Source organism: Stutzerimonas stutzeri, assembly GCF_024448985.1.
Taxonomy (GTDB): Bacteria; Pseudomonadota; Gammaproteobacteria; order Pseudomonadales; family Pseudomonadaceae; genus Stutzerimonas; species Stutzerimonas stutzeri_AP.
Window position 1 is genome coordinate 57425 of record NZ_JAMOII010000013.1, and the last position, 41408, is coordinate 98832.

36 protein-coding genes (1 of these 36 cut by a window edge) are annotated in these 41408 nt (G+C 60.2%); 18 read left to right on the plus strand and 18 right to left on the minus strand.

Features of this window, described 5'->3' with window-relative positions; all coding sequences use genetic code 11:
- The 6 genes from NA647_RS14320 to NA647_RS14345 form a co-directional block, all read left to right on the plus strand.
- Positions 1-9, plus strand: the 3' end of a protein-coding gene (locus NA647_RS14320) for a di-heme oxidoredictase family protein (protein ID WP_256058296.1). It extends 1407 nt beyond the left edge of the window; 9 of the gene's 1416 nt are visible here — the last part of the coding sequence; the start codon falls outside the window, past its left edge; the stop codon is at positions 7-9.
- 39 nt (positions 10-48) lie between these two features.
- A complete protein-coding gene (locus tag NA647_RS14325; RefSeq protein WP_256058297.1) occupies positions 49-1122 on the plus strand; it encodes an imelysin family protein in 1074 nt (357 codons plus the stop codon).
- A 1-nt stretch (position 1123) separates the two neighbouring features.
- Positions 1124-2218 (plus strand): DUF1513 domain-containing protein, encoded by a 1095-nt coding sequence (locus tag NA647_RS14330; protein WP_256058298.1) that lies wholly within the window; start codon positions 1124-1126, stop codon positions 2216-2218.
- A gap of 105 nt (positions 2219-2323) precedes the next feature.
- Positions 2324-3949 (plus strand): methyl-accepting chemotaxis protein, encoded by a 1626-nt coding sequence (locus tag NA647_RS14335; RefSeq protein ID WP_256058299.1) that lies wholly within the window; start codon positions 2324-2326, stop codon positions 3947-3949.
- A gap of 279 nt (positions 3950-4228) precedes the next feature.
- On the plus strand, positions 4229-5377 hold the full coding sequence (locus NA647_RS14340) for an efflux RND transporter periplasmic adaptor subunit (protein ID WP_256058300.1): 1149 nt from the start codon (positions 4229-4231) through the stop codon (positions 5375-5377).
- 27 nt (positions 5378-5404) lie between these two features.
- Entirely contained in the window at positions 5405-8434 is a 3030-nt protein-coding gene (locus tag NA647_RS14345; protein WP_256058301.1) for a multidrug efflux RND transporter permease subunit, read from the plus strand.
- A gap of 94 nt (positions 8435-8528) precedes the next feature.
- Here NA647_RS14345 and NA647_RS14350 read toward each other — a convergent pair whose 3' ends face one another.
- From NA647_RS14350 to NA647_RS14370, 5 genes are all read right to left on the minus strand, one after another.
- Entirely contained in the window at positions 8529-8759 is a 231-nt protein-coding gene (locus NA647_RS14350) for a hypothetical protein (protein WP_256058302.1), read from the minus strand.
- A 231-nt stretch (positions 8760-8990) separates the two neighbouring features.
- On the minus strand, positions 8991-10631 hold the full coding sequence (groL, locus tag NA647_RS14355) for a chaperonin GroEL (RefSeq protein ID WP_256058303.1): 1641 nt from the start codon (positions 10629-10631) through the stop codon (positions 8991-8993).
- Between the two features lie 57 nt (positions 10632-10688).
- Positions 10689-10982: a co-chaperone GroES gene (locus NA647_RS14360; protein ID WP_181101990.1), complete on the minus strand. Its 294-nt coding sequence runs from the start codon at positions 10980-10982 to the stop codon at positions 10689-10691.
- 247 nt (positions 10983-11229) lie between these two features.
- The gene (locus NA647_RS14365; RefSeq protein WP_256058304.1) at positions 11230-11694 is read right to left on the minus strand and encodes an FxsA family protein; all 465 of its coding nucleotides are present in this window, start codon (positions 11692-11694) and stop codon (positions 11230-11232) included.
- Positions 11695-11821: 127 nt separating this feature from the next.
- Positions 11822-12526 carry a HugZ family protein gene (locus NA647_RS14370; RefSeq protein ID WP_256058305.1) on the minus strand — a complete coding sequence of 235 codons (705 nt, stop codon included), beginning with the start codon at positions 12524-12526 and terminating at the stop codon, positions 11822-11824.
- A gap of 101 nt (positions 12527-12627) precedes the next feature.
- Here NA647_RS14370 and NA647_RS14375 point away from each other — a divergent pair, with 101 nt between their 5' ends.
- Positions 12628-13386 carry an SDR family oxidoreductase gene (locus NA647_RS14375; RefSeq protein ID WP_256058306.1) on the plus strand — a complete coding sequence of 253 codons (759 nt, stop codon included), beginning with the start codon at positions 12628-12630 and terminating at the stop codon, positions 13384-13386.
- Positions 13387-13497: 111 nt separating this feature from the next.
- On the opposite strand, the gene NA647_RS14380 is transcribed toward NA647_RS14375, so the two are convergent.
- Positions 13498-14502, minus strand: a complete 1005-nt coding sequence (locus NA647_RS14380; RefSeq protein ID WP_256058307.1) for a DUF481 domain-containing protein — start codon at positions 14500-14502, stop codon at positions 13498-13500.
- A gap of 142 nt (positions 14503-14644) precedes the next feature.
- Between NA647_RS14380 and NA647_RS14385 the strand changes: the two genes are divergently transcribed.
- Positions 14645-15004 carry an MGMT family protein gene (locus tag NA647_RS14385; RefSeq protein WP_256058308.1) on the plus strand — a complete coding sequence of 120 codons (360 nt, stop codon included), beginning with the start codon at positions 14645-14647 and terminating at the stop codon, positions 15002-15004.
- Between the two features lie 34 nt (positions 15005-15038).
- The gene (locus tag NA647_RS14390) at positions 15039-16739 is read left to right on the plus strand and encodes an AmpG family muropeptide MFS transporter (protein WP_256058309.1); all 1701 of its coding nucleotides are present in this window, start codon (positions 15039-15041) and stop codon (positions 16737-16739) included.
- A gap of 44 nt (positions 16740-16783) precedes the next feature.
- On the opposite strand, the gene NA647_RS14395 is transcribed toward NA647_RS14390, so the two are convergent.
- Both NA647_RS14395 and NA647_RS14400 read right to left on the minus strand, forming a co-directional pair.
- On the minus strand, positions 16784-17608 hold the full coding sequence (locus tag NA647_RS14395; RefSeq protein ID WP_256058310.1) for a mechanosensitive ion channel family protein: 825 nt from the start codon (positions 17606-17608) through the stop codon (positions 16784-16786).
- Between the two features lie 84 nt (positions 17609-17692).
- Positions 17693-18172, minus strand: coding sequence for a YajQ family cyclic di-GMP-binding protein (locus NA647_RS14400; RefSeq protein WP_131651017.1), 480 nt, complete (start codon positions 18170-18172; stop codon positions 17693-17695).
- Positions 18173-18317: 145 nt separating this feature from the next.
- On the opposite strand from NA647_RS14400, the gene NA647_RS14405 reads away from it, so the two are divergent.
- From NA647_RS14405 to NA647_RS14425, 5 genes are read left to right on the plus strand one after another with little or no spacing between them, the layout of a single operon-like run.
- Positions 18318-19283 carry a GGDEF domain-containing response regulator gene (locus NA647_RS14405; RefSeq protein ID WP_256058311.1) on the plus strand — a complete coding sequence of 322 codons (966 nt, stop codon included), beginning with the start codon at positions 18318-18320 and terminating at the stop codon, positions 19281-19283.
- On the plus strand, positions 19283-20200 hold the full coding sequence (locus NA647_RS14410) for a putative 2-dehydropantoate 2-reductase (RefSeq protein ID WP_256058312.1): 918 nt from the start codon (positions 19283-19285) through the stop codon (positions 20198-20200). The genes NA647_RS14405 and NA647_RS14410 overlap by 1 nt, the downstream gene beginning before the upstream one ends.
- Before the next feature lie 42 nt (positions 20201-20242).
- Positions 20243-22246 (plus strand): HAMP domain-containing sensor histidine kinase, encoded by a 2004-nt coding sequence (locus tag NA647_RS14415; protein WP_256058313.1) that lies wholly within the window; start codon positions 20243-20245, stop codon positions 22244-22246.
- A gap of 21 nt (positions 22247-22267) precedes the next feature.
- Positions 22268-22858, plus strand: coding sequence for a cob(I)yrinic acid a,c-diamide adenosyltransferase (locus NA647_RS14420; protein ID WP_256058314.1), 591 nt, complete (start codon positions 22268-22270; stop codon positions 22856-22858).
- The gene (locus tag NA647_RS14425) at positions 22846-23874 is read left to right on the plus strand and encodes an ion transporter (protein ID WP_256058315.1); all 1029 of its coding nucleotides are present in this window, start codon (positions 22846-22848) and stop codon (positions 23872-23874) included. The genes NA647_RS14420 and NA647_RS14425 overlap by 13 nt, the downstream gene beginning before the upstream one ends.
- Here the strand turns inward: NA647_RS14425 and NA647_RS14430 are convergent.
- The 7 genes from NA647_RS14430 to secA all read right to left on the minus strand — a co-directional run bounded on the left by NA647_RS14430 (position 23871) and on the right by secA (position 33574).
- Complete coding sequence (locus NA647_RS14430) at positions 23871-24644, minus strand: alpha/beta hydrolase family protein (RefSeq protein WP_256049012.1); 774 nt, start codon at positions 24642-24644, stop codon at positions 23871-23873. The two genes, NA647_RS14425 and NA647_RS14430, sit on opposite strands and share 4 nt — an antisense overlap.
- Entirely contained in the window at positions 24631-25755 is a 1125-nt protein-coding gene (locus NA647_RS14435) for a DUF3182 family protein (RefSeq protein WP_256058316.1), read from the minus strand. The genes NA647_RS14430 and NA647_RS14435 overlap by 14 nt, the downstream gene beginning before the upstream one ends.
- Positions 25756-25973: 218 nt before the next feature.
- The gene (gene ahpF / locus NA647_RS14440) at positions 25974-27539 is read right to left on the minus strand and encodes an alkyl hydroperoxide reductase subunit F (RefSeq protein WP_256058317.1); all 1566 of its coding nucleotides are present in this window, start codon (positions 27537-27539) and stop codon (positions 25974-25976) included.
- A 131-nt stretch (positions 27540-27670) separates the two neighbouring features.
- Complete coding sequence (ahpC, locus tag NA647_RS14445; RefSeq protein ID WP_131651008.1) at positions 27671-28234, minus strand: alkyl hydroperoxide reductase subunit C; 564 nt, start codon at positions 28232-28234, stop codon at positions 27671-27673.
- Positions 28235-28438: 204 nt separating this feature from the next.
- Positions 28439-29380 (minus strand): Nudix family hydrolase, encoded by a 942-nt coding sequence (locus tag NA647_RS14450; protein ID WP_256058318.1) that lies wholly within the window; start codon positions 29378-29380, stop codon positions 28439-28441.
- Positions 29381-29507: 127 nt separating this feature from the next.
- The gene (argJ, locus tag NA647_RS14455) at positions 29508-30725 is read right to left on the minus strand and encodes a bifunctional glutamate N-acetyltransferase/amino-acid acetyltransferase ArgJ (RefSeq protein ID WP_256058319.1); all 1218 of its coding nucleotides are present in this window, start codon (positions 30723-30725) and stop codon (positions 29508-29510) included.
- A 110-nt stretch (positions 30726-30835) separates the two neighbouring features.
- Positions 30836-33574 (minus strand): preprotein translocase subunit SecA, encoded by a 2739-nt coding sequence (gene secA, locus NA647_RS14460; protein WP_256058320.1) that lies wholly within the window; start codon positions 33572-33574, stop codon positions 30836-30838.
- Between the two features lie 315 nt (positions 33575-33889).
- On the opposite strand from secA, the gene NA647_RS14465 reads away from it, so the two are divergent.
- The 4 genes from NA647_RS14465 to NA647_RS14480 all read left to right on the plus strand — a co-directional run bounded on the left by NA647_RS14465 (position 33890) and on the right by NA647_RS14480 (position 35679).
- A complete protein-coding gene (locus NA647_RS14465; protein WP_256058321.1) occupies positions 33890-34351 on the plus strand; it encodes a DUF721 domain-containing protein in 462 nt (153 codons plus the stop codon).
- 115 nt (positions 34352-34466) lie between these two features.
- On the plus strand, positions 34467-34931 hold the full coding sequence (locus tag NA647_RS14470) for a multidrug transporter (protein WP_256058322.1): 465 nt from the start codon (positions 34467-34469) through the stop codon (positions 34929-34931).
- 92 nt (positions 34932-35023) lie between these two features.
- Positions 35024-35284 (plus strand): YebG family protein, encoded by a 261-nt coding sequence (locus NA647_RS14475; RefSeq protein WP_256058323.1) that lies wholly within the window; start codon positions 35024-35026, stop codon positions 35282-35284.
- 125 nt (positions 35285-35409) lie between these two features.
- On the plus strand, positions 35410-35679 hold the full coding sequence (locus NA647_RS14480; RefSeq protein ID WP_256050255.1) for a DUF3509 domain-containing protein: 270 nt from the start codon (positions 35410-35412) through the stop codon (positions 35677-35679).
- 148 nt (positions 35680-35827) lie between these two features.
- Here NA647_RS14480 and NA647_RS14485 read toward each other — a convergent pair whose 3' ends face one another.
- The 3 genes from NA647_RS14485 to NA647_RS14495 all read right to left on the minus strand — a co-directional run.
- The gene (locus NA647_RS14485) at positions 35828-38449 is read right to left on the minus strand and encodes a LuxR C-terminal-related transcriptional regulator (protein ID WP_256058325.1); all 2622 of its coding nucleotides are present in this window, start codon (positions 38447-38449) and stop codon (positions 35828-35830) included.
- A 273-nt stretch (positions 38450-38722) separates the two neighbouring features.
- Positions 38723-40084, minus strand: coding sequence for a DUF1329 domain-containing protein (locus NA647_RS14490; RefSeq protein WP_256058326.1), 1362 nt, complete (start codon positions 40082-40084; stop codon positions 38723-38725).
- Between the two features lie 107 nt (positions 40085-40191).
- The coding region (locus tag NA647_RS14495; RefSeq protein WP_256058327.1) for a DUF1302 family protein at positions 40192-41408 on the minus strand (1217 nt) is incomplete at its 5' end.

The following is a 41408-nucleotide window of genomic DNA, read 5'->3' on the forward strand; positions in this document are numbered from 1 at the left end:
TCACTTTAACGCCGGACCAACCGGTGTCCCGCCTTGCCGAGGAGCAACATGCATCCAAACCGTTACCTTTCAATCCTTTCCGCCACAGCGCTGGGTCTGATGTTGAGCGCCTGCGCGCCGTCCGACCCCTTTACCGAAACGAGCAAGAGTCTGGCTGATGAGGTCTTGCTGCCCTCCTATACCCAGTGGGCCGAAACCAACCGGCGCATGGCCGCGAGCGGTATCGCTTTTTGCGCGGGCAACGAAGAGTTGGACGACGCGCGCAAGGCGTTCGTGCACGCGCAATTTGCCTGGGCGGGCCTGCAGCCGCTGCTGATCGGACCGATGGGCGAAGGCAACCGGGCCTGGCAAGTGCAGTTCTGGCCCGACAAGAAAAACCTCGTGGGCCGGCAGATCGCCGCCCTGCTGAAGAAGAATCCTCAGCTGACCCAGGCCGATCTGGAAAATGCCAGCGTCGTACTGCAGGGCCTTTCGGCGTACGAATACGTGCTGTTCGACAAGGCCGTCGACCTGCAGGACGCCGAGGTCAAGGCGCGCCACTGCTCGTTGCTCGTCGCTATCGGCGAACACCAGCAAAAGCTCGCCGCGAACATACTCGAGCAGTGGCAGGCCGAAGGCGGCATGGTCGCGCAACTCAGCGAGTTTCCCAACGAGCGCTACGCCGAAGCGCAGGAGGCCATCGCCGATCTGTTGCGCGTACAGGTCACCGCGCTGGACGGTCTGAAGAAAAAGCTCGGCGCCCCGCTGGGCCGTCAGACGAAAGGCTTTCCGCAGCCTTTCCAGGCCGAAGCCTGGCGCAGCGATGCGACGCTCGGCAGCATCGACGCTGCCCTCGCCGGCGCACAGCGGTTGTGGCAAGGCGCCGATGACAGTGGCCTTAAACGTCTGGTCCCTGCCGATCAGGCCGACCTGGTCAAACGCATCGATGTCGCCTACGCGGCGACCCGCCAACATCTGGCGGATATTAGGCTGCCGTTCAGCGAGCTGATCGCCGACGAGGCCGGTCGCGAACGGTTGAGCGCGCTGTACCAGGACATCGACGCACTGCACCGCTTGCATCAGAACGAACTGGCCCGCGCGCTGGGTGTGCAGATCGGCTTCAACGCGCACGACGGAGACTGATATGAAACGTAGAGCCTTTCTCGGACTGGGCGGCGCCGTGGTCGCAGCCTCTGCTGTCGGCGGCTGGACACTGACCCGTCACAGCGAGCAACCGCTGCTGCTCTCCGCGCGCGACGATGCCGATGGCCGTCATTACGCAGTCGGCTATCGGCTCGATGGCAGCCGCGTGTTCGCCACGCCAGCCAACGAGCGTTGCCATGACGTGTACGTCCATCCGCATTTGCCGCTGGCGGTGTTCGTCGGGCGCCGGCCGAGCCGCGAGAGCTATCTGATCGACAGCCGGGACGGCACCTTGCTGCAGGTCATCGCCTCGCCATCTGACCGTCACTTCTATGGCCACGGCGTGTTCCACGCCAGCGGCGATCTGTTCTACGCCACCGAAAACGACACCACCGATGCCGGCCGTGGCGTGCTGGGCATCTACCGCGTCGAGGAGCGCCGGCTGGTTCGCGAAGGCGAACATTCGTCCCACGGCATCGGCCCGCATCAGCTGCTCTGGATGCCGGACGGCGAAACCCTGGTGATCGCCAACGGCGGCATCCGCACCGAGGCCGACAGCCGCGAAATGATGAACCTCGACGCCATGGAGCCGAGCCTGGTGCTGCTCCATCGCGACGGCACGCTGATCAGCAAGGAGCAACTGCCCGAGCAGATGAACAGCGTGCGTCACCTGGCAGTTGCCGCAGACGGCACCGTGGTGTCCGGCCAGCAGTACGAAGGCGACCCCATGGACGCGGTCCCGCTGCTGGCGATCAAGCGTCCCGGTCAGGCGTTCCAGGCGTTCCCGCTGGGTGAGGCGCAGCGCCAGACGATGAACCAGTACACTGCCAGCCTGGCGATCAACGACTCATTGCGCCTGCTGGCCGTGACGGCGCCGCGCGGTAACAAGGTGTTCATCTGGGATCTGGACAGCGCTGCGTTGCGCGAAGAAATTCACCTGCCTGACTGCGCCGGCGTCGCAGCGGTCGAACAAGGCTTCGTGGTGAGTTCGGGGCAGGGTCGTTGCCGACTGGTCGACTGCGGCGGCGAGCGCTTCGTCAGTACCCCGCTGCAGCTTCCCGCAGGGCTCTGGGACAACCATTTGCGCCTGGCCTGACCCTCAACATTCCGGCCTAGCCGCCGAAAAAACAGAGCGAGTGATCGTGCCTATGATCACTCGACGCCTGTCTGCGCCTGACTCCAACACTACGAGAGCGCTCCGATGTTTCTGAACAAATCCCTCCGGGCCCTGCTGCTGACGCTCATTGGCGCCGGCTCACTGATGATGCTGTTGATCGCATTCGCCAGCTTTGCCTTCTTGTCCAAGGATATTTCCGCCTACCAGACGCTGCTCAGAGGTCCGCTCGAGGCATCGCGGCTGATCGACGAAGCCAATCTGGAATTCAAGATACAGGTGCAGGAATGGAAGAACGTGCTGCTGCGCGGCAAATCGCCTGATGCCATGAACAAGTACTGGCAGAGCTTTGAAAAGCAGGAGCGCAAGGTCCAAGAATTACTGTCCACGCTGGTGCAACTGAGCAGCCACAAGCCGGACTTGTCGAGCAAGATCGAAAGCCTGCGTGCGGAGCACCGCAGCCTGGGCGTCGCTTATCGAGCCGGTCGTGATGCCTATATCGCTGCCGGTCACGACCCGCTGGCAGGCGACAAGGCCGTTCAGGGGATCGACCGTGCCACCAGCGAGCAACTCAGCGCACTGGTCGAACAGCTACGCGAATCCGCGCTGCGCAGCGCCGGTGAAATCAGTCAGGCCGCCGACCAGACCATCCTCGCCGGATCGCTGATCATGCTGATCGCTGGCGCATTGATTGCCGTGCTTAGCCTGTGGCTGGTCAATCGCAACCTGATCGCGCCCATCGGTCAGCTGGTCGATCAGATCGCCAAGCTCAGCCAGGGCGATTTCAGCGAGCGGATCGACACCAGGCGTGCCGACGAGCTTGGACGTCTGGCAGTGGCCGCTAACATCCTGCGCGACTTTCTCGCCGATACCTTTGCCCGCCTGCAGCGCAGCACCACGGATCTGGACAGCGCCAGCGGCGAGCTCCACGCCATCGCCACGCTGATGGGCCAAGGAACCCGTGAACAGTTCTCGCGCACCGATCAGGTCGCAACCGCCATGCACGAAATGTCCGCCACGGCACAGGAAGTCGCCCGCCATGCGGCCGAGGCCGCGCGTGCCGCGGATGCTGCCGACCACTCGGCTCAGCAGGGCGAGTGCATCATGCATTCGACCATCCAGACCATTACTGACATGCGTGGAGAGATCAGCAATACGGCCGAGGTCATTCGTCGCCTGGAAGCAGACAGCGGTCGAATCGGCAAGGTGCTGGAGGTCATTCGCAGCATCGCCGATCAAACCAACCTGCTGGCCCTGAACGCCGCCATCGAAGCGGCACGGGCAGGCGATGCGGGCCGTGGATTTGCCGTCGTGGCCGACGAAGTGCGCACACTGGCCCGGCGTACGGCGGACTCCACCACCGAGATTCATCAGATCATCGATACGGTGCAGACCGGCGCAGTGCAGGCGGTGCGTGCAATCGAAAACGGCCAGAGCCGCAGTGACGAAGGGGTCGAGCGGGTCACGGAAGCGGGCAGCATGCTTCAGCGCATCACGCAGGAAGTCGAGGCGATTCGCGACATGAATCGTCAGATCGCCACCGCAGCCGAAGAGCAGACATCCGTGGCCGAAGAGATCTCACGCAATCTCATCGAGATCACCGCAATCGCCACCACCAACCAGAACAACGTCGAACGCACCGAAAAAGCCAGCCAGAACCTGCACGGCCTGTCGGCACAGCTCTCTGACGTGACTCACCGTCTCGCCGGCTGACGCAACCTCATCTTGAGAAGCCGGCCTGCCGCGAGGCAGGCCGGACGCGCCGCTCTATCCCTTCCGGTTGCGCGCCCTGCCACGGCACGTCGAATCCAGCAGCGACTGCTTTACATACACTCGATTCAAGACTAATTTCGCTATTTCCGACCCCACCGGTCGGACCAATAAAAGGCCGAGCAACCCATCAGGGCGGCATTCGGTCATCGCTGTCTACCCGCACGGCTGCGTCATTCATGGCAGTAGTCAGCCGGCCCACCTCTCCAGGGAAAACGGAAAATGTTGCGCCGCATGCTGCTCATGCTGGGCGCGGTGATCGTCGTGGTATTGATTCTCGCCGCCATCAAGTTCAATTCCATCTATACGCAGATCCAACAGTTCAAGGCCCCGAAGCCGGCCGTCAACGTCGAGGTCGTGGAGTCGCGCCGACAGCCGTGGCAACGCCAACTGCCGGCGATCGGCACACTCACGGCGTCCCAGGGCATCGATCTGTCCGTGGAACTCGCCGGCACGGTCAGCGACGTGCAGTTCCGTTCGGGCGAGAAGGTCAGCAAGGGCCAGCCGATCGTTCTGCTCGACAGCGAGATCGAGCAGGCAAGCCTGGCGGCCGCCGAAGCCGATCTGCATCTGGCAAACGTGGAGTTCAAGCGGGCCCGCAGCCTGATCGACACTCAGGCCATCTCGCGCAGCGAGTTCGACCGGCTCAACGCCGAGTCACAGAAAGCGGCGGCCACCGTCGAACAGCTGAAGGCCAGCCTGGCGAAGAAACGCATTCTTGCGCCCTTTTCGGGGACCATCGGCATTCGCCAGGTGGATGTCGGTGACTTCGTCGCCGCCGGCACGCCGATCGCGACGCTACAGGATCTGTCGACCCTGTTCGTCGACTTCTATCTGGCCGAACAGCAGGTTCCCCTGCTCGCTATCGGACAATCCGTACGGGTCCAGGTAGCGGCTTTTCCCGATGAGCATTTCGAGGGCCGGATCGTGGCCGTGAACCCCAAGGTGGAAGCCACGACCCGCAACGTGCAAGTCCGCGCGGAACTGGCCAATCCCGGCGAGCGCCTGTTGCCTGGCATGTTCGCCGACCTGCAGGTATTGCTGCCGGACGAAGCGCCTCAGGTGGTCGTGCCGGAGACGGCCATCACCTACACGCTGTACGGTGATTCGGTGCTGCTGGTAAAGGAAAGTCAAGCGCCCGAGCCCGAGGAAGGCGGCGAAGCGCCCGAGCGCAACGAGCCGTATCTGGTGGTGGAACGTCGCTTCGTCGAAACCGGCGAAAGGCGCAACGGACAGGTCGTGATCCTCGACGGGCTCGATGCCGGCGAACAGGTGGTGATTGCCGGTCAGCTCAAGCTGGACACCGGCACGCACGTGGCCATCGACGACAAGCGCACGCTCGAACCGAACAACGGGGCCGACGCCCGTTGAGGCGTCGACCACAGGACAGACATCCTCATGGCTTTTACCGATCCCTTCATACGCCGCCCCGTGTTGGCCAGCGTGATCAGCCTGCTGATCGTGTTGCTCGGTTTTCAGGCATTCAACAGCCTGGTGATCCGCCAGTATCCGCAGATGGAAAGCGCGCTGATCACGGTGACCACCGCCTATCCCGGCGCCAACGCCGAGACGATCCAGGGCTATATCACCCAACCGCTGCAACAGAGTCTGGCCAGCGCCGAAGGCGTGGACTACATGACTTCGGTGAGCCAGCAGAACCTCTCGGTCATCTCGGTTTACGCGCGTATCGGTGCCGACACCGACCGGCTTTACACCGAGCTGTTGAGCCAGGCCAACTCGGTGAAGAACCAGCTGCCGCAGAACGCCGAAGACCCGGTGCTGAACAAACAGGCCGCCGATTCGACCGCACTTATGTACATCAGCTTCTACAGCGAGCAGTTGAGCAATCCGCAGATCACCGATTACCTGTCGCGGGTCATCCAGCCGAAGCTGGCCACCCTGCCCGGCATGGCCGAGGCGGAGATTCTCGGTAATCAGGTCTTCGCCATGCGGCTATGGCTGGACCCGGTGAAGCTCGCCGCCCATGGCCTTTCCGCAAGCGATGTGAACGAGGCGGTGCGCCGGTACAACTTCCTTTCCGCTGCGGGTGAAGTGAAGGGCCAATATGTGGTCACCAGCATTAACGCCGACACCGACCTGAAGACGCCGGAAGCCTTCGCTGCGATCCCGCTGAAAACCCAGGGCGACAGCCGCGTACTGCTCAGCGATGTCGCACGGGTCGAAATGGGCGCCGAAAGCTATAACGCCATCAGCTCGTTCGATGGCACGCCCTCGGTCTATATCGGCGTCAAGGGCACACCGAGCGCCAACCCGCTGGATGTGATCAGCGAAGTGCGTGCGGTAATGCCGGAAATCGAGTCGCAATTGCCACCGAATCTGAAGGTGACCATCGCCTATGACGCGACGCGCTTCATCCAGGCGTCGATCGACGAAGTGGTGAAAACGCTCGCCGAGGCGGTGGTCATCGTCATCGTCGTGGTCTTCCTGTTCCTCGGCTCGCTACGCTCGGTGCTGATTCCGGTGGTGACCATTCCGCTGTCGATGATCGGCGTGATGTTCTTTATGCAGACCATGGGGTATTCGATCAACCTGCTGACGCTGCTGGCCATGGTGCTGGCGATCGGCCTGGTGGTGGACGACGCCATCGTCGTGGTCGAAAACATCCACCGGCACATCGAGCAAGGCAAGACACCCTTCCAGGCGGCTATCGACGGGGCGCGCGAGATCGCCATGCCGGTGGTCAGCATGACCATTACCCTGGCGGCGGTGTACGCGCCCATCGGCTTTTTGCAGGGGCTGACCGGTGCGCTGTTCCAGGAGTTCGCGCTGACGCTGGCCGGCGCGGTGCTGATCTCCGGCGTGGTGGCGCTGACCTTGTCGCCCATGATGTGCTCGCGTCTGCTGCGTCACGAAGAGAACCCAACAGGCCTGGCGCACAGGCTGGATAGGCTGTTCGACCGCCTGAAACTGCGTTACCAGCGCGCCCTGCATGGCACGCTGAATACTCGTCCGGTGGTGCTGGTGTTCGCGGTGATCGTGCTCGGGCTGATTCCAGTGCTGCTCAAGTTCACCGAAAGCGAACTGGCGCCGGAAGAGGACCAGGGCATCATTTTCATGATGGCCAGCGCACCACAAACGGCCAACCTCGATTACCTGAACGCGTACACCGACCAGTTCCTGGAAATCTTCAAATCCTTTCCCGAGTACTACTCCTGGTTCCAGATCAACGGGTTCGACGGCGTACAGAGCGGTATTGGCGGTTTCCTGATGAAACCCTGGGATGAACGCGAGCGTACCCAGATGGAGGTATTGCCGGAGGTACAGGCCAAGCTCGACAGAATTCCAGGCCTGCAGATCTTCGGCTTCAACCTGCCGTCGCTGCCCGGCACTGGCGAGGGCCTTCCCTTCCAGTTCGTGATCAACACCGCGAGCGACTACGAGTCGCTGCTACAGGTCACCGAACGCATCAAGAAAAGAGCCGAGGAGTCCGGCAAGTTCGCCTTCCTCGATGTGGATCTGGCCTTCGACAAACCGGAAATCGTCGTCGACATCGACCGCGAAAAGGCCGCGCAAATGGGCGTGACGATGGAAGACCTCGGCGTGACGCTGGCCACCCTGCTCGGCGAAAGCGAGATCAATCGCTTCACCATCGAAGGACGCAGCTACAAGGTGATCGCCCAGGTGGAGCAGGCCTACCGGGACAATCCAGGCTGGCTGCACAACTACTACGTGAAGAACGACCAGGGCGAGATGGTGCCGCTGTCGACGCTGATCAAGATCCATGACCGCGCCCGGCCGACACAGTTGAAGCAGTTCCAGCAGCTCAACGCGGCGACGATCCAGGGCTTTCCCATCGTTAGCATGGGCGAGGCCATCGACACGCTGCTCAGCATCGCCCAGGAAGAAGCGCCGCAGGGGTTCGCCTTCGACTATGCCGGCGCGTCGCGCCAGTACATACAGGAAGGGAGCGCCCTGTACACGACCTTCGCGCTCGCGCTGGCCGTTATCTTTCTGGTGCTGGCGGCGCAGTTCGAGAGCTTCCGCGATCCGTTGGTGATTCTGGTCACGGTACCGCTGTCGATCTGCGGCGCGCTGGTGCCGCTCTTCCTCGGCCTGTCGAGCATGAACATCTATACCCAGGTCGGACTGGTGACGCTGATCGGGCTGATCAGCAAACACGGCATCATGATCGTCGAGTTCGCCAATCAGCTTCGCCGCGAGCAAGGTATGAGCCGCCGCGAAGCGGTGGAAGAAGCCGCGGCGATTCGCCTGAGACCGGTCCTGATGACGACGGCGGCAACCGTGTTCGGCATGGTTCCGCTGATCCTGGCCAGCGGTGCCGGCGCGGTCAGCCGCTTCGACATCGGAACGGTGATCGCCATGGGCATGACGGTCGGCACCCTTTTCACGCTGTTCGTTCTGCCTGCCGTCTATACGGTATTGGCCAGTCCCGACAGGAAGGCTTGATTGGAAGATGCGGGGCAGGAATTGCGCTGCCACACAGAGTGATAGGTTTTTCAGAGCCAGCTATCGTCAGCGATGACTGCGAAAGGATGTCCGATCAGCCTCGCCCGACCAGACTCTGGGATAGACCGTACATGAGCAACAACAGGTCATGATCCGGCCTCACGTCGATCGAGGAGACTCGAGCGACTCGAGGTACCGGGCAATGATCACTGACATCGTTGCGCGACACGACGCGGGCGTCGGGCTCGCTCCAGGCAGCGGCGCAGAGAGAAGCAACGCTGAGTGCGCCAACCAAAAACAGTCCTCGAGCAATTTCAAGCTTCATCGCGCAAGCCCTTGTTATTAGGTGAATCGAGAAACTCACCATAGATCACAAATTAGCCTGCCGCCCGGCGAATTCGACCAATGGTCGCCGCCGTCCAAAAACAGCATGTGCGGCAAGGCGGCTCACGCTGCCGCAAATACATGACAGCCTCATGACTGCGGGTTGTAGTAACGAAAAAAGCCCCGCATTAAGCGGGGCCTTTTCATACAGCTACAGCGGGAGCCGGTCGGCTTACATCATGCCGCCCATGCCACCCATACCGCCCATATCCGGCATTGCCGGGGCCGGCTTGTCTTCGACGATTTCGGCAATCATCGCTTCGGTGGTGATCATCAGACCGCCGATGGAGGCCGCAGCCTGCAGCGCGGAACGGGTCACCTTGGCCGGATCGAGAATACCCATCTCGATCATGTCGCCGTACTCGTCGGTAGACGCGTTGAAGCCATAGTTGCCCGAACCTTGCTTGACCTTGTCGACCACGACGCTCGGCTCGCCACCGGCGTTGGCGACGATCTGACGCAGCGGTGCTTCAACCGCGCGACGCAGCAGGGTGATGCCGACGTTCTGGTCTTCGTTCTCGCCCTTCAGTTCGGAGATGGCCTGCAGCGCGCGCACCAGGGCAACACCGCCGCCAGGTACCACGCCTTCTTCAACGGCTGCACGAGTGGCGTGCAGGGCGTCTTCGACGCGGGCCTTCTTCTCTTTCATCTCGACTTCGGTACCGGCACCGACCTTGATCACGGCAACACCGCCAGCCAGCTTGGCCAGACGCTCTTGCAGCTTCTCTTTGTCGTAGTCGGAGGTGGTGTCTTCGACCTGCTTGCGGATCTGCGCAACGCGGGCTTCGATGTCGACCTGCTGGCCGGCGCCGTCGATGATGGTGGTGTTTTCCTTGTTCAGCACGACGCGCTTGGCGTTACCCAGGTGCTCCAGGGTAGCGGTTTCCAGGCTCAGGCCGACTTCTTCGGAAATCACGGTACCGCCAGTCAGAATGGCGATGTCCTGCAGCATGGCCTTGCGGCGATCGCCGAAGCCAGGCGCCTTGACCGCAGCGACCTTGACGATGCCACGCATGTTGTTGACGACCAGCGTAGCGAGGGCTTCGCCTTCGACGTCTTCAGCGACGATCAGCAGCGGACGACCGGCCTTGGCCACGCCTTCCAGCACCGGCAGCAGTTCGCGGATGTTAGAGATCTTCTTGTCGACCAGCAGCAGCAGCGGGCTGTCGAGTTCGGCAACCATGGTGTCCGGCTTGTTGATGAAGTAGGGAGACAGGTAGCCGCGGTCGAACTGCATGCCTTCTACGACGGACAACTCGTTTTCCAGGCCCGAGCCTTCTTCAACGGTGATGACGCCTTCTTTGCCCACGCGCTCCATGGCCTCGGCGATGATGTCGCCGATGGAGGAATCGGAGTTGGCGGAAATGGTGCCGACCTGGGCGATGGCCTTGGAATCAGTGCAAGGCTTGGCCAGGCTCTTCAGCTCGTTGACGACAGCGATGGTCGCCTTGTCGATGCCGCGCTTGAGGTCCATCGGGTTCATGCCGGCAGCGACGGCTTTCAGGCCTTCGTTGACGATGGCCTGGGCCAGAACGGTAGCGGTGGTGGTGCCGTCACCGGCTTCGTCGTTGGCCTTGGACGCAACGTCCTTGACCAGCTGCGCGCCCATGTTTTCGAAGCGGCACTTGAGTTCGATTTCCTTGGCGACGGAAACGCCGTCCTTGGTGATGGTCGGAGCGCCGAAGCTCTTTTCCAGCACCACGTTACGGCCTTTCGGGCCGAGAGTCGCTTTTACCGCGTCAGCCAAGACGTTGACGCCAGTGAGCATCTTCTTGCGAGCGGAGTCGCCAAACTTAACTTCTTTAGCAGCCATGTTGATTCTTCCTCAAATTCTGTTGATGGAGTGCAGTTCGCTAGGCGCGAGCGCTGATCAGGCTTCGACGACGGCGAGGATTTCGTTCTCGCTCATTACCAGCAGGTCTTCACCGTCGACCTTGACGGTGTTGCTGCCGGAGTAAGGGCCGAATACGACCTGATCGCCAACCTTGACGGCCAGCGCACGTACTTCGCCGTTATCCAGAACGCGACCAGTACCAACTGCAACGATTTCGCCACGGTTCGGCTTTTCGGCAGCGGAGCCCGGCAGCACGATGCCGCCTGCGGTCTTGGTTTCTTCTTCGCTGCGGCGAATCACGACGCGGTCATGCAGAGGACGAAGCTTCATTGTCGATCTCTCCTAATACAGTGGTTTCCATGCCGATGCATGCTCATCGGCGGGTTGGGCAAATCCGGCGACGCCGGTTGCGGCCCGCAATGCGAGCCGCAGAAGACGGACTGTCGAACACGACAGCGACCTTGCGGTGACCGCTACATGCGGGCGGCAAAAATGATTTCAAGGGCAATGCGCTGATTTTTTGCATTGATAAAAGGAAAGGCATGCTTGCGCATGCCTTTCGCTCGAACTGCATGCATCACTTGTCGCGACGCTCCCATTCGCCCTCGATCACATTCGGGCGCTGTGGCCCAGCGGGCCGCTCCTGCTGCTGGCGCAGGTCATCGGCAAAGGCGCGACGACGCTGGGCCTGAGCCTCGACACGGCGACCGACAAAACCGAGAAACAGCTTGCGCGACGGCGGAAACAGCACCAGCAACGCGACGATGTCACTGAGAAAGCCGGGCAGGAACAGCAAGCCCCCCGCGACGGCCATCATCAGCCCCTGAAGCATTTCGCGCTCCGGCAGCTCGCCACGGGCCAGCCGCTCGCGTGCACGCCAAGCGGTGGCGAAACCAGCCAGACGCATCAACAGAATGCCGGCCATGCCAGTGATGACCAGCAGCAGGATGGTCGGCAGCACACCGATCGAGCTGCCGACCTGAATCAGCAATGCCAGCTCGGCCAGCGGGAATAGAAGAAACAGCAGAAAGAAAATACGCATCGATAGTCCTTGGCGGAAGAACGGCTTCCGATCTGGTGTAGATGACGGCAGCTTGTACCGAATTCAACCCGCCCCGATAACAGGCTGTAACCGGATTATTCACCCCCTGCGCTTACATCAGGCTGAATCAGCGGCGCGCCATGGCGACCAGGGCCTGGCGCACCGCACCCGGGGTGTCGCAGGTGTCTGGAAACGCCAGCCAGTGAATGGCCTGACCGATACGCAGGTGAAAGCCTTCGCTGTCGATTCCCACCATCTGCGCAGCAGGTGCGGACGGCAACCCGGCCCGCTCGACGTAATGGGCGATGGCCGCGGCATGGTCTCCATTCATATGTTCGAGCATTCCGCTCTCGGCGCCATCGGCACGAGCGAACGGATTGCTCAGCGCCACCTCGTTCAGCCAGTGAATCGCACCAAAGCCACCGATGTAGCGCCAGCGCACCGGTCGCAGCACCCAGAAATCGAAGTCGTGCGCCCTGTGATAGTCGCGCGATTCGGGAAAGTAACGGTAATAGCGCGCTGCAGCTGCGTCGACGGCTGAGGCATCGTCGAGCTGACGCGCCTCGGCCAGCACGGTCAGGCGCCCGTTGGCTTGTACATCTTCGGCGCCGCGCTCGGCCACCAGCAACGAGCAACGCGGCTCGGCCTTGAGGTTCTTCGTGTGCTGGGCAATCCGGCTGATCAGGATCAGCGGCCAGCCCTCCTCGCTCAAGCAGTAGGGCACCGACGAACCGAACGGAAATCCGGGCATCGCTGTGGAGTGTGTCGAGAGCACGCCACGGTATTCCGCGAGCAGGAGTTGTCGGGCATGCTTGACGGCTTCAGCACTCACAGGGGCTCCTCGATGGCTTTGTTCGATTCGACGGGGCGCTCAGCATAACGGTTTCACTGGCGGACGTCGTTTCGCGGCAAGTGTCATAAGAGGAGATTCGCATGCAACTCAAAGACAAAGTCATCATCATTACCGGCGGTGGCCAGGGCCTGGGACGCGCAATGGGCGAATACCTAGCCGGCAAGGGCGCGCGACTGGCGCTGGTCGACCTCAATCAGGATCGGCTGGACGAAGCGGTAGCGGCCTGCAAGAGCGCTGGCGGCGATGCGCGCGCCTACGTCTGCAACGTGGCCAATGAAGAGCAGGTCAGCCATATGGTGAGCCAAGTCAGCGATGACTTCGGCGGTCTCGACGGCTTGGTCAACAACGCCGGCATCCTCCGCGATGGCCTAACCATCAAGGTCAAGGATGGTGAACTGTCGAAAATGAGTCTGGCGCAATGGCAGGCAGTGATCGATGTAAACCTGACCGGCGTGTTTCTCTGCACCCGTGAAGTAGCCGCGAAGATGATCGAGCTGAAATGTCAGGGCGCGATCGTCAACATTTCTTCCATTTCCCGAGCCGGCAATATGGGACAGGCGAACTACTCGGCCGCCAAGGCGGGTGTGGCAGCGGATACGGTGGTCTGGGCCAAGGAATTGGCTCGTTACGGCATCCGCGTCGCGGGCGTTGCGCCCGGATTCATCGAGACCGAGATGGTCGCCAGCATGAAACCCGAAGCCCTGGAAAAGATGGCCGCCGGCATCCCGCTCAAGCGGCTCGGCAAACCGATGGAAATCGCCCATTCGGTGGCCTACATCTTCGAGAACGATTACTACACCGGACGCATTCTGGAGCTGGATGGCGGGCTGAGGCTGTAAGTACAGCTGGAAGCTGGAAGCTGGAAGCTGGAAGCTGGAAGCTGGAAGCAACCATGCTCCCGAGACCGAGCTCTGCTTCAAGCTTAAGGCTTTAAGCTTCCAGCTTTCTTTTTACCAACCCACCCCGAAGCCGATGCTGTAGCGCGTTTCATCCATTTCGCTTTCTGCGCCGCTGACGATGTCCTTTTCAGCCTTCATGTTCAGCGATGCCCAGTCGGTGACCTTGTAGCGCAGACCTACCTCGGCATCGAGTTCGTAATCGGCGACATTTTCCAGCGGCTTGCCGATTTCGCCATTGCTGAACAGTTCGAATGTCTTGCCGATCAGATAACGATTGTACTTCCACTTCATTGCCAGCGAATAGAAGTCCTCTTTCTCCCCATCGGCAAATTCGTAGTCACTGCGGTTGACCAGCGAAGCCAGGGAGAAAGCGCCCAGCTCGTTGTCCCAGAACTGGTAACCCGGACCGGTACCCAGCGTGCGCTGACGGCGGACGTCTTCAACCTTGTCGCGCTTGTATTCGAAGCGTCCTTGCCAGAACCAATGCTCGTCGATGAATCGATCCAGCGCGTATTCGGCATCCCAGTTATCTGTCGCGGTAACGCCGTCGCGGTATTCGCGGTTGTAATTGGCCGTTCCGTTATGCCGCCAGAGACCGTGACGTGCCGATGTATCGAAGGAAACGTCGTAGTCGTCCGTATCGGTTTCCGCGCGTTTGTAGTCCAGCGCCACGTCAATATTGCCTTTCCAGGTCAGGTCATGGATCAGCGGTTTCGGATGGATGATCTGGGTGATATTGGCCAGCGGAACCGTACGCGGCACACCACCGTTGCTCAAGGTGACTTTGCCGTCGTCTGCAGCCTGGAGCGACTTGGCCACTTCGCCAGTCACATCGTCCTGCTTGATCAGCAACTGCTGATTGCTTTCCAGCGTTGCGACCTGACTCCACTGCACTGGAATCGAGCCGCCGTAGTCGGTCTCGATCAGCAACTTACCGCCATCCATCACACTGATCTTGCCGGTCAGACGATCACCGTTCTTCAACCATACGGTATCGGCGAACAAAGGCAGGGAAAGTACGGAAAGCGACACGCAAAGCAGGGTTCTAGAGAGCATAGATGACTGAAATTCTGGACAGATGCGGTTAAAAGGCAGGCATTATCCCTATGCTTTTGGTCACAGCAAGCACTGACCGCTGAACGGGAAACGAGTTCAGCGCCGCCCAACCCGGTCACGGCTCACGAAGGAAGCATTCCGCATGATTGACCAGCCGCCTTTATTACCTCCCGGTGCGGACGCCGAAGCGCGCCGCGCCGCCGTTTACCTCGTCATGGCCCAGATCCCGTCGGGCAAGGTGGTGAGCTATGGCGAGGTGGCCGCCATGGCCGGACTCGGTCGTGCAGCGCGCTGGGTTGGCCGGCTAATGTCGCAACTACCGGATGGCACAAGCCTGCCCTGGCACAGAGTGATCGGCGCCGGCGGTCGGCTCAGCCTGCCAGCAGGCAGCGCCGCGGGGCATGAACAACGCATGCGGTTACGCGCCGAGGGCGTGACTATCATCAATGACCGGATCGACATACGTCGGCACGGCTGGCATTCGTCTGAGCACAGCGGGTAGAGTGCGCGCTTCATGATTTGTGTCCGTCCCGTCTATGTCCCGTGAAACATGGCGCGCCGCGCTCGCCGCCTATGCCAGCCCCGCTTCGCTGACCCTACTGGTGCTCGGCTTTGCCGCAGGCCTGCCTGCGATACTGGTGTTTTCCACGCTTTCGGTATGGCTGCGGGAAGCAGGCGTATCGCGCGAAACCATTGGCTTTGCCAGCTGGATCAGCCTGGCGTACGCATTCAAATGGGTCTGGTCGCCGATGCTCGACCAGTGGCGTCTGCCCTGGATCGGCGCGCTGGGACGCCGCCGCTCCTGGCTGGTTCTGTCACAGGCAGTAATCGCCATTGGGCTAATCGGCATGGCCCTGTGCAATCCCCAGTACAACCTGACCATGTTGATCGCCCTGGCTGTCGCTGTGGCGTTCGCCTCGGCCACCCAGGACATCGCCATCGACGCCTACCGCTTGGAGATCGCCGAAGACAAGCTGCAGGCGACGCTGGCGGCGAGCTATATGACCGGTTACCGCATCGCCATGCTACTGGCCAGCGCCGGCGCGCTATTTCTCGCCGAATGGCTCGGCTCGACCAATCTGGAGTACAGCCAGAGCGCCTGGGCCACGACTTATATCGCCTTCGCTCTGCTAATCATTCCGGGGCTGATCACCAGCCTGCTAATTCCAGAGCCGGAGGGCGCCGCGCCGCTGCCCAACGAGCCTTCGAAGTACAGTTTCAACCATCAGCTGGCGGGCGTCGGCCTGCTATTGGTACTGCTGATATCCGTACCGGCGATGATAAATGCACTGATCGCACAGGCCTGGCCGCGCGCGACCCTGTATCTGCTGTTCATTATCGGCTCAATGTCTCCATGGGGGCGCACGCTGCTTGTACCGGTGCGACAGATGCTGCAACAGGCCGGTCAGCGCCAGCGCCCTGCGCGGTTCGACTTTGTACATCAGGCGGTATCGGTGATCGTGCTGATCATCCTGATGGTTTCGACCACCGGCATGTTCCAGTCCTACTGGGGTGGCTACTGGCCACGCGGCACCATGTATCTACTGATCTGCTGGGGCTGCCTGTCCGGTCCCGGCCGCATCCTGATGGGACCGGTGCTGACGCCAATCACCGATTTCATCCTGCGCTATCGCTGGCAGGCATTGCTGCTGTTGGGGCTGATCGCTACATACCGGATGTCCGACACTGTCATGGGCGTCATGGCCAACGTGTTTTATATCGACCAAGGCTTCAGCAAGGATGAAATCGCCAGCGTCAGCAAGCTTTTCGGACTGATTATGACGCTGCTCGGAGCGGCTTTCGGCGGGCTGCTGATCGTGCGTTTCAGCATCCTGCCGATCCTGTTCATTGGCGGTGTCGCATCAGCGGCCACCAACCTCATGTTCATGCTGTTGGTGGAGATGGGCGCCAACCTGAACATGCTGATCGTCACCATCTCTTGCGACAACTTCAGTGGCGGCCTGGCCTCCACGGCGTTCGTCGCTTATCTGTCGAGCCTCACCAATCTGAAGTTTTCGGCGACGCAGTATGCGCTGCTGAGCTCGTTGATGCTGTTGTTGCCCCGCCTATTGGGCGGCTATTCAGGGGTCATGGTGGAGCATCTTGGCTACAGCGACTTCTTTCTTGTCACGGCACTGCTCGGCGTACCTACCCTAGTGCTGATTGCCTGGCAGTGGTTACGAACCCGTCGGCCACCGGAAGCTGCCGAACCCGTCCCGTCTACAGAGCGAAGCTGAAAAAAGCGAAGCCGGCAATCACCGGCTTCGCTTTTGCCCGAACCTTAGCTCTGGACCAGATGCATCACGCGCTGTGGGTACGGGATACCGATGCCCGCCTCGTCGAAGCGCTCTTTCAGCAGCTCAGTGAAACCGAAAGTCACCGGCCAGAAGTCGCCGGTCGCTACCCAAACCCGCAGCGACAGATTGACGGAGCTATCGCCCAGCCCTGTCACGAAGACCGCTGGCGCTGGATCGCGCAGTACGCGCTCGTCCTCTGCAATCTCCAACAGGATCTTGCGCGCCAGCTTGATGTCCGCGCTGTAGTCGATGCCAACGTTGATATCGGCACGACGCCGCGGCTCGCGAGAATAATTGGTGATGTGACCGTTGGAAAGGCTGCCGTTGGGCACCACGATGGTCTTGTTGTCGCCCGATTTAAGAATCGTGTGGAAGATCTGGATCGAATGCACGGTGCCAGCCACACCCTGAGCCTCGATCCACTCGCTGACTCGAAACGGACGGAACAGCAGGATCAATACCCCACCTGCAAAGTTCGCGAGACTGCCCTGCAGTGCCAGACCGATGGCCAAACCAGCCGCGCCGATCATGGCAATGAAGGAGGTGGTTTCCACCCCGATCATCGACGCCACGCTGACCAATAGCAGCACCTTCAGCACGATGCCCAACAGGCTCTCGATAAAGCCGTGCAGTGAAAGGTCTACCTGGCGTCGCTGTAGCAGGCCGCCAAGATTGCTGACGAGTTTGTTGATCAGCCACCAGCCAATCAGGAAAGTTGCCAGCGCCAGCAATAGCTGAGCACCGTATTGCAGGACGATCGGCAGCCAAGCCTCGGATAGATCGACCAGATAATCGACACTGAAATCCATCAGTGGAAAACTCCTCAGGGAAACCGAGCGTGCCGTCAGACGGCCGCTCGGCTAAAGCGGAAGGCATCAACGATGCCCGGGGCATCAGTCGCGGAAGTTGTTGAACTGCAATGGCATGCCAAAATCCTTGGCCCGCAGCAGGGCGATGGCCTCCTGCAGATCATCGCGTTTCTTGCCGGTCACCCGAACCTGCTCGCCCTGAATGGCCGCCTGCACCTTGAGCTTGGCATCTTTGATATGGGCGACGATTTTCTTCGCCAGCTCCTTGTCGATGCCTTCGCGCAGCACCACGTCCTGCTTGACCGACTTGCCGGATGGGTACGGATCCTTGAACTCCAGGCACTGAATATCGATCTTGCGCTTGACCAGGCTCAGCTTGAGGATCTCCAGCATCTGCTCCAATTGGAAGTCAGCATCGGCGGTCAGATGGACCGTCAGCTCCTTGAACTCGAAGGTACCTTTACCGCGCAGATCGTAACGCCGGTCCAGTTCCTTGAGCGCATTGTCGACGGCGTTAGTAACTTCGTGTTTGTCCAGTTCGGACACCACGTCGAACGAAGGCATGGCCTTTCCTCCTATAAAAAGGGCGCTGCGGTGTGACCCAGCGCGCTTAGCTTGACGATTCAAATGCGCGATCATTATAACGGTTCAGGCCAATAACGCCCGGCCACCGGCCTGTTACGGCAACCCTTCTTAACCGAGCGCATGAATGCCCAACCCCCAACTCAGCATCCTGGTGGTCGACGACGCCAAGTTTTCAAGCGTGATGATCGGCCGCGCCCTGTCCAAGGCCGGGTACGAGGACATTCGCTTCGCCAATAGCGCCAGTGCTGCACTGGAACTCATTGAGCAACGCCCGGCGAATGTTCTGCTCGCCGATTGGCTGATGCCCGAAATGGACGGGTTGGAACTGACCACCCAGGTGCGTCAGCAGGACGAAATGTCCCATCACTACACCTATATCATTCTACTGACCGGGCGGGACGGCCAGGACGTGCTGAGCAAGGCATTCGATCATGGCGTGGATGATTTCATCGGCAAGTCGGTGATGAACGAGCAGTTGGTACCTCGGGTATATGCCGCCGACCGGCTTTGTGGCTCGCTGCAACGGCTGATGCGGGAAAACCGTCTACTGACCGAGAACATCGCCAGCCTGGAAAATCGCAACTTGATCGACCCGATTACCGGGCTGGGCAACATGCGCCATCTTCGTCAGCGGCTCGGCGACAGCCTGAGCCATATCGAGAGCCGTGGCGGCGCGTTGTGCTACCTGGTGATCGGTCTGCCGGAACTCCTCGGTCAGCGAGAGCGCTACGGCGAGCTTCTTCATCACGAGCTGCTCAGAGGTGTGGCACGGCGACTGGGGCAACTTGTACGGCCGCTGGACACGCTGACCCGCCTGGATGATCACCACTTCGGCCTGCTCGCCCTGGTCGACGACTTACGCGGCTGCTCGCCGAGCAGCTTCAAACGTTTGCACGAAGGGCTCAACCTCAAAGCGTTCAAGACCAGCGAAGGGTTCATTTCGATCAAGGCCGGCATCGGTCTGGTCAGCCTCGATGCGAGTGCCCTGCCGGTCGAGCCCCAGACGCTGATCGAAAGCGCCGCCGCTCTGCTGCCCGACGCGTACACCACAGGACGTATCGTGCCCCTGCGTTACCGGCAGCCAGCCTGATGAACGACACCTGGCATGTTCTGGGCGCTGGTAGCCTCGGCGGGCTCTGGGCGACGCGCCTTTTCCGTGCCGGCGTACCGGTGCAAATCATCCTGCGCAACCCGCAACGCCTCGCTGATTACCGAGCCGCGGGTGGCCTGAGCCTGACCGAGGCCGGCGTCACCGCTGTCTATCCGGTACCCGTAGAGTTACCCGATGCAGCTACACCGATAAACCGGCTACTGGTTGCCTGCAAGGCATACGATGCGCAAGACGCAATCGCCGAGGTGGCACCGCGTCTGGTCAAGGGATCGCACATTCTTCTGTTGCAGAACGGCCTGGGCAGTCAGCAGGCCATTGCGGCACGTTGGCCCGGCAGCCGCTGCATATTCGTTTCAAGTACCGAGGGCGCCTATCGTCAGGCTGACTTCCGAATCGTCCATGCCGGTCAGGGGCAGAACTGGCTGGGCGAACCCGGCCATCGCAACCAGCCATCCTGGCTCGCCGATCTGGTCACCGCCGGCATTCCGCACGGCTGGACGGAAGACATCATGGGCAAACTCTGGCGCAAGTTGGCGATCAACTGCGCCATCAATCCCCTGACCGTCCTGAATGATTGCCGCAACGGCGAGTTGCGCGCGTTCCCCGAGCAGCTCCACCGACTCTGCAACGAACTTGCGGAAGTGCTCAAGGCCACCAATCAGCGTGATGCGGCTCGTGGACTGGAAGACGAAGTGCTCTCGATCATCGAGGCAACGGCCAACAACTATTCGTCGATGCACCAAGATGTACGAAACGGACGCCGGACCGAAGTCAGCTTCCTGCTCGGTCAGGCGTGCCGGACCGCCGAGCAGCACGATCTGCACGTGCCGGCGCTGTTCAGCCTGCAGCAACAGCTCCAGGCATTCCTGCACGCTCGCAGATTGCCCGCGGACTGAGGCACCGCTACCCTGCTGAAACACCCTTAGCCAGTGCCTGCCATGACCCTGCGCCAGCGCCTTGAAAATCTCCCGGTCGGCCGCAAGCTGCTGATCGCCCTGCTCGTACTGCTTGCCGCAGTGCTGCTGGTATCGAATCTCGTCTTCATCAGCGCGGCCTACTGGATCTCCCGCCAGAGCGTCGCGCCGCAGGCCATGCATACCCTTGGGGCGCTGTTCGCTACGCCCGAGTTGAGTAACCGCGCCCTGGCATCCGAAGCGGCAGCCGACGGGCTCCTGCAGAAGCTGAACGATTATGCCCCGCTGCGCGCAGCGGCGATCTACGACAGCGAAGGCCAGAGCCTGGCACAGCTGTATCACGGCGATTCGCTGGGCCTGCCGCAGCAGGTAAGCGAGCTACCCGCATGGCAAAAGACTGAGATGCGCGCCAATTTACTGGTGGAACTACCGCAAGCCGAAGGGCCTCCGGGCCACCTGCTGATCGTGGCCAGTAGCGAATTGCCCGGGGCCTTCTACACCGGAACCCTGACCGCCAGCGTCGCCATTCTTCTGACCAGCCTGCTGCTTTGGATACTGGTCGCCCGGCAGATCCGGCAGATGATCACCCGCCCGATCCATGACCTCGAGGCCCTGTCCCGCCAGGTCACGCGCGAAGAAAACTATTCGCTTCGCGCAACACCGAGGAACCGCGACGAAATCGGACATCTGGCCGATGCCTTCAACACCATGCTGTCGCGCATGGAGGCACGCGAACAACAGCTCAAGCGCGCCCGCGACGATGCCCAGGACGCCTTCGACCATGCCCAGGGGCTGGCAGAGGAAACCCGGCACACCAACCGCAAGCTGGAACTGGAGGTACAGGTTCGCAGCAAGATCGAGAAGAAGCTCACCGGATTCCAGAGCTACCTGAACAGCATCATCGACTCGATGCCATCGGTGCTCATCGCCCTGGACGAGCAGCTCTACGTGACCCAATGGAACCAGCAGGCCAGCGAGCTCTCGGGTACCTCAATCGACGATGCGCTGAACCAGCCCGTGTTCATCGCCTTCGAACCGCTAAGGCCCTTCCTGACCGAGATTCGCCGAGCATCCGAACGGCATCAGGTGGAAAAGATCGAGCGCGTCACCTGGGCCTTCGACGACGAGCCCCGACATTACGCGCTGACGCTCTACCCCTTGATGGGCGGCGGTGGCGTAGTCATTCGCATCGACGACATCACCGAACGCATCAACATGGAAGAGATCATGGTGCAATCGGAAAAGATGCTTTCGGTGGGCGGTCTCGCCGCAGGCATGGCACATGAGATCAACAACCCCCTCGGGGCGATCCTGCATAACGCACAGAACATCCGTCGACGTCTGTCACCGGACCTGGAGCGAAACCGCGAAGCGGCCGACGACACCGGCGTTCGACTGGAAGCGGTGAATCAATACCTGCAACGGCGAGAAATCCCGCAGCTGCTCGACGGCATCCAGCAGGCCGGCTCGCGCGCGGCCAAGATCGTCAGCCACATGCTGAGCTTCAGCCGCATGAGCAACCGGCAACTGGCCGAATGCCAACTGCCCACACTGATCGATCAGGCGCTGGAGATCGCCGGTAACGACTTCGCGCTGATGGAGGGCTTCGACTTTCGCTCGCTGGAAATTATCCGCGACTTCGATCCACAAGTGGACCGAGTCCCCTGCATCGGCAACGAGCTGGAACAGGTGCTGCTGAATCTTCTGAAAAACGCGGCCCAGGCCATCCACCAGAAACCGGAGCGAGGCCGTGGGCAGATCACGTTGCGGACGCGCCTGAACCCGCCATGGGCTGAAATTCATGTGGAAGACAACGGCGGTGGCATCCCCGAACACATCCGCAAGCGAATCTTCGAACCCTTTTTCACCACCAAAGAGGTGGGCCAGGGAACCGGGTTGGGTCTTTCCGTTTCGTATTTCATCATCACCAACAATCACAAGGGCCAGATGGAAGTGCAAAGCAAGCCGGACCAGGGAACGACCTTCACCCTGCGCCTGCCGCTACCATCCGCGTCCGACGCCAACTGAAGCACCACCAGGAACCTACAGATGGGCAATCGACTGTCAAAGATCTATACCCGCACCGGCGATGCCGGAGAAACCGGCCTGGCCGATGGCCGCCGCGTCCCCAAGGATCACCCACGGGTCGAAGCCATGGGCGAAATCGATACGCTCAACAGTCAACTGGGCCTGTTGCTTGCCGAACTGGCCGAAGCACAGGCGCGCTGGCCGGATCTGGCTGAACTTATCGAGGTGCTGAGCCCTTGCCAGCACCGCCTGTTCGATCTGGGCGGCGAACTGGCGATGCCGGACTATCAAGCGCTGACCCCTACCGAGGTAGCGCGCCTGGAGGCGGCGATCGACCGCTGGAATGCGGAGCTCGGACCGCTGGAAGATTTCATCATGCCTGGCGGCACCCGGCTGATCGCGCTCGCGCATCTATGCCGCAGCATGGCTCGCACCAGCGAAAGGCGCTGCCAACAGCTCAATGCCATCGAACCGCTACGTCCAGTCGGGCTGGCTTACCTCAATCGCCTGTCGGATCTGTTCTTCGTCGTGGCGCGCCTGATCGCACGTCGCCAGGGCTGTGCCGAAATCCTCTGGCAACCCGCCACCTGTCAGCGCCGATGCCTGAGTTAGCCGCAGGCCAGCACGAACGCATGCACGACGGGCTGCACGCAGCCTGGGAAGCGTTCATCGTCCTGCTGGTGTGCATCAATCTTGGGCTGATCCTGTTCGACAGCCTGTTCATCGTGCAGCCAATCAATCAGGCCCTCGCTGGATGGCTGCCCGAGCTGCATCAGCGCTACGACACGCTGATCCACCGCAATTTCCAGCTGATCGATCTCGGCTTCGTCGCGGTATTCATTCTCGACGTGCTGCTTGGCTGGACCGTTGCGTTGTTCGAGCGACGCTACGCACGCTGGTATTACTACCCTTTCGCTCACTGGTACGACGTACTCGGCTGCATTCCCCTGAGCGGTTTCCGCTGGCTTCGCGTATTGAGGGTCGGCAGTCTGCTGATCCGACTGCAACGGCTGGGCCTTATCGACATGCGCCGGTGGCCGGTCTATGGGCTGGTTCACCGCTACTACTCGCTGCTGCTGGAAGAGCTGTCCGATCGCGTCATGGTTCGACTGTTCAGCCGCCTGCAGCAAGAGATCGGTGCCAGCGACGACCTTTCCCGTCGGCTGCTGCAGGAGGTGGTAAGACCGCGCAAAGAGCGACTGCTCGACGATCTATCGCGACGCCTGAACGCCATGCTGGAGAACGGCTATCGGGACAACCGCGGCGCCATCGAAGGCTATGTCGACGGGTTGATTCACCAGGCGCTGGCGAATAATCCGGAGGTCACCCGCCTGCGTCGCCTGCCGCTTGGCGACCGGGTCGTCGATACCCTGGACGATGCACTCACCGATATCGCGGCTCGGCTTCTCCAAGGGGCGGTGGACGGGCTGCAGGGCCCGCAATTCCAGCGTTTGGCTCGGAGCCTGGCTGACGAGTGCTTCGAGGCCTGGGTGTATCAGGACGAAAACACCGACCTCGCGCTGGAAGAATTGCTGGTCGATGTCATCGAAGTGCTCAAGCAGCAGGTGCTCGACCGGCGCTGGAGCCGCTTCGTCGGCCCCATCGAGCCGCCGACGCCGCCGGGTTAGCCCAACCGCGCGGCAGCTGCGCCGTGCTGCTGGCCGACACGTCCACCGACCACCATCTCGGTTGCCCATTTGACGAGAATATCGGTGTAGGCCTGCTGGCAATTCTCATGGGTCAGACCATGATCGGCGCCAAGGATGATGCGGTGAGTCAGCGAATGGGTCTGATGGAATGCCGCCCGGTAACTCATGATCGTGCTGTGCGGGACCAGATGATCGTGCTCGGACTCGACGATCAATACATCGCCACGAAACTCGGCACAGGCCGCTAACGCCCGATTCTCCTCTGGAACGACCCGCCGACCACGCAGCTCATTGAGCAGATCGCGACTCAACTGGCGCTTGGGTATCGCCCAGTCATCATCCCTGTACAACGCCGGCACGCGCATCGCCAGCCATTTGACCGGACGCAAGGAAGTAAGCAGCGCAGCCAGATAACCGCCGTAACTGGTGCCGACCACGGCGATTGCGGAAGGATCAATGTTCGGATGCTGTACCAGGAGATCGTAGGCCGCCAGCAGGTCACGCAGGTTCTGCTCGCGCGTGACGGTCTGCTGTTGCGCCAGCGTCTGGGCATGGCCCCGCAGGTCGAACGACAGACAGATGCAGCCTAAACCAGCAATACCGCGAGCGCGGGTCAGGTCGCGCTCTTGGCTACCGCCCCAACCATGCACGAAGAGCACACCCGGCAATTTCGTCGGGGGCGACAGAAAGGTGCCGGCAATGTGCTCGTCATCTACGAGGATATCCACGCTTTCACTATGGGTTGCCATGAGCCTCCACCACTGCGTATTTGGTTATGAAGCCGACCTCGGCGTCCTCGCCGCGAAACAGCACCGTTGCGCCTTCGGGCACGGTTGATTCCCCGTAGACTTCAACCGATGACGCGCGCACCACCGGACCGCCCTCGCCCCGGATAAACGCCTCCAGTGCCGCAACCTCGGCACTGCTCGCGCCGCCAATGCGCCAGGATTGCTCCAGCACGCCGGAACAGGCGCGCCCTCGGCCATCGATGCCTTGAGCGATATCGTAGTTGCGTCGAGAGGCGTAGAAATTGCGAAAGCAGGCCGAGGCGGCAGCGTCGTAGATTTGAGCCTGGGAGATGGCCAGACGGGTCTTTTCGGGCAGATTCAGGTTTAGCAGGGCATCGAAATCGCCTTCGACGACCAACAGATCCGAGCCGCCATAGACCGTTTCGCCCCCGTTGTCCTGGGTCAGCCGCTGGGTGCCATAGTAACTCAGCACCCTGCCCGCGGCACGGGTTTGGCCGACGCTGAACGTCGTCACGTCATCCAGGTGCGTTTCGAGCACCAGCCCGTATTGGGTGAGTTCGGTTGCGTCCATGTTTTCCAAAGCATGATCGAGCTCCTGTTCGGTCGTCACCCGCTCCTGCCCTCGCCCACCCGTGGCACGCACCGGTTTGATGCGCAGCGCGCCTTCGTGAAGCAATCGCCGTCCGGCCTCTCGCGCATCGTGCAGGGAAAAAACGCTGTAGCCGGGCAGAACGCCGCCCGTGACGCGCCGGGTGAAACTTCGCGACCAGCCCAACGGCGAATCGGCATCCGGTCTCACCAGCGGATGGGTGATGGCCTTGGTTTCGATGAAGGCATGCGGTACGACACCGCCAAACAGATCCTGCTCGCTCTCGAGCCCCAGCTCACGCGCCTGCTCGGTGCCGATCACGGTGCCGGAGGGAACGAAATAAAGCTGGTGTGGATAGCTGACGCTGCGGTCGTAGTCGCCGAGAAAGACGAAGCCTTGCAACTCGGCCAGGCGTTTGGCGAGCTGCTCGTGCACGACCCGTTCGTGTTGGGGTTCGTTGGAGCGGTTGGCAAAGGTTACGACAGCGCCTCGGACGTCTTGCGGCGTATCCGCTTTTTTCATAGGTGGATTCGCTCCATGGACGATTGGTACATGTGCGACGAAGCGGCCGCTCAGACAGCCGCAACTTCGCTCGTTTCCACCCGACCGACGCGATCCGGTGTAATGAAATAGACCCCTTAACGCCGCTATCTATCCTCGTGCAGGCCTGCGTTGCGGTCCGCAGAAACGAAAAGGGGGAGCAGACCTGGATCTGCTCCCCCTTTTTCGTGCCCTCAGGCTCAGTCTTCGACGGAGCTGCGGATCAGGTGGTCGAACGCACTCAACGAGGCCTTGGCACCTTCGCCGACCGCGATGACGATCTGCTTGTACGGCACCGTGGTGACGTCGCCCGCGGCAAAGATGCCCGGCAGCGAGGTCTCGCCGCGCGCATCGACGATGATCTCGCCGCGCGAGGTCAGTTCGACGGTGCCCTTCAGCCAGTCGGAGTTGGGCAGCAGGCCGATCTGCACGAAGATGCCTTCCAGCTCCAAGTTGTGGAACTCGCTGGAGTTGCGGTCCTTGTAGGTCAGGCCAGTGACTTTCTGGCCGTCGCCGATGACTTCGCTGGTCAGCGCGCTGGTGATCACGGTGACGTTGGCCAGGCTGTGCAGCTTTTTCTGCAGCACGGCATCGGCACGCAGCTGACTGTCGAACTCGAGCAGCGTGACGTGAGCAACGATGCCGGCCAGGTCGATGGCCGCTTCCACGCCGGAGTTGCCGCCACCGATCACCGCCACCCGCTTGCCCTTGAACAGCGGGCCGTCGCAGTGCGGGCAGTAGGCGACGCCACGGCCGCGGTATTGCTGCTCGCCCGGCACGTTCATTTCACGCCAGCGAGCACCGGTGGCGAGGATCAGTGTCTTTGCTTTGAGCGAGCCGCCGTTCTCCAGCTTGATTTCATGCAGACCGCCTTCGGTCGAGGCCGGAATCAGTGCCGCGGCACGCTGCAGGTTCATGATGTCGACGTCGTATTCACGCACGTGGTTTTCCAGCGCGCGGGCCAGTTTCGGGCCTTCGGTCTCGGTGACCGAGATAAAGTTTTCGATGGCCATGGTGTCCAGCACCTGACCGCCGAAACGTTCGGCCGCCACACCGGTGCGGATGCCCTTGCGTGCGGCGTAGATGGCCGCTGCGGCACCGGCCGGGCCACCGCCGACGACGAGTACGTCGAAAGCGTCCTTGGCGCTGAGCTTTTCGGCATCACGCGCCGAGGCACCGGTGTCGAGTTTGGCGAGAATTTCCTCTTCGCCCATGCGGCCTTGGCCGAACAGCTCACCGTTGAGGTAGATGCTCGGTACCGACATGATCTGCCGGGCTTCGACTTCGTCCTGGAACAGCGCGCCGTCGATGGCGACATGGCGGATGTTCGGGTTGAGCACGGCCATCAGGTTCAACGCCTGGACCACGTCCGGGCAGTTCTGGCAGGACAGCGAGAAGTAGGTTTCGAAGCTGTAGTCGCCTTCGATGTTCTTGATCTGCTCGATGACTTCCGGTGCGGTCTTCGACGGATGGCCGCCGACCTGCAACAGGGCAAGCACCAGCGAGGTGAACTCATGGCCCATCGGGATGCCGGCGAAACGCAGGCTGATGTTTCCACCGATGCGGTTGAGTGCGAACGACGGGCCACGGGCATCATCACCATCGGTGCGCAGGGTGATCTGGTCGCTCAGGCTGGCAATGTCTTCCAGCAGGGCGAGCATTTCCTGGGATTTCTCGCCGTCACCGAGGGACGCGACGATCTCGAACGGCTGAGTGACCTTTTCCAGATAGGTTTTCAACTGGGTCTTGAGATTGGTGTCCAGCATGAGCGGCGGTACCCCGTAGTCCGTATTTGAAATGCAGAAAATAAAACGCCTGGATAAACCGCATCCAGGCGTTGGGCTAGAGAGGCTGGGTTACAGCCCTATAGCATGCAAGGCAATCGAGCGAATGAACCTTAGATCTTGCCGACCAGGTCCAGCGACGGAGCCAGGGTCTTCTCGCCTTCTTTCCACTTGGCCGGGCAGACTTCGCCCGGATGCGCGGCGGTGTACTGAGCAGCTTTCAGCTTGCGCAGGGTTTCGGATACGTCGCGAGCGATTTCGTTGGAGTGGATTTCCACGGTCTTGATCACGCCTTCCGGGTTGATCAGGAAAGTGCCACGCAGAGCCAGACCTTCTTCAGCGATATGTACGCCAAAAGCGTTGGTCAGCTGATGCGTCGGGTCACCGATCAGCGGGAACTGAGCCTTGCCTACTGCCGGGGAAGTCTCGTGCCAGACTTTGTGCGAGAAGTGGGTATCGGTGGTGACGATGTACACCTCGGTACCAGCCTTCTGGAATTCAGCGTAGCTGTTGGCAGCGTCTTCGATCTCAGTCGGGCAGTTGAAGGTGAAAGCTGCCGGCATGAAGATCAGCACCGACCACTTGCCCTTCAGGGACTCTTCGGTGACTTCGATGAACTTGCCATTGTGGAAAGCGTTGACTTTGAACGGCTGAACTTGGGTGTTGATCAGAGACATCTGCTAACTCCTTTTGGGATTCAGAAATTTAACGGGGCCTACGATAACGCAGCTGGCCGCATACGGTTAATTGATTGAGAAAATAGCAGCGATAGGTTTTACCTATCACAGCCGTCTCTCGTGCTGCTACGGCATCGGATACGACCACGGTATCGACCCGCAATTCGGACTAGGCCTGTCGAGGCGGCGTGATCGCACCAATCTTCAAATCGGCCAGAATGCTCGGATCGCTGCGACGCCTTGGGCGCCCGTTCGCAGGGCCTGCGCCAGATCGGCGGGACCGAGCCCGCCCAATAGGTAAGCGGGCTGGCTGAAGCCTACCAGCAATTCAGCGGCGCGTGACCATCCCAAAGGCTGTACCTCCGGATGAGTGGCGGTAGGTAGTACCGGTGAGAGCGTGACGAAGTCGACTCCCATCGCCATGGCCAATTCCAGTTCAGCGGCATCATGACACGAGGCCGCAAGCCACTGCCTGAGCGGGACCGGCCTGCCCTGCCCAGCATGATCACGCAGCTGTTCAGCCGTCAGATGCCAGCCGGCCGCGGGAAATTCGCCCGCCCATTCCAGCGGACCCTTCAGCATCAACTGCGCCCGCCCTGAACACATCACTATGATCTCGGCCGCCAACGCTCGGTAAGCGACGTGAGACAGGGATGGCGCTCGAAACTGGATTTGCCGGATGCCCGCATCCAGTGCCTGAGCAATGCCGTCCAGCAACTGTTGCGGGGACAAGCCGTCAGGCGTAATCAGGTAGTGATCGGGAAGACGCGCCGCCGTAATGATCGGCCGGTTCGCCGCAGGAAAACGGTAGTTCGGCAAGTCTGCAGGCTCCACCCAGGCCAGCGGCTGGCCCTCGGCGCCGTGCGGCTCACCCGAGAATGCGAGCACTTCCCATACATCCAGCAAAACCTGTTTGTCCGGATAATCATGGCGCACCTGTATCAGCGGACGAGCCTCGGTGACTACGATGTTCAGCTCTTCCTGCAGCTCTCGCATCAGCGCGGCCTCGACGGCTTCATCGGCCTCGACCTTACCGCCGGGAAACTCCCAAAGCCCGCCCTGGTGCTTGTCGAGCGGACGCTTGGCGATCAGAACGAGGCCGTCAGGGGAGCGGATCACCGCGGCGGCGACATGGGTTCGGTTCATGGATGATCCATAAGCTGGAAGCTGGAAGCTGGAAGCTGGAAGCTGGAAGCTGGAAGCTGGAAAGAAGTGTACGGACAGTCCGCACGGCCGCCACGCTCTTTCTTCAAGCTTCAAGCTTCAAGCTGCTTCACGTCCGATATTCGGCATTGATCCGCACGTACTCGTGCGACAGATCGGTGGTCCAAATGGTCTCGCTGCAGCTACCGCGGCCCAGTTCGATACGAATCTCGATCTCCTCTTCGGCCATCACCGCAGCGCCCTGCTCTTCCGTATAGCTCGGCGACCGGCCACCTTTGCTGGCGATACAGATCGCACCGAGATAAACATCGATCTTGCTGACATCCAGCTCCGGCACGCCGGCACGGCCAACCGCCGCGAGGATGCGACCCCAGTTCGGATCAGAGGCGAACAGTGCCGTCTTGATCAGCGGCGAATGAGCAACGGCATAGCCGACATCCAGGCACTCCTGATGGTTCTTGCCGCCGTTGACCGTCACCGTGACGAACTTAGTGGCGCCTTCACCGTCGCGCACGATGGATTGCGCAACGTCCATGCTCACCTCGAACACGGCCTGCTTGAGCTTGGCGAACAGCTCACCGCTGGCCTCGGTGATGTCCGGCAACGCCGCCTTTCCGGTTGATACCAACATGCAGCAGTCGTTGGTCGAGGTATCGCCATCGATGGTGATGCGGTTGAAGGATTTATTGGCCGCATCGCGCAACAGGTCCTGCAACACGGCCTGGCTGACCTTCGCATCGGTGGCGATGTAGCCGAGCATGGTGGCCATGTTCGGGCGGATCATGCCGGCGCCTTTGGAAATGCCGGTAACGGTAACGGTAACGCCCTGGTGCTCGAACTGGCGGCTCGCCCCTTTGGGTAAGGTATCGGTGGTCATGATGCCTGTCGCCGCTTCGGCCCAGCGATTCTCGTCCAGGTCAGCCAGGGCGGCGGGCAATGCCGCCTCGATCTTCTCGACCGGAAGCGGCTCGCCGATCACACCGGTGGAGAATGGCAGAATGGCCGCTTCATCGACGCCGGCCAACTTGGCAAGACTGGCGCAGCTACGAATCGCCGCCTGCATTCCCGGCTCACCAGTACCGGCGTTTGCATTCCCGGTATTGGTAAGCAGATAGCGGACCGTCCCTTGTGCACGTTGCTTGGCCAGGATTACCGGCGCGGCACAGAAAGCGTTGAGTGTGAATACGCCGGCAATGGTCGAGCCTTCCGCACAGCGCATCACCACCACATCTTTACGCCCTGGTCGCTTGATACCAGCCGATGCAATGCCGAGCTCGAACCCTGGCACCGGGTGCAATGTAGGTAAAGGACCAAGACCGACAGCCATTGATGCACTCCTCAGGACGAATGGACGGCCTTCGGCCATCACTAAAAAGGGATAAAAACGCCGCGAGCGGCTAAGCCGGTCGCGGCGCGGGTCACAACGAGCGGCTCAGGTTATTGAACCTGCCCGTGACAATGCTTGTATTTCTTGCCGGAGCCACAGGGGCACGGCTCGTTGCGCCCGATCTTCGGTTCGACACGCACCGGAGCGACAGGTGCGGCGACACCACCGGCGGCTTCAGGCTCCTCGTCGGGCTGTTCCAACGCCGAGACTTCGGCATGCTGAAACTGCATGCGCTGCGCCAGCTCCTCGGCCTCGCGGCGCAGACGCTGTTCTTCCTCGGCCGGGTCCTCGCGGCGGACCTGGACATGCGAAAGGACGCGAATACTGTCGCGCTTGATCGATTCGAGCAATTCTTGGAACAGCGTGAACGACTCACGCTTGTATTCCTGTTTCGGGTTCTTTTGGGCATAGCCGCGCAGATGGATACCGTGACGCAGGTGATCCATGGTCGACAAATGGTCTTTCCACAGATCATCAAGCACACGCAGGACGATTTGCTTCTCGAAGGATCGCAGCGCCTCTGCGCCAGCCATTTCTTCTTTCTCGTTATAAGCATCGACCAGGGCCTGCAGGATGCGCTCGCGCAGGGTTTCCTCGTAGAGCTTCTCGTCTTCGTCAAGCCACTGTTGAACCGGCAAACGAACACCAAAATCGCTATACAGCACCGATTCTAGGCCCGCGATATCCCACTGCTCTGGAAGCGACTGCGGTGGAATGTGCTGGCTGATAGCGGCATCGAGCGCTTCACGTCGGAACTCGGAGATGGTCTCGCCGATTTCGTCGGCCGCCAGCAAGCTGTTGCGCATGTGGTAAATGACCTTGCGCTGTTCGTTGGCAACATCATCGTATTCCAGCAACTGCTTACGCATGTCGAAGTTGCGCCCCTCGACTTTGCGCTGCGCTTTCTCGATGGCGTTAGTGACCATGCGATGCTCGATGGCCTCGCCGGATTCCATGCCCAGTGCCTTCATGAAGTTCTTCACCCGATCCGAGGCGAAGATGCGCATCAGGCTGTCCTCAAGGGACAGATAGAACCGGCTGGAACCGGCATCGCCCTGACGACCGGCACGACCGCGCAACTGGTTGTCGATACGACGCGACTCGTGACGTTCGGAAGCGATCACATGCAAACCACCGGCTTCGAGAACCGCCTGATGACGTTTCTGCCAGTCGGCCTTCAACTGCGCGACCTGCTCTTCGGTGGGGTTCTCCAGCGCCGCGACTTCAACCTCCCAGTTGCCGCCGAGAAGAATGTCGGTACCGCGACCGGCCATGTTGGTGGCGATGGTCACCGCGCCCGGGCGACCGGCCTGCGCAATGATCTCGGCTTCCTTGTCGTGGTGCTTGGCGTTGAGCACCTTGTGCTCGATGCCTTCCTTTTCCAGCAGCCGCGACACGTACTCGGAACTCTCGATCGTAGCCGTACCGACCAGAACCGGGCGGCCGTTGTTCTGACAATCCTTGATGTCGGTGATGATCGCAGCGAACTTCTCTTCCTGGGTCAGATAGACCAAGTCGTTGTAGTCCTTGCGCGCGAGCGGCTTGTTGGTCGGAATGACCATGACCGGCAGGCTGTAGATTTGCATGAACTCGAAGGCTTCGGTATCGGCGGTGCCGGTCATACCGGAAAGCTTGCTGTACAGACGGAAGTAATTCTGGAAGGTCGTGGAGGCCAGGGTCTGGCTTTCCGGCTGGATCGGCAGGTTTTCCTTCGCCTCGATGGCTTGGTGCAGGCCTTCGGAGAGGCGGCGACCCGGCATGGTACGACCGGTGTGCTCGTCGATCAGCAGAACCTGGTTGTTCTGCACGATGTACTCGACGTTGCGATGGAACAGCTTGTGCGCGCGCAGACTGGAATAGACGTGTGTCAGCAATCCCAGATTATGCGCGGAATAAAGACTTTCACCTTCGGCCAGCAACCCGGCACGGGTGAGCATCTCCTCGACGAACTGGTGGCCCTGCTCGTTGAGCTCGACCTGGCGGGTCTTTTCATCGATGGAAAAGTGGCCCTCCTGAGTGACGACGCCCTCTTCTTCCTCGATGTGCTGCGTAAGCAGCGGAATCAGCTGGTTGATCTGCTGATAAAGCTTGGAGCTGTCCTCGGCTTGCCCGGAAATGATCAGCGGCGTCCGTGCTTCGTCGATGAGGATCGAGTCCACCTCGTCGATCACCGCGAAGTTGAGTTCGCGCTGGTTCTTGTCCGCAAGGCTGAACGCCATGTTGTCGCGCAGGTAATCGAAGCCGAATTCGTTGTTGGTGCCGTAGGTGATGTCGGCAGCATAGGCGGCACGCTTTTCTTCCGGTGGCTGGAATGGCGTGACGATGCCTACGGAGAGGCCGAGAAACTCGTATAGCGGGCGCATCCAGTTGGCGTCGCGGCGCGCCAGATAGTCGTTCACCGTGACCACGTGAACACCCTTCCCAGCGAGCGCGTTGAGGTAGACCGCGAGCGTTGCCACCAGGGTCTTGCCTTCACCGGTGCGCATCTCGGCGATCTTGCCCTCGTGCAGGGTCATGCCACCGATCAGCTGTACATCGAAGTGACGCATGCCCATCACGCGCTTGCCGGCTTCGCGGCAGACCGCGAAGGCTTCGGGGAGAATCTGGTCGAGGGTCTCGCCTTGGCCGAGGCGGGCCTTGAACTCTTCGGTCTTGCTTCGCAATTGCTCGTCGGACAGAGATAGCATCTGCTCTTCGAGCGCATTGACGGCTTGTACCGCCTTGAGCATGCGCTTGACCTCGCGGTCATTCTTGCTACCAAAGAGCTTCTTCATTAAAGGCGCAAACATATCGACAAGGACTTCCATGCTGGGGATGGAGGCACGGCCGCAGGGCCACCACGGCTGCGTGCAAAGGGGGCATTCTACTCGGAAACGTCCGAGAGGAAAGGTGCCTTACTGCGCAGCCAAGGCAGCCAAGCATGCGGTAAGTTGCCGACCGCACGGTCACGTCCGAAGACGCAAGGGCTATCTGCCACTACGGGCGGCCCAACTACAGATGGGCCAGTCGCTTATCTGCGTTCCCCGCCTCGATCGGCCGGCACGGCGATATCCGAGGCTTCTGCTAACATAGCCCGCTCATCCTTACCAGTTCGAGCTTTGACTATGTCACTGCGCCCCCTGCCGGCCCGAGCACCCGTTGCGCTGCTACGCGAGGCGAAGCCACTGAAAGCCTTGTTCGGCGAGGCAAGACGACTCGACCATCTGCAGCGGCTGGTCGAAAGCCAGTTGCAGCCCGCAGCGCGAGAGTATTGCCGTGTGGCCTCGTGGCGTGAGGGCACTCTTCTTCTCATCGTCACCGACGGCCATTGGGCGACGCGTCTGCGCTATCAACAACGCCGTTTGCAACGGCAACTGCAAGGTATGAATGAATTCACCGGGCTGAACCGGATCCAGTTCAAGGTCCAACCTCCTGAGGCGCCCCGATATAAACCCGGGCCGGCACCGCAACTGTCTGCGAGCGCGGCGGATAACATCCAGCAAACGGCGCAGGGCATTACAGACCCGAAACTCAAGGCCGCGCTCGAGCGACTCGCCAGCCATGCCCAACCGACCACAGACGACTGACTAGCGCGTATCTGCGTATGACGCGATCGCAACCCAAGCTAGTCAGGGTTAGGATGTTCACGAACTCAATCCAAATCGAGGTATCGATGCCTGCCCACTCGAAAGGCGACCGGTCGTGCTGATCGGCGCCCTGTTGATCGCCACCTGGGTGATCCTGCTGATTCGCTACCCCCTTCGAGCGATTCCAATCTCACTGGGAGCACTATTCGGGTTGGGCCTGGTTGCCGCGTGGGTGATCTGGCAAGAACAACGCGAAGAACACCTGCTTGCTCAGCTCGAACTGCGGCTGGAATACGCACCCACGACCTGTCCGGCGGCACAGCCGCTGCGTATCACGCTCGACAACCAAAGTACGCAGCCATTGCAAAGCCTGCGTTGGGAGGTCGGCGCCTATCTGCCCGGCTCCAGCCTGGACCTGGTGACCTCGAACTACGACGCTCCTCAATACCGCGGGCCGGGCGATCTGCAACCCGGCCAAAGCTGGGAATCCTGCTTCCCCTTGCCGCCACTGCGCGCCGGCTATCGCGGCAGTAGCCTGGAGTTTCGGGCCGAGCGGCTTCAAGGGCACTTCAACCATTGAGATGGCCATAGGACACACAAGCGCTTTTCATTCGTCGCCGGGCGGCATATGCTGTATAAAAAACCAGTAACTCAATTTAGCCGAGGTGGTTGATGGCCGTCGAAGTGGTATACCGCAGCAGCCGGGACCTGGAGCGTTTATTCATGGATAAAGCCGAAGCCGATCGTCACGACAAAATGCTTGAGCTGGCCGAAGCCCTCGCTGCGGCGTTGCAGAAGGCTTCTCCATCCCTGAGCGAACAACAGGCCGATGACATAGGCATCTTCATGGCCAGACATCGTGATCTGTTTGCCAAGGCTTTCAAGAACAATCCAGAAGCACTGACTGAGCTGCCAGCCACGACCGAAGCGTGATGGCGGATTCCCTCATCACATCCGTCTGGTGCTACGTATCGCCGCAGGGAAACACGCTCAACGGGCGAAACTTGTCAATCGATCCACCGGTCCATTGCGTGCAGTCATCCAATCCAGGTAACGGCATGGACAGTCCATTCAAGAAAATCAGCGATGTGTTTCAGCCTCACTACAACGTCAATTTCAGCATTGAAAAACCTGACGGCAGTATTCTACTGACGCTGACCGACGCAGCTGGCGTGGCGGTCAAACGCTTCATTAGCACCAGCCAATGGCGGGACCAGCAGCAGCTCGAACGCTTGATCACTAGCCTGCAGTTCAGCCTGGCGATAGAGCGTGGTGAGCACGCCAGTTTCTATCAGCCAGCCAAGCATTCAACCTCAGCCACTCAATAACCAACGTCTGACGCCTGCAGTAGCTGCAACCCCGCGCTGTCCTTCCAACAAAAATAAAAAGTTTTCAGGTCATGCTGACGCGATGTTTTGGCACCGCGCGCCACACTACTGCGCCCGTCTCGGTCGTTTTCGCCTTCATTCGAACCGATCAGAGCCAAGCCAACGCCTTGGCGCGAGCTACAGCCTGCGTACGCCTGGCCACGCCCAGCTTGGTGTTGATACGACGAGCATGGGTTTTGACGGTGTGAAGCGAAATAAAGAGTTGTTCGGCAATTTCCTGGTTCGAACACCCTTGGGCGATAAGGCGCAGTACCGTGAGCTCACGATTGCTCAGAACCACCTCCTCGTTTGACGCAACAGCCTCGTCAGGCTCACGCTCGAACTGCAGAAGCCGATCTCGCAGGCTTTCACCTTTATTGACTGGCAAAATTCTGGAGAGCCATTGCGGTTGACGATGCTGCAATTCGTACAACGGCTTGATCAAGTGCTGCCTTGCCGCCTCCCCGAGGGCTTTGCGCAGCTCCACTTCCGCCTCTTCATGCCGACCATCCAGCTGCAGCGCTTCGGCCAACGTGAACCTGCACTCACAGGCCAGACCTAATCGCTGTGAACGCAAATTCTGCTCGATCAGCTCGCGCAGCGTGTCGATGGCCAGCGAGCAGCGCCCCGAAAGCAGATCAATCACCGCAAGATAGCGCTGCACCCGTGGCAGCAACTCGTAAAACCCCGACGGCGCTAGATAGCTGTGCCCTCTGTAAAGCTCCAGCACCTGCATGAAAACTGCCCTGGCTTTTTTCAGTTGTTCCTGATGAAGCCAGGTCAGACCGGTTATCAATAGCAGGATGCCGCGGAATCGCGCCTCCGGCACATGCCGCCACTGCGCCAGCCGCTCAGCTTCACGCAACCAATGGTACGCCGTCGGAAATTCCTGCTTGCGAGCCGCCAGCTCCGCCAACCCGGCATAGCCAAAGAAAACGTAGGAATCTCCGCAGGTTTCGGTCTCGATTCGCCCTTGCTGATAAGCCTCCCGTGCCAGCTCGTCGAGCCCCTGATATGCCAACAAGTGGCCCTGCAGCAGCTTAAGGCGACCAATGATGGGGCTGTGCCTGACGCTGTCGCGCAGCACCAGCAGCGATTCGTCCAGCACACCTACCGCGCGCTCGAACTCCCCAGTCAGCTCCAGTAGCTGGATTCGGTCGACGTTGAGCATCGCTTCATACAACACACTGCCCTTGAGCCGAGCCAGCTTCATTCCTTCGCTGTTGTAGTGCTGCGCGAGCTCAAGCTGGCTTTCAGCCATTGCGTGCTGAGATAACGCCTGATAACAAAGCACTCGCTGCGCCCAGGCATGATCCGATAATACCTCCAGCGCCTGGAGACAATAACTTCTGGCCTCCGGCTCCCCTCGCAGTCGCGCAAGAAAGCCGCGTAGCGCTTGCCATTGGGCCAGCAGTTGCGCCTGGCGACGAGCATCGGGCTGAGGGAAGAACTTCGCCAGATCGGCAAGACAATCATCTACCTCATCGAGCCGGGCGGAGATGATCAGTGCCCAGCCATGCAGCACGATCAGTCGAGTAGTGCTGTTGAACAAATCCTGCGGCAGCTCGCTGCGCCATTTCAGAAAATGCGAGACGTTGTCACCGATCAGTAATTGCTCCTGCCCGTAACGCTGCAGAAAATTGGCGGCGACCTCGGGCTGTCCCGCCCACAAGGCATGTTCTACTGCCTCACGCATCTCGCCGCGGTTGGCAAACCACTGGCACGCACGCAAATGGACCTGAGTCGGCGAAACTGTTTCTGGCATCCGTCGTAGCAACGATGCAAAGGGGCGCCACAGACGAAACCACTCGCCGCAATTGTCGATCTGCCGAATGAACAGCTGGAAGGTCTTCAGCACATCCAGAATGTCGCTACCGCTTCCGTCGAGCACATGTTCGCAGAGCTGCGGTGAAAAACGTGGCATTTGCGCCAGCGCGAACAATGCCCGACAAACGTCTTCGCTCTGCCCTTCGAGCACTTCTCGCTGAACGTAATCCCTCAGCAGTGGCGTCCCCGCTCCCAGTCGCTCACGCACCGCCTGCTCATCTGCGTTCAGCAGCAGCAGGCTGACGCCGGCCAACCAGCCTTCGCTTCCGGTCAATAATTTTTTGAAGGTGTCGTCTGCCAACTCCAGGCGGTGTGCTTCGAGCAACTGCCTGAGCTCGCCAGCAGTGAGCGCCAACGCCTCGGCTTCCAGTTCGAACAGGTCACCCTGCAGCAAAAGCCGGGGCAATTTCCACGCTGGTTGCCGGCGGCTACTCACCCACCAACTGACGGACTCGGGACCTCTTTCCAGAAGCAGGTCAAGGCAGGCATCGAACTGTACGGCGGCCTCACGCGGATAGTCATCGAGCATGATCCAGAGCGGCCGCGGAAAATTATTCAGCAGATCGACGAGATCCTGCTGCACGTCTCCGCTCGGTGCCGAGGGGAGACCGAGGACCCGACACAGTCGAGCATGCAGCGCCTCGACGGAGAACGGCCGCCCCCCAAGGTCAAGCCATACGAGATGCGTATCGGCGGGTATACGCCGAGCGCACTGGTTCATCAATACGCTTTTGCCAAAACCCGCTGGTGCGCAGATCAAACGCAGGCGGCAACGGGCTTCGAGCAGTGCCTCTACCAGTCGCGGTCTGGAAATATGAATGGGAGGTAAACGCGGAATAGTCGCAACTTGAACCTGCGCGGCGGCCTCTGTGCTAAGTGCACCAGGGTTGAAGCGTACGGACATGGCGAGGTTTCTCTTATTCGTGTCAGTCCATTGAAAACGCGATGAGCGCAGCCAAAGACCCTGCTCCGAGGGCCTACAACCTTGAACCGTATCGTTGCGCTTTTGCGGCAATAACCTGCACGATCCCGCTGCTTTTGTCGACTCGAGCAAATTGCTCAGCCTGCTCTGCGCGACATCCGGTCGACTACTGGCTAAAAAGTATCATCCTCCGCTTCGCAAGAAAAAAAAAGGCGGCCAAACGGCCGCCTTATTCATTACGTGGATTTCTATCGATCAGCGCACCCCGGCATTACGCAGTGCAGCAGGTGTGAAGTCCCGAGCCGACGCCTTGTAGCCGAACTCGTGAGGTTTCTCCTCGTTGCTCATGCCATTGACGATGTATCTGCCCGATATGAGGTCGTACAGAGCCTCGAATGCAAAAGACGGAATTTTATGCTGATAGTACTGAACCATGTGAGCCTCACCGACCCGCCATAGCTGGCCACGGCCGTCGTAAAGCTCAGATTGCACAATTGTCCAACTGTCCTCATCGACATAGAACTTCCGCTTTGCGTAAATATTACGCTCGCCGGACTTTAGATTCGCCTCAATTTCCCACACACGATGAAGCTCATAGCGTGCGAGATCCTGATTTACGTGGCCTGCACGGATTATATCTGAATACTTAATGTCGCTAGAGTTAATGTCATAGCTGTTGTATGGGATATATAGTTCTTTTTTGCCAACCAACTTCCAGTCATAACGGTCCGGAGCGCCACTAAACATGTCGAAGTTATCGGTGGTGCGCATACCATCTGAAGCGGTACCCGGCCCATCGTAGGCGACCTGCGGAGCGCGCCGAACACGGCGTTGGCCGGCATTGTAAATCCAGGCCTGCCGCGGCTCTTTTACCTGGTTAAGCGAGTCGTGCACTAGCAACACGTTACCTGCGAGGCGCGACGGCGCCGTTACCCGCTGCTTGAAGAATAGCAATGCATTCTCGGCGCGCTCTGGCTCCAAATCAGGCATATAGCTTGGATAAGCAGCCTCGTCTTCGAAGTGAACCAGGTTGTAGCTTCCGTCGGTCTGCGGTGTCGCTTGGACAATATTGCGTCGGCCATTTTGCCCGCGATAGCGCGTAATGTGGTTCCAAACCACTTCCAGACCATCTTTAGGAATCGGGAATGCGTAGAAACGGCTATCTGTGAAGTTAGCCAAGCCGTTCCCGCCCGCAACCAGCTCAGTATTCAGCGCGCTTTTTTTAGCTGCTTCATAGATTACGTCCGGAACAGCCGCTGAACGATGAGTTGGAAACACCCGGATCTTATAACTTTCTGGATACCGCTTGAACATAGCCAGCTGTCCCGCCGTCAGCTTGTCCTTGTACTGATCAACATTCTGCGCGGTGATTTCGAACTTAGGCTGCTCGTTCTTGAACGGATTTGTTAAATGCCCGTTGTTCAATGGCGCTGCGTCAGCGGACAGACCACCGGTCCACTCTGGAATACTGCCGTCCGCGTTGCCGGCTTTTTCAGCGCCGAGCGGAGTCAATGAAGCGCCAAGTTTCGCGGCTTCCTCAGGAGATACGGCGGCCATGACGCTGCTTGTGAGCAGCGAAAGGGCCAAGACACTGAATAGTTTTCTTGTTGTTTTCATACGCTTCCAGTTCCTCTTGATCTTGTTTTGGCCGGAGGCCTTGCATGAAGCTAGTCGCGCGGCGGAGCCTTCGCTGGCCCCGCCCAACGACTTTGAAGCGGTCTCCTTTAGAAGTTCACACCCACGCTCAGTGCGAGGAAATCACGGTCAACCAGAGTGTTGAAGTCGCCACCGAAGAAATCGGTGTACGACAGGCTGGCGGTGTAGGTGTTCTGGTAGACGGCGTCTACGCCAACGCTTACAGCCTTGGAACCTTCGTTGAACAAGCCGTTAGGGCCGTAGCCGTCGACGTCATGGGAGAAGGAAACGTTCGGCGTCAGGTTCACGCCGGCGAATACGTTGCTGTAGTCAGCCAGAGCGCGCAGACGGTAGCCCCAGGAATTAGCGGTTACGAAGCCGTTCCAGCCGTAATCAGCGAGCGCTGCCGGATCATCGACCGAACCGTAGATGGCGTCGCGACCGTAACGCATATCACTCTTGCTTTCTAGGCCGCCGACGTGCACATAGCCAATTTCGCCTACCAGCGTCACCCGACCAGCTCCGAGCACCTGATCGATAAAATGAGTGAAGGTGGTCTGGATCTGAGTGATTTCCTTGCGATTGTAGCCGCGGTTATCAGCACCTTCTGCGCTCGCCACGGGGGAAGCAGCGTCACCCGTCGATGCCTGCGACAGGGGGTTAAGCAAGGCACGCGTTACATCTTGAGTATTAATCTGAACGGGCGCGTTTGGACGGTAGCTGATTTCGCCCGACCAGGCAGTTCCCGTGGGCAATGTCGTTGAGAAGCTCATGCCGTAAAGGCGGATATCTTCTGGGTATTCTAGATAATACCGCCCGTTTCCGAGCGCGGCGCTTTGTAGCAATCCCCCCGCAGTCTCGGTCACTACATCAGCAACACCGGGTGTGGTCAAAGAACATCCCGGAGCCAGACCAAGCTGACCACAGACAGCGGATTCAACCCCTGGAACAATCCCACCGTTACCTGCAGCCGCCCCTGCCGCAGCCAGAATACCTGACGCCGTACCTGTGCTTAAGATAGGCGTGCGGCTGTGGTAGTTCATGAAATAGAAGCCATACTCGGTGGCATCACCCAGCCAGCGCAGTGCCAAACCGAACTGTCCTGAATCACGAGCATCGCGATCGCCTGCACGGGGCAGAACAACGCCCTCGCTAGTCACGTCAAAGCCGAGCCCCTGTTCTGCAGCAATACCTTGCAGAGGCGCAATGGCACCGCTACCAGCGTTGTAGTTGCTATCACATCCATCTTGAGCAACATCGACAGCAAAAAAAGTACCGCAATTATCAGCGACGCTCTGGTCCCATT

Coding starts and splice junctions, on each gene's coding strand:
- NA647_RS14330 (WP_256058298.1), top strand. CDS start 1,124: ATGAAACGTAGAGCCTTTCTCGGACTGGGCGGCGCCGTGGTCGCAGCC.
- NA647_RS14425 (WP_256058315.1), top strand. CDS start 22,846: ATGCCTGAGTTAGCCGCAGGCCAGCACGAACGCATGCACGACGGGCTG.
- NA647_RS14390 (WP_256058309.1), top strand. CDS start 15,039: ATGTCCCGTGAAACATGGCGCGCCGCGCTCGCCGCCTATGCCAGCCCC.
- NA647_RS14435 (WP_256058316.1), bottom strand. CDS start 25,755: ATGAAAAAAGCGGATACGCCGCAAGACGTCCGAGGCGCTGTCGTAACC.
- NA647_RS14345 (WP_256058301.1), top strand. CDS start 5,405: ATGGCTTTTACCGATCCCTTCATACGCCGCCCCGTGTTGGCCAGCGTG.
- NA647_RS14420 (WP_256058314.1), top strand. CDS start 22,268: ATGGGCAATCGACTGTCAAAGATCTATACCCGCACCGGCGATGCCGGA.
- NA647_RS14385 (WP_256058308.1), top strand. CDS start 14,645: ATGATTGACCAGCCGCCTTTATTACCTCCCGGTGCGGACGCCGAAGCG.
- secA (WP_256058320.1), bottom strand. CDS start 33,574: ATGTTTGCGCCTTTAATGAAGAAGCTCTTTGGTAGCAAGAATGACCGC.
- NA647_RS14380 (WP_256058307.1), bottom strand. CDS start 14,502: ATGCTCTCTAGAACCCTGCTTTGCGTGTCGCTTTCCGTACTTTCCCTG.
- NA647_RS14340 (WP_256058300.1), top strand. CDS start 4,229: ATGTTGCGCCGCATGCTGCTCATGCTGGGCGCGGTGATCGTCGTGGTA.
- groL (WP_256058303.1), bottom strand. CDS start 10,631: ATGGCTGCTAAAGAAGTTAAGTTTGGCGACTCCGCTCGCAAGAAGATG.
- NA647_RS14450 (WP_256058318.1), bottom strand. CDS start 29,380: ATGAACCGAACCCATGTCGCCGCCGCGGTGATCCGCTCCCCTGACGGC.
- NA647_RS14350 (WP_256058302.1), bottom strand. CDS start 8,759: ATGAAGCTTGAAATTGCTCGAGGACTGTTTTTGGTTGGCGCACTCAGC.
- NA647_RS14400 (WP_131651017.1), bottom strand. CDS start 18,172: ATGCCTTCGTTCGACGTGGTGTCCGAACTGGACAAACACGAAGTTACT.
- NA647_RS14325 (WP_256058297.1), top strand. CDS start 49: ATGCATCCAAACCGTTACCTTTCAATCCTTTCCGCCACAGCGCTGGGT.
- NA647_RS14365 (WP_256058304.1), bottom strand. CDS start 11,694: ATGCGTATTTTCTTTCTGCTGTTTCTTCTATTCCCGCTGGCCGAGCTG.
- NA647_RS14335 (WP_256058299.1), top strand. CDS start 2,324: ATGTTTCTGAACAAATCCCTCCGGGCCCTGCTGCTGACGCTCATTGGC.
- NA647_RS14465 (WP_256058321.1), top strand. CDS start 33,890: ATGTCACTGCGCCCCCTGCCGGCCCGAGCACCCGTTGCGCTGCTACGC.
- NA647_RS14410 (WP_256058312.1), top strand. CDS start 19,283: ATGAACGACACCTGGCATGTTCTGGGCGCTGGTAGCCTCGGCGGGCTC.
- NA647_RS14395 (WP_256058310.1), bottom strand. CDS start 17,608: ATGGATTTCAGTGTCGATTATCTGGTCGATCTATCCGAGGCTTGGCTG.
- NA647_RS14375 (WP_256058306.1), top strand. CDS start 12,628: ATGCAACTCAAAGACAAAGTCATCATCATTACCGGCGGTGGCCAGGGC.
- NA647_RS14405 (WP_256058311.1), top strand. CDS start 18,318: ATGCCCAACCCCCAACTCAGCATCCTGGTGGTCGACGACGCCAAGTTT.
- NA647_RS14475 (WP_256058323.1), top strand. CDS start 35,024: ATGGCCGTCGAAGTGGTATACCGCAGCAGCCGGGACCTGGAGCGTTTA.
- argJ (WP_256058319.1), bottom strand. CDS start 30,725: ATGGCTGTCGGTCTTGGTCCTTTACCTACATTGCACCCGGTGCCAGGG.
- NA647_RS14430 (WP_256049012.1), bottom strand. CDS start 24,644: ATGGCAACCCATAGTGAAAGCGTGGATATCCTCGTAGATGACGAGCAC.
- NA647_RS14415 (WP_256058313.1), top strand. CDS start 20,243: ATGACCCTGCGCCAGCGCCTTGAAAATCTCCCGGTCGGCCGCAAGCTG.
- NA647_RS14360 (WP_181101990.1), bottom strand. CDS start 10,982: ATGAAGCTTCGTCCTCTGCATGACCGCGTCGTGATTCGCCGCAGCGAA.
- NA647_RS14490 (WP_256058326.1), bottom strand. CDS start 40,084: ATGAAAACAACAAGAAAACTATTCAGTGTCTTGGCCCTTTCGCTGCTC.
- ahpC (WP_131651008.1), bottom strand. CDS start 28,234: ATGTCTCTGATCAACACCCAAGTTCAGCCGTTCAAAGTCAACGCTTTC.
- NA647_RS14485 (WP_256058325.1), bottom strand. CDS start 38,449: ATGTCCGTACGCTTCAACCCTGGTGCACTTAGCACAGAGGCCGCCGCG.
- NA647_RS14480 (WP_256050255.1), top strand. CDS start 35,410: ATGGACAGTCCATTCAAGAAAATCAGCGATGTGTTTCAGCCTCACTAC.
- ahpF (WP_256058317.1), bottom strand. CDS start 27,539: ATGCTGGACACCAATCTCAAGACCCAGTTGAAAACCTATCTGGAAAAG.